The sequence below is a fragment of the Collinsella aerofaciens genome (genome assembly GCF_015560135.1).
GTDB classification, from domain to species: Bacteria; Actinomycetota; Coriobacteriia; order Coriobacteriales; family Coriobacteriaceae; genus Collinsella; species Collinsella aerofaciens_AN.
The window spans coordinates 1-57,671 of record NZ_JADMRH010000007.1 but is presented as its reverse complement, the minus strand read 5'-3'; the positions used below and the strand labels follow the sequence as shown (position 1 = coordinate 57,671).

The 57,671-nt window shown below is 61.8% G+C and carries 41 protein-coding genes and 1 tRNA gene (1 of these 42 running past the window's edge); 33 read left to right on the top strand and 9 right to left on the bottom strand.

All coding sequences use genetic code 11. The annotated features are described in order from the left end of the window. From pth to glmU, 3 genes are all read right to left on the bottom strand, one after another. Nucleotides 1–457: the 5' portion of an aminoacyl-tRNA hydrolase gene (gene pth, locus I2H19_RS04600; protein WP_195621613.1), read on the bottom strand. The gene continues 173 nt to the left of window position 1, outside the view; the window shows 457 of its 630 coding nt (coding positions 1–457); the start codon lies at nucleotides 455–457; its stop codon lies beyond the left edge, outside the window. A gap of 223 nt (nucleotides 458–680) precedes the next feature. Beyond that, the gene (locus I2H19_RS04595; RefSeq protein WP_117769752.1) at nucleotides 681–1,667 is read right to left on the bottom strand and encodes a ribose-phosphate diphosphokinase; all 987 of its coding nucleotides are present in this window, start codon (nucleotides 1,665–1,667) and stop codon (nucleotides 681–683) included. A gap of 192 nt (nucleotides 1,668–1,859) precedes the next feature. Beyond that, a complete protein-coding gene (gene glmU, locus I2H19_RS04590; RefSeq protein WP_195621611.1) occupies nucleotides 1,860–3,272 on the bottom strand; it encodes a bifunctional UDP-N-acetylglucosamine diphosphorylase/glucosamine-1-phosphate N-acetyltransferase GlmU in 1,413 nt (470 codons plus the stop codon). Between the two features lie 199 nt (nucleotides 3,273–3,471). On the opposite strand from glmU, the gene I2H19_RS04585 reads away from it, so the two are divergent. From I2H19_RS04585 to I2H19_RS04575, 3 genes are read left to right on the top strand one after another with little or no spacing between them, the layout of a single operon-like run. Continuing rightward, the gene (locus I2H19_RS04585) at nucleotides 3,472–4,359 is read left to right on the top strand and encodes an energy-coupling factor transporter transmembrane component T (protein ID WP_271746384.1); all 888 of its coding nucleotides are present in this window, start codon (nucleotides 3,472–3,474) and stop codon (nucleotides 4,357–4,359) included. Further along, nucleotides 4,359–6,002 carry an ABC transporter ATP-binding protein gene (locus I2H19_RS04580; protein ID WP_195621607.1) on the top strand — a complete coding sequence of 548 codons (1,644 nt, stop codon included), beginning with the start codon at nucleotides 4,359–4,361 and terminating at the stop codon, nucleotides 6,000–6,002. The genes I2H19_RS04585 and I2H19_RS04580 overlap by 1 nt, the downstream gene beginning before the upstream one ends. A 4-nt stretch (nucleotides 6,003–6,006) precedes the next feature. Further along, complete coding sequence (locus tag I2H19_RS04575) at nucleotides 6,007–6,720, top strand: DUF6580 family putative transport protein (RefSeq protein ID WP_195621597.1); 714 nt, start codon at nucleotides 6,007–6,009, stop codon at nucleotides 6,718–6,720. 148 nt (nucleotides 6,721–6,868) lie between these two features. On the opposite strand, the gene I2H19_RS04570 is transcribed toward I2H19_RS04575, so the two are convergent. Beyond that, nucleotides 6,869–7,687 carry an exodeoxyribonuclease III gene (locus tag I2H19_RS04570; protein ID WP_195621595.1) on the bottom strand — a complete coding sequence of 273 codons (819 nt, stop codon included), beginning with the start codon at nucleotides 7,685–7,687 and terminating at the stop codon, nucleotides 6,869–6,871. Nucleotides 7,688–7,822: 135 nt separating this feature from the next. On the opposite strand from I2H19_RS04570, the gene I2H19_RS04565 reads away from it, so the two are divergent. The 3 genes from I2H19_RS04565 (at nucleotide 7,823) to I2H19_RS04555 (ending at nucleotide 11,109) form a co-directional block, all read left to right on the top strand. After that, nucleotides 7,823–8,575 carry an NAD-dependent protein deacylase gene (locus I2H19_RS04565; protein WP_195621593.1) on the top strand — a complete coding sequence of 251 codons (753 nt, stop codon included), beginning with the start codon at nucleotides 7,823–7,825 and terminating at the stop codon, nucleotides 8,573–8,575. Between the two features lie 95 nt (nucleotides 8,576–8,670). Then, nucleotides 8,671–10,407, top strand: coding sequence for a dihydropteroate synthase (gene folP, locus I2H19_RS04560; RefSeq protein WP_195621591.1), 1,737 nt, complete (start codon nucleotides 8,671–8,673; stop codon nucleotides 10,405–10,407). Beyond that, nucleotides 10,408–11,109: a hypothetical protein gene (locus I2H19_RS04555; protein ID WP_195621588.1), complete on the top strand. Its 702-nt coding sequence runs from the start codon at nucleotides 10,408–10,410 to the stop codon at nucleotides 11,107–11,109. Nucleotides 11,110–11,389: 280 nt separating this feature from the next. Here the strand turns inward: I2H19_RS04555 and I2H19_RS04550 are convergent, their stop codons facing one another. After that, nucleotides 11,390–12,163, bottom strand: a complete 774-nt coding sequence (locus I2H19_RS04550) for a type III pantothenate kinase (protein WP_195621586.1) — start codon at nucleotides 12,161–12,163, stop codon at nucleotides 11,390–11,392. A 196-nt stretch (nucleotides 12,164–12,359) separates the two neighbouring features. Here I2H19_RS04550 and I2H19_RS04545 point away from each other — a divergent pair. The 10 genes from I2H19_RS04545 (at nucleotide 12,360) to I2H19_RS04500 (ending at nucleotide 30,511) form a co-directional block, all read left to right on the top strand. Continuing rightward, nucleotides 12,360–12,436 (top strand) — tRNA-Met (locus I2H19_RS04545). Between the two features lie 481 nt (nucleotides 12,437–12,917). Continuing rightward, nucleotides 12,918–14,360 carry an RNA-binding domain-containing protein gene (locus I2H19_RS04540; RefSeq protein ID WP_117817758.1) on the top strand — a complete coding sequence of 481 codons (1,443 nt, stop codon included), beginning with the start codon at nucleotides 12,918–12,920 and terminating at the stop codon, nucleotides 14,358–14,360. Nucleotides 14,361–14,763: 403 nt separating this feature from the next. After that, a complete protein-coding gene (gene bilR, locus I2H19_RS04535) occupies nucleotides 14,764–16,794 on the top strand; it encodes a bilirubin reductase, long form (protein WP_195621583.1) in 2,031 nt (676 codons plus the stop codon). A gap of 449 nt (nucleotides 16,795–17,243) precedes the next feature. Beyond that, a complete protein-coding gene (locus I2H19_RS04530; protein WP_089573462.1) occupies nucleotides 17,244–17,639 on the top strand; it encodes a helix-turn-helix domain-containing protein in 396 nt (131 codons plus the stop codon). A 181-nt stretch (nucleotides 17,640–17,820) separates the two neighbouring features. Then, a complete protein-coding gene (locus I2H19_RS04525) occupies nucleotides 17,821–20,703 on the top strand; it encodes a proton-conducting transporter transmembrane domain-containing protein (RefSeq protein ID WP_195621581.1) in 2,883 nt (960 codons plus the stop codon). Nucleotides 20,704–20,715: 12 nt separating this feature from the next. Then, the gene (locus I2H19_RS04520; RefSeq protein ID WP_195621579.1) at nucleotides 20,716–21,306 is read left to right on the top strand and encodes an NADH-quinone oxidoreductase subunit B family protein; all 591 of its coding nucleotides are present in this window, start codon (nucleotides 20,716–20,718) and stop codon (nucleotides 21,304–21,306) included. Beyond that, nucleotides 21,306–22,022: an NADH-quinone oxidoreductase subunit C gene (locus I2H19_RS04515; RefSeq protein ID WP_195621577.1), complete on the top strand. Its 717-nt coding sequence runs from the start codon at nucleotides 21,306–21,308 to the stop codon at nucleotides 22,020–22,022. The genes I2H19_RS04520 and I2H19_RS04515 overlap by 1 nt, the downstream gene beginning before the upstream one ends. A 5-nt stretch (nucleotides 22,023–22,027) precedes the next feature. Next, nucleotides 22,028–23,116 (top strand): hydrogenase large subunit, encoded by a 1,089-nt coding sequence (locus I2H19_RS04510; RefSeq protein ID WP_195621575.1) that lies wholly within the window; start codon nucleotides 22,028–22,030, stop codon nucleotides 23,114–23,116. 7 nt (nucleotides 23,117–23,123) lie between these two features. Next, the gene (locus I2H19_RS04505) at nucleotides 23,124–23,465 is read left to right on the top strand and encodes a 4Fe-4S dicluster domain-containing protein (protein ID WP_195621573.1); all 342 of its coding nucleotides are present in this window, start codon (nucleotides 23,124–23,126) and stop codon (nucleotides 23,463–23,465) included. Between the two features lie 707 nt (nucleotides 23,466–24,172). Then, a complete protein-coding gene (locus I2H19_RS04500) occupies nucleotides 24,173–30,511 on the top strand; it encodes a Spy0128 family protein (protein ID WP_195621571.1) in 6,339 nt (2,112 codons plus the stop codon). A 221-nt stretch (nucleotides 30,512–30,732) separates the two neighbouring features. Here I2H19_RS04500 and I2H19_RS04495 read toward each other — a convergent pair whose 3' ends face one another. Beyond that, on the bottom strand, nucleotides 30,733–31,362 hold the full coding sequence (locus tag I2H19_RS04495; protein ID WP_195621569.1) for a response regulator: 630 nt from the start codon (nucleotides 31,360–31,362) through the stop codon (nucleotides 30,733–30,735). Continuing rightward, the gene (locus tag I2H19_RS04490) at nucleotides 31,359–32,504 is read right to left on the bottom strand and encodes a sensor histidine kinase (RefSeq protein WP_195621566.1); all 1,146 of its coding nucleotides are present in this window, start codon (nucleotides 32,502–32,504) and stop codon (nucleotides 31,359–31,361) included. The genes I2H19_RS04495 and I2H19_RS04490 overlap by 4 nt, the downstream gene beginning before the upstream one ends. A 199-nt stretch (nucleotides 32,505–32,703) precedes the next feature. On the opposite strand from I2H19_RS04490, the gene I2H19_RS04485 reads away from it, so the two are divergent. The 7 genes from I2H19_RS04485 (at nucleotide 32,704) to I2H19_RS04455 (ending at nucleotide 41,826) form a co-directional block, all read left to right on the top strand. Then, nucleotides 32,704–33,642, top strand: a complete 939-nt coding sequence (locus I2H19_RS04485; RefSeq protein WP_195621564.1) for an ABC transporter ATP-binding protein — start codon at nucleotides 32,704–32,706, stop codon at nucleotides 33,640–33,642. Nucleotides 33,643–33,651: 9 nt separating this feature from the next. Next, nucleotides 33,652–34,839, top strand: a complete 1,188-nt coding sequence (locus I2H19_RS04480; RefSeq protein ID WP_195621561.1) for an ABC transporter permease — start codon at nucleotides 33,652–33,654, stop codon at nucleotides 34,837–34,839. Then, nucleotides 34,826–36,031: an ABC transporter permease gene (locus I2H19_RS04475; protein WP_195621560.1), complete on the top strand. Its 1,206-nt coding sequence runs from the start codon at nucleotides 34,826–34,828 to the stop codon at nucleotides 36,029–36,031. Before I2H19_RS04480 ends, I2H19_RS04475 begins: the two co-directional genes overlap by 14 nt. A 129-nt stretch (nucleotides 36,032–36,160) precedes the next feature. Next, nucleotides 36,161–36,874, top strand: a complete 714-nt coding sequence (locus I2H19_RS04470) for an ABC transporter ATP-binding protein (RefSeq protein ID WP_229089784.1) — start codon at nucleotides 36,161–36,163, stop codon at nucleotides 36,872–36,874. 8 nt (nucleotides 36,875–36,882) lie between these two features. Beyond that, on the top strand, nucleotides 36,883–39,549 hold the full coding sequence (locus I2H19_RS04465; protein ID WP_195621557.1) for an ABC transporter permease: 2,667 nt from the start codon (nucleotides 36,883–36,885) through the stop codon (nucleotides 39,547–39,549). Nucleotides 39,550–39,669: 120 nt separating this feature from the next. Continuing rightward, nucleotides 39,670–40,314, top strand: coding sequence for a class I SAM-dependent methyltransferase (locus I2H19_RS04460; protein ID WP_195621555.1), 645 nt, complete (start codon nucleotides 39,670–39,672; stop codon nucleotides 40,312–40,314). Between the two features lie 306 nt (nucleotides 40,315–40,620). Then, complete coding sequence (locus I2H19_RS04455; RefSeq protein ID WP_195621553.1) at nucleotides 40,621–41,826, top strand: DUF362 domain-containing protein; 1,206 nt, start codon at nucleotides 40,621–40,623, stop codon at nucleotides 41,824–41,826. Nucleotides 41,827–41,989: 163 nt separating this feature from the next. Here I2H19_RS04455 and I2H19_RS04450 read toward each other — a convergent pair whose 3' ends face one another. Further along, nucleotides 41,990–42,955 carry an alpha/beta hydrolase gene (locus tag I2H19_RS04450; protein WP_195621551.1) on the bottom strand — a complete coding sequence of 322 codons (966 nt, stop codon included), beginning with the start codon at nucleotides 42,953–42,955 and terminating at the stop codon, nucleotides 41,990–41,992. A gap of 186 nt (nucleotides 42,956–43,141) precedes the next feature. Between I2H19_RS04450 and trhA the strand changes: the two genes are divergently transcribed. From trhA to I2H19_RS04410, 8 genes are all read left to right on the top strand, one after another. After that, the gene (gene trhA / locus I2H19_RS04445) at nucleotides 43,142–43,825 is read left to right on the top strand and encodes a PAQR family membrane homeostasis protein TrhA (protein WP_187323830.1); all 684 of its coding nucleotides are present in this window, start codon (nucleotides 43,142–43,144) and stop codon (nucleotides 43,823–43,825) included. A gap of 114 nt (nucleotides 43,826–43,939) precedes the next feature. After that, a complete protein-coding gene (locus I2H19_RS04440) occupies nucleotides 43,940–45,313 on the top strand; it encodes a hemolysin family protein (RefSeq protein ID WP_195621549.1) in 1,374 nt (457 codons plus the stop codon). A 24-nt stretch (nucleotides 45,314–45,337) separates the two neighbouring features. Next, nucleotides 45,338–46,171, top strand: coding sequence for a cyanophycin synthetase family protein (locus I2H19_RS04435; protein WP_229089783.1), 834 nt, complete (start codon nucleotides 45,338–45,340; stop codon nucleotides 46,169–46,171). Between the two features lie 136 nt (nucleotides 46,172–46,307). Further along, on the top strand, nucleotides 46,308–46,697 hold the full coding sequence (locus I2H19_RS04430; protein ID WP_152074498.1) for a YtxH domain-containing protein: 390 nt from the start codon (nucleotides 46,308–46,310) through the stop codon (nucleotides 46,695–46,697). Further along, nucleotides 46,697–47,452 (top strand): PRC-barrel domain-containing protein, encoded by a 756-nt coding sequence (locus I2H19_RS04425; protein WP_195621547.1) that lies wholly within the window; start codon nucleotides 46,697–46,699, stop codon nucleotides 47,450–47,452. The genes I2H19_RS04430 and I2H19_RS04425 overlap by 1 nt, the downstream gene beginning before the upstream one ends. A gap of 72 nt (nucleotides 47,453–47,524) precedes the next feature. Then, nucleotides 47,525–48,931, top strand: coding sequence for a polysaccharide deacetylase family protein (locus I2H19_RS04420; protein ID WP_229089782.1), 1,407 nt, complete (start codon nucleotides 47,525–47,527; stop codon nucleotides 48,929–48,931). Nucleotides 48,932–49,262: 331 nt separating this feature from the next. After that, nucleotides 49,263–51,107 carry a magnesium transporter gene (locus I2H19_RS04415; protein ID WP_195621545.1) on the top strand — a complete coding sequence of 615 codons (1,845 nt, stop codon included), beginning with the start codon at nucleotides 49,263–49,265 and terminating at the stop codon, nucleotides 51,105–51,107. A 74-nt stretch (nucleotides 51,108–51,181) separates the two neighbouring features. Then, complete coding sequence (locus I2H19_RS04410; RefSeq protein WP_117640528.1) at nucleotides 51,182–52,378, top strand: Nramp family divalent metal transporter; 1,197 nt, start codon at nucleotides 51,182–51,184, stop codon at nucleotides 52,376–52,378. 434 nt (nucleotides 52,379–52,812) lie between these two features. Here I2H19_RS04410 and I2H19_RS04405 read toward each other — a convergent pair whose 3' ends face one another. Next, nucleotides 52,813–55,065, bottom strand: coding sequence for an acyltransferase family protein (locus I2H19_RS04405; protein WP_195621535.1), 2,253 nt, complete (start codon nucleotides 55,063–55,065; stop codon nucleotides 52,813–52,815). Between the two features lie 186 nt (nucleotides 55,066–55,251). On the opposite strand from I2H19_RS04405, the gene I2H19_RS04400 reads away from it, so the two are divergent. Then, complete coding sequence (locus I2H19_RS04400) at nucleotides 55,252–56,214, top strand: ribokinase (RefSeq protein ID WP_195621533.1); 963 nt, start codon at nucleotides 55,252–55,254, stop codon at nucleotides 56,212–56,214. 30 nt (nucleotides 56,215–56,244) lie between these two features. Continuing rightward, a complete protein-coding gene (locus I2H19_RS04395) occupies nucleotides 56,245–57,219 on the top strand; it encodes a nucleoside hydrolase (protein WP_195621531.1) in 975 nt (324 codons plus the stop codon). Nucleotides 57,220–57,671 lie beyond the last annotated feature (452 nt).

The following is a 57,671-nucleotide window of genomic DNA, read 5'->3' as shown; positions in this document are numbered from 1 at the left end:
CGGGAGGGTTGCCGATGCCGGTGCGGATACGGCTAAAGTCGCGGCTGCCCATCTTGTCGATGATGGAGCGCAGGCCGTTGTGACCGGCATGGCCTCCGCCCACCTTGACGCGCACGTCACCGGCGGGAATGTCGAGCTCGTCGTGAATCACGAGCAGCTCCTCGGCCTTGATCTTGTACTCGCGGCAGAGCTTGGAGATGGGGCCACCCGAGGTATTCATATACGACTGCGGCTTGACCAGCACGATCTGGCGCTTGCCGTTCTCTTCCTCGGCATCGTTGATATTAATGAGCGCGACCTCGGCGCCTGCCTGGTTTTTCCAGTACGTGACGCCGGCCTGACGGGCCAGCTCGTCGATTGCCTTAAAGCCGGCGTTGTGGCGGGTCTCGGCATATTCCTCGCCCGGGTTGCCAAGTCCGGCAACCATGCGAATCTTAAGCGGCTGTGCAGCTGCCATGTTTGTCCTCCGTTACGTAAATAGTTCAATCAACGACAAAGGCTACCACGCCCGCCGAAGGCGAGACTTCGTTTCAGCGAAATCCCACCAGACAAAAGCACGGCTGCGGCAGAGCAAGCCGTCGGAACAGAAGAAACCCCCGCGCGACCTTTGCGAAGCAAGGGGGAGCGCGGGGGTTTCTTCTGTTCCGACGGCGATGCGCCGGGTTGCAAGGACGATGCGACTACAGCGCGAAGTCGCCGCCGACGAGCGTGGAGACGGGCTCCTCGTGGTAAACGGCGGAGATGGCCTGAGCGAACTCCTCGGCGACCGAGATGGTCTTGATCTTGCCGCCGACCTCGACGGGAATGGCGTCGGTGACGACGCACTCGACGATGGGGGCATCGTTCAGGCGCTCGATGGCCGGGCCGGAGAAGATGCCGTGGGTGGCGCAGACGTAGATGTCGCCAGCGCCCATAGCCTTGAGCTCCTTGACGTTGGCGCACAGGGTGCCAGCGGTGTCGATCATGTCGTCGTTGATGATGCAGGTCTTGCCCTTGATGTCACCGATGATGCCCATGACTTCGGCGGCGTTGTGGCGCGGACGGCCCTTGTGGGCGATGGCCAGGTCGCAGCCGAGCATGTCGGACAGCTTCTTGGCGGCCTTGGCGCGACCCACGTCGGGGGAGACGACAACCAGGTTGTCGGTGTCGAAGTTCATGGCGTTGTAGTACTGGCCAAACAACGGCAGTGCGGACAGGTGGTTGACCGGGATATCAAAGAAGCCCTGGATCTGACCCTGGTGCAGGTCGAGGGTGATGATGCGGTCGACGCCGGCGCGCTCGAGCAGGTTGGCGACGAGGCGGGCGGTGATGGGCTCGCGCGGGCCGGCCTTGCGGTCCTGGCGGGCATAGCCGTAGTGGGTGATAACGGCGGTGATGGAGCGGGCGGATGCACGCTTGGCAGCGTCGGTGGCGATGAGCAGCTCCATGAGCATGTCGTTGACGTTGCCGCCGGCCACGGACTGAATCAGGAAGACGTCGGCGCCGCGGACGGTCTCGTCGTAGCGGGCGTAAATCTCACCATTGGCGAACTGCTTTAGCGTAAGGCCCGAAAGCTCGACCCCAAGGTACTCAGCAATCTTCTGAGCGAGGGGACGGTTGGAGGAACCGGAATACACGCGGATGGACTTGCGCATATTCTCCGACTTCTCGGGATCATTAATCGGCATTACCCTTCTCCTTTATACATCGAATGCCATATAGATGCCTTGTTGCATTGTAACCGCGCGGCGGGGTTTATCGGGTCCTGATAACGTCTTTACCGCCAACGGACACGAACCGACCACTCATCCGGTTGCGCAGGTCACGATAGAAAAAGGAGCCGCCCCCATGGAGCAGCTCCTTTTGTGCTTGGTAAAACGTTATGCCTCGTCGTCCTCGTGCAGACGGCGGCGATAATCGGCGGCCCAGCCCTCAATATTTACCTGACGGGCGCGGCCCAGACCGAGTGCGTCGGCCGGGACCGGCTCGGTGATGACGGAGCCGGCGGCCACGAGTGCACCGTCGCCAATCTGGGCGGGCGCGACCATCATGGTGTCGGAACCGATGAAGGCATCCTTGCCGATAACGGTCTTGTGCTTGTGGACGCCGTCGTAGTTGCAGGTGATGGAGCCCGCGCCCACGTTGACGCCGGAGCCCATGGTGGTGTCGCCGATGTAGGACAGGTGGGGCACCTTGGAGCCCTCGCCGATCGTGGACTTCTTGATCTCCACGTGCGTGCCGGCCTTGGAGCCGTCGAGCATGTGGGTGCCCGGGCGCAGGTAGGCGCGCGGGCCGCAGTCGACGCCGTTCTCGATGACGGCCTCGATGGCGATGGTCTCATCGATGGTGCAGCCGCTGCCGACGGTGGTGTCGGTGAGGCGGCTGTTGGGGCCGAGCTGGCACTCCTCGCCCACGGTGACGTGGCCGATCAGGTGCGTCTGCGGCCACACGACGGTGTCGCGGCCGATGGTGGCGTCGGGGCCGATCCAGGCCTGCGTGGGGTCGATGAAGGTAACGCCCTCGGCCATCCAGTGCTCGTTGATGCGGTCGCGCGCGATGGCGGTGAGCTGTGCGAGCTGGATGCGGCTGTTGACGCCCAAGCCGTCGCGGTAGTCGTCACAGTGGAAGATGGAGACCGCCTGGCCGTGACCCTTGAGGATTTCGAGCATGTCGGGCAGGTAGTACTCGGACTGCGCGTTGTCGTTGCCGATCTCGTTGATGTGTGCGGCGAGCTGCGCGCCGTCGAAGGCGTAGCAGCCGGCGTTGCACTCGAGCAGCGTGGCGGCCTGCTCGGGCGTGCAGTCCTTCTGCTCGATGATGCGCTCGATCTGGCCGTCGGCGCCCAGCTTGATGCGGCCGTAGCCGAAAGGATCGGGCGGGGTCATGGTCATGACGGTGCAGGCGAGCTCGCCGGTAGCGACGGTCTGCGCGAACTTGGCGACGGTGTCGGCGGTGATGAGCGGCAAGTCGCCGTTGAGCACGACGACGGGGCCTTGCGTGATGCCGCAGGCCTCGAGCGCGACCTTCACGGCGTGACCGGTGCCCAGGCGCTCGGTCTGCTCGACGCACTCGACCTTGGTGGCGCTGTTGGCGTAGGCGCCGTCGATGAGGGCGCGCATCTCGTCGGCGTGGCTGCCGATGACAACCACGACGCGGCTGCAGCCGGCCTTGATGGTAGCGTCGACGATCCACTGGACCATGGGCTTACCCAGGATCTTGTGCGAAACCTTGCAGTGGTTCGACTTCATGCGGGTGCCCTCGCCGGCAGCGAGGATAATTGCGGTTGCGTCCATGTGATCTCCTGTTACGTTATAGAGACGTGTGTTTGGAAACGATACACGGCGCAATATGATACCGCAGGCATATGACGAGCGCGTAACGATTGGTTTGCGGCGGTTGAGGCTTGCGCCGCCGGCGTGGCGTTTGCGCTGCTTGCGTGCGGCGTTGGCGGTGCTGCGGAGCTGTCGTTTGAGCGAGGGGACGGGGGTACCCGTGGACAACATACGAGAGGAGTTTGGCTGCGAGCCCGTCGCGGCATTCTCGATGTCGCATCCGGCTGTGCCGGCACTCTATATAGTGCTGACGCTGGGGCTCACTATGTTCTCGATGCAGCCGGCGCTGATTGCGCTGTCACTTGCGGGCGGGCTGGCGTATGGATTTGCGACGCGTGGGGCTGCCCGCACGCTGGGCGCACTCCGCTGGCAGCTGCCGGTGATTTTGATCGTTGCGGTGCTCAATCCGCTGTTTAGCGCCTCGGGCTCGACGGAGCTGTTCCGTATTGGCATGCGCGCGGTGTATCTGGAGAGCATGGTATACGGCCTGTGCATGGGCGGGCTGTTTGTGGCGAGCGTGCTGTGGTTTGAGGCGGCGGCGTCGATGCTCGAATACGACAAGGTGCTTGCGCTGCTGGGCAATGCCGCACCGGTGATTGCGCTCATGATCTCGATGTGCATGAGGCTTATCCCGCAGTTTTTGCGCCGTGGTCGTACGGTGTTGGCGGTGCAGGATGCGATTGATGTGCCGGGCCGCGCGCCGGCCGACCCCGTGCGTTCGCGCTTGCGGGCATCGAGTGTGTTGATGGGCTGGGGCATGGAAGATTCGCTGGAGTGCGCGGACGCGATGCGCTCGCGCGGGTGGGGTGCCGCGACGCGTCGTACGACGTATGCGCGGTATCGACTGGGGCGCAGCGACGTTGCCGCGCTGGTTGGGCTTGCGTTGTTTGGCGTGGCCACGGCGGCAGTGGCGTGGACCGCGACGACGCAGTATTCGTTTTATCCGCAGCTCTCGGTGCCGGCGCCGTGGCCGGGCTATGTCGTGTACGCTGCCTGGATGGTGCTGCCTTGTGCGTTGCATGCGATTGATGAGAAGAGGTTTGGCTGATGGCTCGGTTGGATAGCTGCTCGGTAACGGGCGGGGCGTGCGGCTCCGATGTGCCTGCGATTGAGGTACGGGGCCTGAGCTTTACCTACCCCGGGGCTGAGGCGTCGGTACTCGAGGGGCTCGACTGGTCTGTTCCCCAGGGTGCATTTGCGCTGCTTGTTGGCGGTACCGGATCGGGTAAGTCGACGCTGCTGTCGCTGCTCAAACCCGAGATCGCTCCGGCGGGCGAGCGCACTGGCGAACTGCTCGTGCTGGGCGAGCCCGTCGCCGACATGGACGTGCGGGCATCGGCGGAGCGCGTGGGTTATGTGTTCCAGGATCCCGAGAACCAGATCGTGTGCGAAACCGTGTGGCACGAGATGGCGTTTGGCCTGGAAAACTTGGGGCTAGCGCGCGACGAGATGCGCCGTCGCGTAGCTGAGACCAGCTATTTCTTTGGGCTGGAAGATTGGCTTCACCGCGATACTGACACGCTTTCGGGTGGTCGCAAACAGTTGCTGTCGTTGGCGGCCGTTCTGACGCTACGCCCGCGCGTGCTGCTGCTCGACGAGCCCACGTCTCAGCTCGATCCCGTTGCCGAGAAGAATTTTCTGCACGCGCTGTTTCGCGTGAACCGTGAGCTGGGCTGCACGGTTGTTGTGGCGACGCATCAGCCGCGGCCGATGCTCGAGTATGCGACGTGTGCGTACCGGATTGAGGGCGGCCGCGTGCGCGAGGTGGCGGATATGGCTTCTTTGGGACGCCGAGAATCGCTGTTTTCCGATGACATGTTGGGGTGGGGTGCCATCCGATGTGCAAAAACAGGAGTATTCAGCAGGCGTGAGGACAGTTTGGGCTCTCTGGAGTCGCCCGTGGACGCATCGAGCGCGAAAAAAAGTTCGGAATTGGACAAATCGTCCGAATTTGTGGCGCAAACGTCGCTCAAGAACGGCTCGGAAGCCTTCCCGCGCACGGATGGAAGCAGAATACTCCAAAAAATGCACGCTGGGTCGGCTACCACCCTGGCAGGGAGCTGGTTTCGCTACGATCGCGCGGGCGGTTGGGTGCTGCGCGGGCTCGATGCGTCGTTTTCGGCTGGCGCGGTGCATGCGGTTGTTGGCGGTAACGGCTGCGGCAAGTCGACAATGCTTTCGGTGCTGGCGAAGACCGCCAAGCTGCAGCGCGGCCGCATGATGCGCGGAGCGGCCTCGGCGGCGCTGCTGCCTCAGAATCCCAAAGCATTGCTGGTTGCCGAGACGGTGCGCGACGAGCTGATGGAATGGGCTTCGACCTGCGGGTACGGCGAGGATATGGCGCGGGAGCGCGCGGTGAGTCTGGGGCTCGCGGGCTTAGGGGAACGCCACCCCTATGACCTTTCGGGCGGACAGCGCCAACTGCTTGCGTTGGCAAAGCTACTGCTAATCGGCCCCGAACTGCTATTGCTCGATGAGCCCACCAAGGGTCTGGACCTGGCCAGCCGCCGCATCATCGCCCGCGCCCTGCGCGACCATGCGCGGGCTGGCGGCACCGTCATCATGGCTACGCACGATTTGGACTTTGCCGAGCAGGTAGCCGACGACATCGCCATGATGTTTGACGGCGAGATTGCCTGCGTGGAGCCCCCGGCCGACTTCTTTGCCGACAACGTGTTCTATAGGGCGTGATGGGATGACGGACTGTCGTTTCTCGCGCTTGCTTGCAAAACTGGAGATCCCGCTGTTGTTGGCGGTGCCGGCGGTGATGGCTGCGGCGTTGCTGGCGGGTGTTGAGCAGGCAGCGTTGGCCATGCTGATTGTGGTGGCGCTGGTGCTCGCGCTGTTCTTTGCGGGTTACGAGGCATCTCGTCCGGGTTTGCGCCAGATTATGCCCACACTGGTGCTGGCGGCGCTGGCCGCGGCGGGGCGCATCCTGTTCGGACCCATTCCCGATTTTAAGCCGGTGAGCGCCATCGCCATTATCGCGGGGGCGACGCTTGGTCGCCGCAATGGTTTTATGGTTGGCGCGCTGGCGGCGCTGACCAGCAATTTCTTTTTTGGACAGGGCATGTGGACGCCATGGCAGATGTATGCCTGGGGCCTGGTTGGTTATGTTGGCGGCGCGCTGGCGCATGCGGGTGCGTTCGACCGTGCGGATGGAACCGTGCGTATGCCGGCGCTGCTGACCTACGGCTTTGCTTCGGGTTTGCTGTACGGCGTTGTGGTCAACGCCTACGACATTATCGGTTTTGTTCAACCGCTCACGTGGGCGGGTGCCATGGCGCGTCTTGCCACGGCAGTGCCGTTCGATATTACGCACGGTCTCGCGACCTGCGTGTTTTTGGCCGCCTTGTACAAGCCCTGGCGCCGTCGCATTAACCGTGTCGTCGTGAAATACGGACTGTAGGGCATTTCGCGTTCCCTCACGAACTTGCGGTGGAATAGTTCTCGTTTTTGGCTATTTGCTGCTCAAACAGGAACTATTCCACCGCAACTTATAGGGGGAGAGGGGTCACACGATCTGTTTTCCTCCGTCCCCCAGGAATTACTTGAGGCTAGAGCTCTAGGGTGAGGGTGACGGGGCAGTGGTCGCTGCCAAAGATATCGCCGCGGATGCCCGTGTCGCGCACATTGCCGGCGATTGCGTCGCTCACCAGGAAATAATCGATGCGCCAGCCGGCGTTGTTCTTGCGAGCATTAAAGCGGTAGCTCCACCAGCTGTAGACGCCCTCAACGTCGGGGTTTGCCGCACGCCAGGTATCGGTAAACCCGGCGTCGAGCAGCTCGGTAAACTTACCGCGCTCCTCGTCCGAAAAGCCTGCGTTGCCGCGGTTGGACTTGGGGTTCTTAAGGTCGATTTCCTCGTGCGCCACGTTAAAGTCGCCACAGGTCACTACGGGCTTGCCGGTCTCGCGCTCGAGTCCCGTCAAAAAGCCGCGATAGGCATCATCCCAGGCCATGCGCACATCGATGCGCGCGAGCTCATTTTGGGCGTTGGGCGTGTAGACATCCACGAACCAAAACTTGTCGAACTCGAGCGCGCAGACGCGGCCCTCGGTTGCGGCTTGGGCGACGAGCTCGGCCGCCTCGCCCTCGCCGGCGTAGGGTAGCAGCGCGTCGGCGTGCAGCACGCGCAGCGGTTCCTGGCGGCTAAAGACCGCAGTGCCCGAATAGCCTTTACGCTCGGCGTAGCTCCAGGTTTGGTGATAGCCGGGCAGGTCAATATCGACCTGACCCTCTTGCAGCTTGGTCTCCTGCAGCGCCAAGATGTCGACGTCGAGTTCTTGCGCGATCTGAATAAAGCTCGGGTCCTTTTTGAGCACGGCGCGCAGGCCGTTAACGTTCCACGAGGCAAAGGTGTAAGTCTGAGGCATGGTGTCCTTTCGACGGGGTTGGCAGGCTTAAGATTAACGCAACAGGGGCGGGGTGGGCTCCGCGCATGCTGACTCAAAGGCCGCATGCTGGGACGTCGCCCAACGCTGCCCGACTAACAAGGACGGAGGACTCATATGACGCAGGCAATATCGGACCCCAGGCAGGCCTCCGCCGCGCTGGCGGATCTGTTTGACACCCACAAGCGCGTGGTCTTCTTTGGCGGCGCTGGTGTTTCCACGGCAAGTGGCATCCCCGATTTCCGCAGCGTGGACGGCCTGTATCACCAGCAGTTTGCCTATCCGCCCGAGACCATGCTGTCGCATAGCTTTTACGAGGCGCATCCTGCCGAGTTCTTCGACTTTTACCGCACCAAGATGATCGCGCTTAACGCTAAGCCCAACCGCTGCCACACCAAGCTGGCCGAGCTGGAGCGCGCCGGCAAGCTCGACGCCGTAGTGACGCAAAATATCGACGGCCTGCATCAGATGGCCGGCTCACAGCGCGTGTTCGAGCTGCACGGATCGGTCCATCGCAACATTTGCCAGTCGTGCGGCGCGGTCTATAGCGCCGAGTGGATTTGCTCGCGCGAGCACGAGGATGCCGCGGGCGTGCCTGCGTGCCCCGCGTGCGGCGGCCGCATCAAGCCCGATGTAGTGCTCTACGAAGAGCCGTTCGACGAGCATGTGTTGACCGGTGCCGTTGCCGCCATCGCCGCGGCCGATGCCCTCATTGTAGGCGGGACCTCGCTCGTGGTGTATCCGGCGGCAGGCCTTACGCGATACTTTACCGGCGATACGCTGGCCATATGCAACCTTGCTCCCACCGATCAGGATGCAAATGCCGACCTGCTGATTTCTTGCGACATCGCGGCCGCGTTTGCGTTCTAGCCCGCGCGCGCGGATACAATAGAAAGACTGAGTGCAAAGCGACCCCGCCGCCAGCTCCCCAAGCTCGGCGGCGTGGGCATTTTAGGAGGATGTTCATGGCGAACGACAGCAAGACATGGCGGTGCGGAAAGTACGAGCTCAGCTTTGACCGTCCGCGCATCATGGGCGTCCTCAACGTGACGCCCGATTCGTTTAGCGATGGCGGGGAGCACTTCGACCCCGATGCCGCCATCGAGTACGGCCTGGCGATGCTCGACGCCGGCGCCGACATCATCGACGTGGGCGGCGAGTCCACGCGCCCCGGCTTTACCCCGGTCAACCCCGACGAGGAGGCTCGCCGCGTGCTGCCCGTGGTGCGCGCGCTGGCCAAGGAGGGCGCCATCGTCTCGATCGACACGCGTCATGTGGCGGTTGCCAAGGCGGCCGTGCGCTGCGGCGCCTCGATCGTCAACGACGTGACGGGCTTCACTGATCCCAAGATGGTCGAGTTCGTTAAGACGAGCACCTGCGGCGTCATCGTGATGCATGCCGGCGAGGTCGCCGCGCCCGCACGCACGCACGCAACGGTGCAGCTCGATACCTCGGCAGCGGCGTTTGTTGCCGAGAAGGCGCGCGAGGCGGCTGCCGAGGCCGCGCGTGAGGCCGAGAAGCCGGCTCGCCGCCGTCGCGGCAAGTTGCTGGGCGAGCCTAAGCCGGAGGCCAAGCTTCCGGGCGGCGTGGTGCAGCCCTCGTTGCCGTTTGGCGAACCGGAGCCCACGTCCGAGCCCGCAGCCGAACAGGAGACGCCGGCCGCCGAGCAGACTGCTGCCGCTGCGACCGCCGCGCCCGAGGCCGCACCTGCACCCGCCGAGCCCACGCCGGAACCCAGCGACCACCTGGCCGCCATGATGCGCCGCAGCGCCCGCCGCGAGGAGGCGTATGTGCCCACCTCACAGCTCCGCCGCTTCACCCTGCCCGATTCGGCGCCCATCATGCGCCGCGTCATGGGCTTTCTGTCCGACCAAGCCCGCACGCTCATCCATGCCGGCGTGTCGCGCGACCGCATCTGCATCGATCCCGGCCCAGGCTTTGGCAAGTCGGCTAACGAGGACATCGTCATTCAGCGCGAGACCGCCAAGATGGCGTCGCTGGGCTATCCGCTCATGTGCGCCGTGTCGCGCAAGCGCTTTGTGGGCGCCGTTTCGGGCGTGACCGAGGCCGCTGAGCGCGATGCCGCCACGTTTGGCGTGTGCCTGGGCGCCATCCAGGCCGGTGCCAACATCGTGCGCGTGCACGATGTTGCCGGCTTTGCGCAGTTCTTGAACGGTTATTGGGCCGTCGCCAAGCCGCAGTCGCGCCGCGCGTTTGTGGCCGTGGGCTCCAATCTGGGTCACCGCTGCGACAACATCCGCGCCGCGCGCGACATGATTGCCGAGATCCCGCTCACCTGTGTGTCCAACTGCTCGCGCATCTACGAGAGCGAGCCGGCCTACGAGACGCGCCAGGACGCGTTTGCCAACGCCGTCATCGAGATCAAGACCGAGTTGGCGCCGCTGGTGCTGCTCGACGAGCTCATGAAGATCGAGGCCGAGCTGGGCCGAGACCGTTCCAAAAAGGCCAAGGCCAACGGTCCGCGAACCATCGACCTGGACCTGCTGTGGATGGACGGCGAGACCCACGGCGGCAAGAAGCTGCGCCTGCCGCATCCGCTCATTGGCGAGCGCGACTTTGTGCTGGTGCCGCTCGAGGACCTGATGCACGACCCGGCGCGATTCTTCCGTTACAACGGCGTCGAGGTCAAGGAGCCCGAGGATCGCGTGGGCCATATCGTGGGCGAATTGGGGCGTATGTAGATGATTGAGATGAGTGCTGTTGCCGCCGGCACCGAGTTGGACGTCGCACGTAATGCGGGTCGCGAGGGCGTGTCCGCGGGCTGGTGCGCGTGGAGCGCGGGCGATGCTTCGCTGACGTTTTCGCTGGTCGTGCGCCCCGATGTGAACATGCATGCGTTCCACGGCCTGCCGTTTGTGGCCGCGATGGGCATGATGGATGCGCTCGCGGGCACGGCCGCAACGCCGGGCCTGGGGCTTGCCGGCAAGGTGGGTATCCAGTGGCCGAGCGACATCGTGTGCGGCGCGCCCGCATTTGAGACGTCGCTCGCGCGTGTCGCCGTCAACGGCGGTGCAGGTGCCGCGGGCATGTTTGCCGCGGTGACGGTGGATATTGAGCGCGCGGCGTTGAGTGGGCTTGGCGTTGATATGGCAGACGAGGCACTGGTCGAGGCGCTGGCCGCCGCGGTGCTCGCCCGCGTGGACGCCTGGGCGGTTGTCGCCAACACGCCACAGGGAGCTGCCGGCCCGCTGGCTCCGGTGCTGGGTGACTACTTCGACATGGTGCCGCTGCTGGGTCGTCAGGTCGCGGCGGTGTCGCCCAACGGCTTGCCGCTCGCGGTGGGCGTGTTCGCAGGCCTGGATATTTGGGGTCGCGCGACCATAAAGACCGACGCCGGCGAGCAGGAGTTTCCGCCCGAGGCCGTACGGATTCGCGGACTGTAACGCGAGGCGCCCGCGCTCAAAGATAGCGATGACAACAAGACCCTCCTCGGCTGTGCCGGGGAGGGTCTTGTTGTCTGGGGAATGGGTTGTCAGCACCCTATTCCTCAAAACTGAAAAATTTTCGTTTTTGAGGAATAGGAAACATGCACGATATCGCTGCGCTGGGCGTATTCGAGGAGTCTCTATTCCTCAAAATTGAAAAATTTTCAGTTTTGAGGAATAGGCTTGGCGAACGTTTGCGGGGCTGTGACATCGGGCGTGCTCGACTTAAGCCCCTGCTCTATCCCTGCTCCTGCATGCGGCGGTAGATTTCGCAGATACCTTTGATGGTGAGCTGGCCGTCTACCACGTCGAAGGCGTCGGTCGAATCGGCGACGATGCCGGCAAGGCCGCCCGTGGCGATGACGGTGGCGTCCTCGCGACCCAGTTCGCGCTTCATGCGCGCGACCAGGCCCTCGGCCATGGCAGCGGCGCCCATCACGGCGCCCACCTTGATGCACTCCTCGGTATCGCGGCCGATGGCGCGCTCGGGTGCCTCGAGAGGAACGCTGGCGAGCTTTGCGGCGCGGGCGGCGAGTGCGTCCATGGAGATGCGGATGCCCGGCGCGATCGCTCCGCCAATGTAGTAGCCGTCCTCGTCGATGACGTCGATGTTGGTCGCGGTGCCAAAGTCCACCACGATCGCCGGCGCGCCGTAGAAGGTCTCGGCGGCGACGGCGTTGGCAACGCGGTCGGCGCCCACGGCCTGGGGGCGTGCCGCGCGGAGCTTGGTCACGGCTGCCGTCTGCGGGCCGATGACGATGGCGTCCGCTGCGATGCGGTCGGCTACGGCGTGCCACTCGCGCGAGAGCTGCGGCACTACGCCGGCAAAGGCGATTGCATCGACTGCGTCGAGCGAGAGGTCGTACATCTTAAAGAAGCCCATCAGGCGCACGTGAATCTCGTCGGCGGTATAGGAACGGTCGGTGGGCATGCGCCACGACTGCACCAGCTCGTCTCCGTCAAACAGACCCATGGCCGTCTGCGTGTTTCCCATATCGATAGCGAGCAGCATGTCTACTCCAGGTGTCGGCGTAAAAGGACGCGCACCATTGTATACGTGCCGTCGACGGCGCTCGGCTGCGATTCGTTTACGGTGATAGGGGCTGAGGGGTTTAAATATGAAGGAATTATGCTCTACGAGATTTTCCTTGCCGTTTACCGAACTCCCACGTAATATTCTTTCTTGCGCACATGAGGCGCCCAGACATTGCGGGGTGGAGCAGTCTGGTAGCTCGCCGGGCTCATAACCCGGAGGTCGTAGGTTCAAATCCTGCCCCCGCGACCAAGAACTTGCAGCTCGTCGGCCTACCCGGCGAGCTTTTTTGTTATTCCGGGACCGTGTTTTCGGTCCAATTCTCGGCCTCTCAAACAAAATCTCGATCTGTAACATCTAGACCCGATTTGGGCGGCTAGGTGTTACAGATCGAGATTTTCCGGCAGCCGGCCCCCGTTTGTCTAAATCTGTAACACGAGGGACGGATTTTGCCGAGTAGCTGTTACAGATTGAGATTTTGTTGTTGCTCGCCTTTATGAGTGAATCTTGACTCTTTTTATTATGTGAGGCGGACGGGCTATCGATAATCACGGGCCGGATGGATTGACTTGTCGATTGATAGACTCCAATTGGAAGGATCTGCGACGACCCTTAACGATCCTTAACTAGGAACAGTGACGTCTTAAAAACAATAAAGGGGCCGCTATGTAGGGGCCGTCTATACGATGCCTTTGACTTACACTTCTTTATGGAGCCATGTAAGGAGGCGGCAATGCAGCAACCCATCGCGACAAACGATGTGATTCTATTTTCCACTCTCAGGGAGAATCAGTACTTCGATCGAAAGAGCGCCCGCAAGGATGACAAGGAGATTGCGAAGCATATTAGTGCATTCGCCAACTCGGCGGGAGGCAAGCTCGTTATCGGTATCGAGGATAATGGTGAGGTAACGGGCTTCAAGCGTAACGGCGCGCGCGACATTGAGAAATTCGAGCGCGCTGCGCTCACGACTTGCACGCCAACCCCTATTGTCCGCAAAGACCGAATCCCCGTGGTCAATTCTTCGGGCGAGGAGGACTTCGTTCTCGTTTTGGACATCGATGCCTCGACCAACCACTCTGTTGCTCGCGTGAGCGACGGCGAGGTTTTCTTGCGGCAGGACGACAAGAGCGTGAGGCTCAGCCGCGAACAGGTATTTGCCCTCGAGTACGATAAGGGGCAGAGAATCTTCGAGGACGAGCTTGTTGAGGATTCCTCCCTAGATGACGTGGACCATGAAGTGCTTGATCGCTACAAAGGGATTCTTGGAACCGAAGTTTCCGACGAGCAGGTCCTTAGAAGTCGTCGTTTTATGCGTGACGGAAAGCTGACCGTTGCTGGAGCCCTGCTATTCGCGCTGGATCCGTCCGCGATGATGCCACAGGCGCGAGTCCGTGTCCTGCGCTACGACGGCGTCAAAATGGAGACGGGCGAGCGTCTCAACATCACGAAAGAACGAAGCTTCTGTGGGCCGCTGCCTAAGGTGATCCAAGACGCCTACGAACTCATCTCGAGCATGCTCCGCGAATTTCAGTTCCTGGGGCCCGACGGGAAATTCCAGACCGTGCCTGAGTATCCTGAGTTCGCCTGGTTCGAGGGCTTGGTCAACGCGGTGACACATCGCGACTACTCGTTCCGCGGCGACTACATCCGGGTCTCGATGTTCGACGACCGTTTGGAAATCATCAGTCCAGGCGCGCTTCCCAATATCGTGACGCTCGACAACATGAGGACCACTCGTTACTCGCGCAACCCACGCATCGCGCGCACGCTGGTTGAATTCGGTTGGGTTCGGGAGCTAAACGAGGGCGTCAAGCGCATTTATACCGAGATGCAAAACTCTCTGCTCAATGATCCGGTCTACACGGAACCTGATGGGGCAAGGGTTCAGCTAACGCTTGAGAACAATATCGTTGCCAGAACCGTAAGGAGAAGCGAGGCTCTCGAGGACAAGGTATCACCGGAGGTGATCGCCTCATTGGGGGAGTATGAGCTCGCCGCCGTCAGGTTGGCCTTTGCGAACGGAAGGGTGACAGCAAGGGAGCTTGCAGCGCACATCGGGAGAAATCGCCGTACAGCAAGCCGGGTGCTTGGTAAGTTAATTGAGGAAGACGGGCTGCTCGAATGGCACGGCTCATCCCATAACGACCCAAAACAGTTCTACACGATAAGGTAAGGTGGTCGATCTATTTCGCACCTCTGTCGCAGTAATGTCGCACCTCTGTCGCAGTAATGTCGCACCTCTGTCGCAGTGGCTTCGATGACGCGTGGATATAGTCCCTCGGCAAATCTCAAACAAAATCTCAATCTGTAACGGGTAGGGGTCAAAAGCGGGCCTAGATGTTACGGATTGAGATTGTTGAGGATGGGCCGAGGGGAATGTCTTGATCTGTAACAGGTGGAGGCCAAAAGTGGGCCTAACTGTTACAGATCGAGACAAACCGACGGACCGCCTTGCCCCATCCGCCTGCCGCCACCTGATATTCGCCGATTTCCGTTGTGCCGCTGTGCCTCCATGCCATATCCTCTAGACAACTACGCGGCATCATCGCCGCCGCGCCTACAAGAGAGGAATATCCATGACCGCACCTGCATCCAAGCTGCTCCAGCCCATTACGGTTGACCCCCTTGAGCTCAAGAACCGCATTATGTTTCCGCCGCTGACCACCGGCTACGAGGAGCGTGACGGTTCCATCGGCGAGCGCAGCCTGGCTTTTTACGAGCGCTTGGCCCGCGGCGGCGTGAGCTACATCGTCATCGGCGACGTCGCTCCCGTCATGACCGCAAGCCCCACGCCCAAGCTGGCGACCGACGCCCAGATCCCCACGTTTAAAGCGCTGGCCGACGCCGTCCACAAGCACGGCGCCAAGGTCGCGCTGCAGCTGTTCCACCCCGAGTACGACGTGCCCGGCGTCGGCCGCATGGTCATGGGTTCCATGACAGCCGCCAAGGCCGCGCAGGAGGCCAAGGCCGCCGGCGACGAGGAGACCTTTGCCGCCAAGATGGCCGAGTCCAACGAGATCCGCAAGCAGGCTTATGCCAAGCTGCACCACGACATGCAGCACTTTGTGAACGAGGCCAGTGTTGAACAGCTTACCCAGATCAAGGAAGCCATCGCCGCCTCGGCCGCCCGCGCGCAGCAGGCCGGCATCGACGCCATCGAGGTTCACGGCGACCGCCTGGTGGGTTCGCTGTGCTCCGCGATCCTCAACAAGCGCACCGACGAGTACGGCGGCTCGTTTGAAAACCGCGTCCGCTATGCGTTGGAGGTCGTCGCCGCCATTAAGGAGGCCGCGCCGCAGCTGATGGTGGAGTACAAGCTCCCCGTGATCATGGAGAATCCCGACGGCACGCCGCGCGGCAAGGGCGGTCTGCAGCCCGACGAGGCCTGCGAGTTCGCCAAGCTGCTCGAAGGCGCCGGCATCGACATGATCCAGGTTGCGCAGGCAAACCACACCGGCAACATGGGCGACACCATTCCGCCCATGGGCGCCATGCCCTACAACTGGACGCTGCCCGTGGCCGAGCGCGTCAAGGCACTGGTCTCCGTGCCGGTGGCAACCGTCGGTCGCGTGGTCTCGGTCGAGGCCGGCGAGAAGATTCTGGAAGACGGCTCGGCAGACATTGTCGCCTATGGCCGTTCGCTCATGTGCGACCCCGACATTGCGCTGAAGGCCGCGACCGGCGAGCCCATCCGCGAGTGCCTCAACTGCAACAAGGGCTGTGTCGACGCGATTCAAAACCGCAAGTACATCTCGTGCGTGCTCAATGCCGAGAACGGCGACGAGGCGACCATCGCCATTAAGCCGGGCGAGGGCGACAAGAAGATCGCCGTGGTGGGCGGCGGCATCGCCGGCTTGGAGGCCGCGCGCGTGGCGGCCAAGCGCGGCTACGACGTAACCGTCTACGAGGCGAGCGATCATCTGGGCGGCCAGATTGTGCTGGCGGCCGCGCCTCCGCGCAAGGACGAGATCATGCGCTCGGTCGAGTACTACGAGAAGATTCTGCCTGGTCTGGGCGTGAAGGTTGAGCTCAACCATGTCGCTACCGCTGAGGACCTCAACGCCGCCGACGCCGCGATTGTGGCCGTGGGCGCGCACGACGTGGTCATCCCCGTTCCGGGTGCCGATTCGGAGAAGGTCGTCTCGAGCTGGGACGTGCTGGCTGGCAAGGTGGAGCTCAGCGGGCGCGTCGCCGTCATCGGCGGCGGCCTGGTGGGCACCGAGACTGCCGAGTATCTGCTGCAGCACGGCTGCGAGGTGACGATCGTGGAGATGCTCGACAAGATTGCCGCGGGCGAGTCCGAGACCATTCTGCCGCTGATCATGAGCGACTTTGCCGAGCATAACGTGGAGCAGCACGTGAAGACCCGCCTGACCGCCATTACCGACGAGGGCGTGGAGGCTGTTCGCACCACCGAGGACGGCGCCGAGGAGCCGGTGAAGATCGTCTGCGATTACGTGGTGATGGCCGTGGGCTCCAAGGCCAACGCGTTTGACCTGGATGGCGTGACGGTGCCCGTGACCTGCGTGGGCGACTGCTCGGGCGAGCGCACCGCCGACATCGCGAGCGCCATTCGCACGGCGTATCACGCGGCCAACGAGCTGTAGTTGAACATCGCGGCCAGGCGGGGCGGTAGCACGGATCCGTCTCGCCCGGCTGTGTCCCGTCGGGTGTCAACCGGTGCGGGGCCTGCAATCGCAGCAGGTCCCGCCCTTTTTGTTTTGCTCCGGTGGATGGCAATGCGCGGTAATCATGAGGAGTGAGGACGTCTACTGCCTTGCAGATCACTCAAAAATATTGGGGGAGGGGTTAATAACTATATCCTCTATACCAAAGGACATAAAGAGATGCCAATTTTGTTGACAAGCGAATGACGATTAGCTGCGAGTCAGCTACCAGCGTAAATAATCGATAAAGAAATGTCGTAATTTGGTGCCAAATGCCCAGATAACGCCGCGTCTATTTTAATTAACTGCTTTGAGCAAACAGTAAAATGCTACTATCTAACTTGCACGTAAGAAAGCAGATTAACGGCTAAGGCTAAGAAGTGGCAGGTATGTCGGAAGCAACTAGGACTCGCACGCATGCGCCCGAGGTTAGGCAGCGCGCCGTCGAGATCCTCCAAGAGGGGGTCGGTCATCGCGCTCTCGCCGCGGAGCTTGGCATTCCCCAAGCCACGGCTCGTCAGTGGGCCCGCGCGTATGCCGTGGGCGGTGCCGACGCCGTTCTCAATGCCGGTTCGCATCATCACACCTATTCGTACGAAGTTAAGCTCGCCGTGGTCAAGGACCGCTTGGAAAACGGCTTAACGGTTCGCGAGGCCATGATTAAGCACAAGATTCCCAGCGAGTCTTCGGTCAAGGCTTGGTGTCGCCAGTATCGCGAGAGCGGTGAGTCCGCACTGGTCGATAAGCCGCGGGGTCGCAAGCCGCGCGTTAAAAAGGCGGAATAGCGAACGGGATGGTGCGCCCACAGGGGCGCATTTTTCTTGCCGCCCCTCTACTCCAATGCGGACAGACTCCTTGCCCCGTACGCCTAAAACTCCCCAGTTGACCGAAAACCCGCTGCCGCTACTCATCAATTGAGCTATAACGTTAAACAATTGCAGCGTTTTTGCATGGGGGAGTGATGGTATGACGCTACTGTATTTCCTTACCCTGTTTCCGCTGGTACCGGCGCTGGGCATGCTGCTCGCGCGCGGTGACCGCGCTCGCGATGCGGTGGGGCTCATAGGCTCCGGCATTATTATGGCGGTGACAGTTGTAGTCGCCGTCATGTTTTTTGGCACGGGTCCGCAGAGCTTTGAGGTTGCCCCCGGCACCTCGCATGTGCTCTCGATCGTCAGCTCCGTTATCGACGTCATCCTGTGCGCCGTCATCCTGTACAACGCGTACAAATATAGGAACGCGCTCACCACGGTGCTCGGCATAGTCCAGCTGGTGGGCTCGCTCGCCTTTGCAGCCATGACGTTGCCCGCGGCCGAAGCCGTCACGGCGACGCCGCTCTACCTGGACTACATGAGTGTGATCATGGTCCTCGCCGTCGGTATCGTCGGCAGCCTAATCTGCGTGTATGCCCTGGGCTACATGAAGGACTTCCAGGCTCATGACGAGCACGAGGCCGCGCTGCGCGGGCAGACCGCGCCCGACCGTCGCCCGCAGTTCCTGGCACTTATGTTCCTGTTCCTCTCGGCCATGTTCGTCATCGTGACGAGCGATAACCTTGAGTGGCTGTTCTGCGGCTGGGAAATCACCACCGTGTGCTCGTTCCTTATGATTGGCTACACGCGCACGCCCGAGGCCATCAAGAACGCCTTTACCCAGATCATCCTCAACATGCTGGGCGGCATCGCGTTTTTGGCGGGCCTTATGTTTCTGCACGTTAACGGCATGCCGCTGACCATCTCGGGCATGATCGAGCTTTCCGGCGCCGGCACCGCGCAATCCGCACTGCTGGTGATGCCGGTCATCCTGTTGTCGCTCGCCGCACTCACCAAGGCCGCACAGATGCCGTTCCACACTTGGCTGTTGGGTGCCATGGTTGCCCCCACTCCCACGAGCGCCCTGCTGCACTCGTCAACCATGGTCAAAGCCGGCGTGTTCCTAATGGTCAAGCTGAGCCCGCTCTATGCTATCTATCCCGTAACCGGCTTTATGGTCACGAGTGTGGGCGCCATCACGTTTTTGCTTGCTGCCCTCATGGCCATCTCGCAGAGCAACGCCAAACGCGTGCTCGCGTACTCCACCATTTCCAACTTGGGCCTCATCAGTGCCTGCCTGGGTGTCGGCGCGCCCGAGGCCGTATGGGCGGCCATCTTTCTGATCCTGTTCCACACGGTGGCAAAGTCGCTGCTGTTCCTGTGCGTGGGCACGGCCGAGCATCATATCGGCAGCCGCAATATCGAGGACATGGACGGTATGTTCAGCCGCATGCCGCACCTGACGCGTCTGATGATGCTGGGCATCATGGGCATGTTCGTGGCACCGTTTGGCATGCTCGTGTCCAAGTGGGGCGCCCTGGTGGCGTTCGCGCAGACCGGCAACGTGCTCATGATCATGGTGCTTGCCTTTGGCTCGGCCGCGACGTTCTTCTTCTGGGGCAAGTGGCTTGCCAAGCTTTCGGGCGTCGACCCCACGGCTCAAAACGTTGAGGTCAATGTCCATAAGACCGAATGGATGGCCCTCAACACCATCGCCGCGCTGCTGATTCTTTGCTGCGTGGCGTTCCCGCTCATCTCGAGCGGCCTGGTGTCGCCTTACTTGGCCATGGTGTTTGGCCGCGTGCCGTACGTTATTGGCAAGGACTCCATGTATCTGATGGTGGTTATCGTGGCGTTTATCGCCGTGGTGCTGCTGACTTCATTCCGCGTGAGCAACAAACCGCACGTAAACGTATATCTTTCGGGTGTGGGAACCGACAATTACCGCCATTTCCGCGGCTCGATGGGACGCGAGGTGAAGGCCGAAAAGCGCAATTGGTACTCGGTGGACGCCCTTGGCGAGAAGCGTATCAGCCCCGCGGGTAGCGTCGTGTGCTGCAGCATTATCCTGTTCGCGCTGCTGTGTTGCGCGTGGATTGGGCCCGAGAGACTTGCCATGAGCACGCCCTCGGTGCTGCGCGGCAAGTATTTCGAAGGCTCGGGCGTCGTGGGCATTTTTATTGGCACCGTGGCGTTTGCCTTGGTGGCGCCGCTTGTGGGCGGCTTGATCGACGGTCTTGACCGTAAGCTTTCGGCCCGCATGCAGGGCCGCGTGGGCCCGCGCCTGCTGCAGCCCTTCTACGACGTTGCCAAGCTGCTGCGCAAGGCCCCCGCCAGCGTAAACACCATGGACGACACCTATATGGCGTGCGCGCTCATCTTTACCGTCGTGGGCGGCGGCATCTTTGTGTCGGGCTCCAACACGCTGCTGTGCGCTTTTATGGTGACGCTCGCCGCGATCTTTGTGGTGTTGGCGTCCGCCTCGACGCAAAGCCCGTTTGCCCAGGTTGGCGCCGATCGCGAGCTGCTGCAGGTTATGAGTTACGAGCCCGCCGTTCTGTTGATGAGCGTGGGCCTGTACCTTGCCACCGACAGCTTCGATTCCATCGCCGTGACGGGGCAGTCGGCCCCCATCATCGTGTACAGCGCGCCCATTTTCCTCGCGTTGCTCGCGGTGCTTACCATCAAGCTGCGCAAGTCGCCGTTTGACCTTTCGTACTCGCATCACGCGCATCAGGAGATTGTCCAGGGCGTCGCCACCGAGATGAGCGGCGGCACGCTGGTCAAGATGACCCTTATGCACTGGTGCGAGACCGTGCTGTTTTTGATGTGGGTGGGCATGTTCTTTGTTTGGGACAACCCGGTGAGCTGGGTGGTCGCCCTGGTCGTGATGGCTGCGACGTACTTTGTCGAGGTGCTGATCGACAACACCTTCGCCCGTAGCACCTGGCGCAGCTGCTTTAGGCTCGGATGGGGCGTGGCGCTGGTGTTTGGCCTGCTCAACCTTATGCCCATTCTCGTCGACGTGTTTATTTAGGAGGCGGCATCCATGGATCATAAAATGTCGCGCTCGCCGTGGGTCATTCATTACGACGGCTCGAGCTGCAACGGATGCGATATCGAGGTGCTGGCCTCGCTCACGCCGCTGTTCGATGCGGAGCGCTTTGGCGTGGTCAACACCGGCAACCCCAAGCATGCGGATATCTTTTTGGTGACGGGGTCGGTCAATGCCCAGAACCTGCCCGTCGTGCGCCAGATCTACAGCCAGATGCTCGAGCCCAAGTGCGTGGTGGCGTGCGGCATTTGCGCGTGTTCGGGCGGCGTATTCCGCGATGCCTATAACGTGATCGGCGGCGTGGACCGCGCGATTCCCGTGGACGTGTATGCGCCCGGGTGCGCCATTCGTCCCGAGACCGTGATCGATGCCATCGTGGAGGCGTGCGGCATCCTTGATCAGAAGGAGGCCGTGATGCGCGCCGGCGGTGACCCGCTTACCGTGGGCGGCGCTGCTACCTGGGATGGCGGCGTCGAGTTGGGCGAGGACGGGTTCGTGGCTGCAGCTGGGGCCGGGGCTGACGGTGCCGGTGACGCGCCTGCCGAGAAACCCGCAGCGCCCGTCGCTGCAAAGGAGGCCGAGTAATGCAAAAGGCTATCTATGCCACCGTTGGGATCGACGAGCTTCTGTCGCATGTCCAGGCGCTCAAGGGCGTCGGCGCGCGCTTTGTGCAGATGCATGCCGAGCGCTGTGTGGACGACGGATCGTATCGCCTGGTCTATACGTTTATCAACGTCCGCGCTGCTCAGGAGAATATTGCGCAGGACGGCAGCTATGCGATCGGGAACCTGGTGGTTGAGGGAATTGATCAGTATCAGGAGATTCCGTCCATCAGCTCGTACTATCCGGCGGTATTTCCGTTTGAGAACGAAGCGCACGACCTGTTTGGGCTTGCCATCACCGACATGCAGATCGACTTTAAGGGCTTTTTCTACCAGGTCTCGACTGCCGAACCCATGAGCGTTATCACGCCCGAGGTGAAGGCCGCACGCGAGAAGGCCATGAAGGTCCGTGCCGCCGCCGAGGCCAAGGCGCGCAAAGCCGCGGCCGAAAAGGCCGCCGCGGCTGCGGCTACTGCAGGGGAGGGTGCTGCGAGCGCCGGCGACGCCGCGGGCGCCGCTGCTCAGCCCGCTGCGGCTGCCGGCTCCGATGCTCAGCACGATGAGGCCGCTGCGAAGGCCGCGCTCAAGGCTGCCGAGATGGAGGCAAAGCTCGCTGCCATGGATCCCGAGAAAGCGGCCAAGGTCCGCGCGGCGCTTGCCGCTAAGGCCGCCCGCGACAAGCAGAAAAAGGAGGCGTAAGGTCCATGGCACATCGCTCCGTTATTCCGTTTGGCCCGCAGCACCCGGTGCTGCCCGAGCCGCTTCATCTGGACCTGGTGATCGAGGACGACCGCGTCATCGAGGCAATTCCGCAGATCGGCTTTGTTCACCGCGGACTCGAGAAGCTCACCGAAAAGCGCGATATGCACCAGTTTGGCTACATCGCTGAGCGCATCTGTGGCATTTGCGCCGTGGGTCACAGCTATGGCTATGCCAGCGCCTGCGAGCGCATGCTCGACATCGAGGTGCCCGGCCGCGTGCAGTATATCCGCACCATTCTGCACGAGCTTTCGCGCATCCACTCGCATCTGCTGTGGCTGGGCCTGCTCGCCGATGCCTTTGGCTTCGAGGCACTGTTCTATCGTTCGTGGACTCTGCGCGAGCAGATTCTCAAGATCTTTGAGAGCACTTGCGGCGGCCGCGTGATTCTGTCGATTAATGAGATCGGCGGCCTTAAGCACGATATCGAGGACTCCGAGCTGGCGGGCATTGTCGAGACGCTTGACGCCATGCGCCCCGACTACGAGGCTCTGGTGCATACGTTTTTGGACGATGCCAGCTGCGGCGAGCGCCTGCATGGCGTGGGCGTGATTAGCGAGAAGGATGCGCTGAATCTGTCGATGGTTGGCCCGTTCGGTCGCGCCTCGGGCGTGGATTACGACGTGCGCATGTTCGGCGACGGCGCCTATGCGGATCTGGCTGCGTTTGAGCCCATCGTTGCTACCGATGGCGATTGCTATGCCCGCTGCCAGGTGCGCTGTGCCGAGGTCACGCAGGCCATGGACATCATCGAGGAGCTTGTGGGCAAGATCCCGCACGACGGCATCGGCGGGCGCACCAAGCTCACGCCGGCCGACGGCGCGCGTGGCGAGGTTGTGATTGAGCAGCCGCGTGGCGAGGCGTATTACTATGTGCGCGGCAACGGCACCAAGAACCTGGATCGCTTCCGCGTGCGCACGCCGACGTCGCAGAACCTGGCGGGTCTGACACATGCGCTGCAGGGCGTGCTCCTTGCCAACGTGCCCATGATTATCCTGACCATCGACCCCTGTATTAGCTGCACGGAAAGGTAGGCGCGGCATGAGTTTACTGACATTTGCCAAGACGGCCTTGGGTTCTATGGTCAAGCAGCCGGTAACGGTGTGCTATCCGCAGGAGAAGCTCGCGGCACCCGAGCGTCTGCGCGGACATATCGTCAACGACATGGACGTGTGCATCTGCTGCGGCATGTGCGCGCGCCGTTGCCCGGCGGGCGCACTCTCGGTCGATCGCAAGGGCGGTACCTGGTCGATCGATCCGTACGCCTGCGTGGTGTGCGGCGAGTGCATCGAGAGCTGCCCCAAACACTGCCTGACTATGGACACCGCCCGCACCCCAGTCGCGGCGGACAAGACTCCCACGGTAGAAACCAAGCCGGAGTAGCGCGAAGACGGGGCCGGTGGGGCAAAAATGCCCCACCTGCCCCGCGCTTAAACGCGCGGTTGTGCCGTCGCGAACAAAACTATGCCGGTTTACTACGATGAATCGCCAATCTCCCACCACACCGCATTTAGTAAAAATAAAACCGCAGGTAGACGGCTTGCGATTTTACGAAAAAAGCGAGTGTGGTCGGGGACTTCGTGTTTATCGTAGTAAACCGGCATAGTTTTGAAATGGCACCGTATTGGTAACAGCTTCTGGTCCCCCGGGGACGGAGGAAAACGGATCATTTCGCCCTTGCGCGAACCGTCGCGTGACCTGTCCGCCACGAAATGGGCCCATCTACTACGTTTGGGCGGCTACCCTCAACCACAGCGAAAAACGCAAAAACAAAACCGCAGGTAGAACGCCTGCGGTTTTTCGTAAAACGTGGGTATGGTCAGGGGTATCGGGTCAAACGTAGTAGATGGGCCAGTTTCGTGGCGAGCACCATCAATTGATCCCCCGGGGACGGAGGAAAACGGATCATTTTGGCCCGTCGGCTTTGAGTCGCACCCGTTTTCCTGCGAAAACGCTGTGTCTCAGCTTTGGTGAGACATTTGTCTCACGCCTAAAAACCGAATCTGGAACGTGTGTCACCTGCCCTAACTGTGTCTCATTCCGTAACTTTAGGCTGATGCAAGGTCTAATCCTGCGAGAAGGGAGACGCGATGGGTAAGTACACGAGGGGTCTCTTGGCGGTGATACTGGCCGTAGTGCTGGTGTTGCCGGCTGCAGCATTTGCCATGCTGCCCGAGGCCAACGCCAGGTCCAGTGCGGGAATGGACGGGCCGACAGTGAGCGGGCCGACGGTCGTCGACCCCGACACCACCGGACGCTGGGAAATCTGGGCGGCCGGCCACAGCGGCAATAAGGTGACGACTCAAAACGTCGGTCGAATCTGGACCGACAAAACGGTTGAGGCAACCGGAGAAAACGAAGTGTCAGATTTTGTGACCACGCTTTCGGCTATGTCTTCGACATCCAATTCAACCGTGACGGTTACCACGCCGCTTGACATCGTGATGGTGCTGGACGCCTCTGGCTCGATGGATGATCATATGGGCGGCGGAGATTCACCTAAGCGTATCGAAGCGCTGAAGAACGCAGCGAATAGCTTTATCGATACTATCGCAAAACAAAATGAGAGCATCGAGGGCGTCAATAGGCAGCATAAGGTTGCCGTTGTTAAGTTTGCGGGCAAGAAGTCCAGCAATATCGGCAACAGTAAGTATAATGATGGAGGGTACTCCTACAATTACACACAGGTTATGAAAGACCTGACCGACTGCTCCGGCGGCAACGTGAAGGCTCTTAAGGATACAATCAAAAAAATTGATCCTGCCGGTGCCACACGCGCCGATAATGGTCTGGAGCTGGCTAAGGGCATCACTTCTGGCCGCGAAGACGCCAAGAAGATTATTGTGTTCTTTACTGACGGTACGCCAACAAAGCAAAGTAACTTCGATTCGGAAGTCGCCAACGCTGCCGTGACGTTTGCCAAGGATATGAAGGACAGCAAGGCCACCGTTTATACCATCGGTATCTTTAGTGGAGCGGATCCCGCTGCCGATCCCTTGAAAAAGGGAACGAGCGACGTAAACAAGTTCATGCACGCCGTGTCGAGTAACTATCCCGGCGCCACGTCGTATACGAGCGATAAGCTCGGTACGCGCGCGGAAAACTCCGATTATTACAAGTCGGCGACCAATGCCGATGAGCTCAAGAAGGTCTTCGACGACATCTCAAAGGCCATTACGTCGGAGCCGCCTTATCCGACCGAAATTGATAAGGGCTACGACGCGACCAAGTCCGGTTACATCACGTTTACCGATGAGCTGGGCGACTTTATGCAGGTCGACAGCTTCACCGAGGTCGTCATCAACGGCGCGCCGTTTACCAAGGTGAGCAAGACGTTCAACAAAGAAACCAATACCGATACGTATGAGTTCGATGGCAGGGCAAAAGATCTGCTCATCACCGTGCAGCGTGCCGGTGATGACAATCCCCAGAAGGGCGATATCGTAACGGTCAGCATTCCCGCGTCGTTGATTCCGCTGAGTCACTTTAAGACCGTAGACGGCAAGCTTTCGGTCGACAGCGTTAAGCCCATCCAGGTGAAGTATGCCTCGAGCGTGAAGAAGGTTGCGCTCGACAACCTGTTTACGCCCGAGAAGGTCACGGGGCTCAAGGACTACATCGAGCATAATACGACCGTCGTTGACGGCGCCAAGACCGTGAATTTCTACGCGAACAAGTGGGCTGCCGGCGCGCTGGGCGATACGGTTGCGACCTTTGAACCTGCCGACACCAACCGCTATTACTATTTCCAGAAGCAGACGCCCATTTACACGGATAAGGCTTGCACGCAGCCTGCAAAGGGGCCCGCGCTGGCTGGCGAGGTTACCTATTACTACAAGGACGAGTTTGAGGAGCAGGGCGAGAACGACGAGGCCAAGCCCGCCACCGACGTCATCGAATTTATCGGCGGCGACGCCGCGAAGTTCGACGGCGCGATTGTTCCCGATGAGAACGGTAACTGGGTGTTTACTGTGGGAACCGCACGCCTGGCCTTTATCGAGGAGCTCCACACCATCAAGGAGAACAACAAGACTCGCACCGCGACCGACGTGCTCAACCCCAAGTGGAACAACACGTCTGCCAAGGCGACCGCGACGCATGTCAACTCCTACCTGGGCAACAACGGCAAGATTAGCTATAAGTACGACATGACGCCGGTAACGGTGGATACCAAGGATACCGAGGCCGGCTTTGGCCTGACCAAGGTGCTCGAGGGCCGCAACTGGAAGGCTGAGGACACGTTTGAGTTTGGGCTGACGCCCATGGACGGCGCCCCGATGCCCGAGTCCGCGACGGCGCCCGTGACTGCGTCTGTGACCAAGGACGATCTGGACGACAAGGGCAAGGCGGTCATTGACTTCGGCACGATCGAATACAAAGAGCCCGGCACGTATGTCTACAAGGTCAGCGAAAAGAACGCCGGGACCACGGTTGACGGCATTGCCTACAGCAAGAACGTCGCGGAGATCACCGTGACGGTGACGCCCAACAAGAAGGGCGAGCTGAGCGCTGACGTGCAGGTGGCCTGGAGCGAAGCAGGCGAGACCGAGTTCAAGAACATTTACACTGCGAAGCCTGTTGAGTCCAGCGTTACCGACGAGATCGCCGTGGCCAAGTCCCTGACCGGGCGCGACCTTGCGGCCGGCGAGTTTAGCTTTGAGCTGGCCGAGATCGTGGATAAGGAAGTTAAGCCTGTCGAGACCGTCAAGAACGCTGCTGACGGCAAGGTGACGTTCAGCCCCATCAAGTACACCGAGATCGGCCAGCACACCTACAGGCTGCGCGAGGTCCCGGGCGACGCCGGCAACGGCATCACTTGCGATGACACGACCTACACCATCGTGACGACCATTGCCGACAACGGCAAGGGCCAGCTTGTTGCTACGCACGAGCTGAAGGATGCCAAGGACGCCAAGGACGTCAAGAGCATCGAGTTCAAGAACGTCTACACCACGAATGCTGCCGAGGCATCGCTTGCGGGCAAGAAGAGTCTGCAGGTTCCCGATGGTCTGACCCACGCCGACATCACCGGCAAGTTTACCTTTACCGTGACCGGCGAAGAGGGCGCGCCTATGCCTGCGAGCACGAGCGTGCACAACGACGCCGACGGCAAGGTCGACTTTGGCAAGATCACCTTTACGCTCGACGACCTTAACAAGGCCCTGGGTGAGAAGTCCAAGAAGCGCGAGCACACCTTTACCTACACCGTGACCGAGTCCGGCGAGGTCGCTGGCGTGACCAACGACGCCAAGCTGTCGCGCAAGGTTTCCTTCACCGTGACCGATAACGGCAAGGGTAAGCTGAGCGTATCCCGTAACCCGGACGGCGATGCGGCATTTACGTTCACCAACACCTATAACGTGACGCCTGTCGAGTCTCGCGTCACTGACCAGATCATCGCGAACAAGGTCCTGACCGGTCGCGACCTCAAGGCTGGCGAGTTCTCCTTCGAGCTCGTTGAGGGCGACAAGGTCGTTGCCAAGGGCACCAACGCCGCCGACGGCAAGATCACGATGAGCGCTGTGAAGTACGACAAGCCTGGAACGCACACCTACACGCTGCGCGAGGTCAACGGCGGAACCACCAGCAAGGGCATCACGTACAGCGACGCCAAGTACACCATCGAGACCACCATTACCGACAACGGTGACGGTACCCTCAGCGCTACGCACGAGCTGAAGAGCGCCACGCCTGCGACCTTCGAGAACACTTACAGCGTGACCCCGACCGATGCAGACCTCGACTTTGACCTGAGCAAGGTCATCAGCGGCCGCGACTGGACGGATGGGGACGAGTTCAGCTTTACCATCACCGCCCCCGAAGACGCCCCACTGCCCGATCCCGCAACCGTAACCGTGAGCAAGAAGGACGCGAAGGACGGCATTGCCGCCATCAAGTTCGGCAAGATTCACTACGCTGCCGCCGGAACCTATAAGTACGAGATTCGCGAGAACGCGGGCAGCACGGTCGGCATGACGTATGACGCGCATGTCGCAACCGCCGAAGTGACCGTGACCGAGAACGGCGATGGCAGCCTGACCGCCAACGTCACCAAGAAGGAAAACGGACGCTTTACCAACACGTACCGCACTGAGCTTAACTACACCGCTGCCGGCGGTCTGTGGCTCAGCAAGTATCTGGATGGCCGCCCCATGACCGAGGGTCAGTTCACCTTTACCGTGACACCTGCTGACGACGCTTCGGCTCGCGCGCTCGGTCTGCTGCCCGGGGCTAATAGCTTCAAGTCCCCCGCAGCGGCAGAGGCAACGGTCGGACTGATCGACATTCTGGCTGGTCATGAGGTTATATTTACGCAGGCTGACGCCGGCAAGACCTTTACGTACACCGTGGCCGAGAAGAACGACGGCCAGCCCGGTTACACCTACGACGACGCCGTGCGTACGGTGACGATCGCCATCGCCGACGACACCGCCGGCACGCTCACTGCTACGACGACCGTTTCCGGCGGTCCCGAGGGCACGCATGAGACGATCCACAAGAGTGGCGAGAACAAGGTCGAGAAGGCCCTGGTGCCGTTCCACAACAGTTACAGCGCTACGACCAACACGCCTGGCGGCACCGCCGCTCAGGTCGTTGCCACCAAGACTCTGACCGGCCGCCCGATGGCCGACGGCGAGTTCTGGTTCGGCATCGCCTATCAGGGTGAGCTTGTGGCATACGAAAACCTCAAGCCCAATATCGGCGGGCACGTGAGCTTTGATACGCTGCACTACGACACTAAGATGCTTGCTAATCTTGAGGCTGCTGGGCTTGCTTCTCGTACCGATAAGGACGGTAAGCTTGCCTGGACCATTAACTACACGGCCTACGAAGATTTATTCGGGCTGCCGAATGGCGTTTCCGCTACAACGTGGAGCTTTGGCTTTAAGGTTATCGTCGTCGACAACGGTGACGGTACCCTGACGGCAACGGTCGACTACGGCGGCGTCGAGCCCTTGTTCGAGAACGTCTACGGCGCCGAAGCCGTCGATGCCGCGCTCACCGGCACTAAGAAGCTCCAAGCTGCCGCCCGCCTGACCCCGGCTGACATCACGGGCAAGTTCACCTTTACCGTGACCGCCGACGAGGCTGGTGCCCCGATGCCCGAGCGCACGACCACAGCCAACGACGCGGCTGGCAACGTGGACTTTGGCAAGATCCACTTTACGCTCGAGGACCTCAACCGCGCTCTGGGCGTGACGGACGATGCGACCGATAAGGCCGAGGCAGACGAAGCTGACGAAGCCGAGGCCGACGAGGCAGAGGCCGACGAGGCAGAGGCTGAAGAGGCCGACACCGATGCCAACGCCGACGAGCCCAGCGACGAGCCCGAGCCCGCAGCCCCCACCGCTCCGCGCTCGCACACCTTTACTTACGCGGTGACCGAGTCCGGTAGTGCCCCTGGCGTGACCAATGACACCAACGCCACGCGCAAGGTTTCCTACACCGTGTCTGACGACGGTGCCGGGCATCTGAGCGTCAAGCGCGAAGGCGACGACGGTGCTGCCTTCACGTTTACCAACACCTACGGCGTGGCACCTACCGATTCGTCCGTGACCGATCAGGTCAAGACAGTCAAGCGCCTGACTGGACGCGACCTTGCAGCAGGTGAGTTCACGTTTGAGCTGCTCGAGGACGACGTGGTTGTCGCTAACGGCACCAACGACGCTAACGGCACCGTGACGCTGAGCCCGATTCGCTACGAGGCACCCGGCACGCACACGTACACGCTGCGCGAGGCTTGCCCCAACGCGCTCGGCCTGTACAAGGGCGTCACCTATGACGGCACGACCTACACCGTCGTGACCACCGTCTCCGACAACGGCGACGGCACGCTGACCGCGACGCACAAGCTCGAGGGAACCACCGAGTCGGCTGGCTTTACCAACAAGTATCACGCCATGCCTACGCAGGTTTCCATCGGCGCTATCAAGGTGCTCGAGGGACGCGAACTCAAGAAGGACGAGTTTAGCTTTAAGCTCGTTGGCGAGGACATCGAGTCTACGGTTACCAACGATGCCGACGGCAAGATCAACTTTGACAAGTTTGAGTACGACGAGCCCGGTACGCACGCCTACACCATCAGCGAGGTCAAGGGCGACGAGGTCGGTATGACCTACGACAAGTCCGTCTTTACCGTGACCGTCAACGTGGTCGATGACGGCGAGGGCAACCTCAAGGCGAACGTCGCCTTTACCAAGGGCGACAAGAGCGTCGAGGGTATCGTGTTCAACAACACGTACAAGAAGCCCGAGACGCCCGTGCCGACGCCCGATCCCGGCACGCCTAAGACCGTGACGAACATCGTCAAGACGGTCAAGGGTTTCCTGCCCACCACAGGCGACCAGCAGGCTGCCGCTCTACTTATGGCATTTGTCATCGCCATGGCCGGCGTCGGAGCCCTGGTCTGGGGTATCCGTAAGCGCTAGGCACGCTGGCGGCGCCCGGGGCCAAAAGGCCCCGGGCGGCTAGCGGGGAGCCAAAACACAGCCCCCACCCCACCCCTGGCCGCCACGGAGGTATCTCCCTCCTCCGTGGCGGTACTTTTGTGCGACTGCTCTATAAGTTGCGGTGAAATACGGACTGTTTGGCGGCCCTAGGGGGCACAGCAGTCCGTATTTCACCGCAACTGAGTGGCCGATTCTTTGAGTTATCCGCGCAGGTAGGCGATGGCGATTTGGGTGCGGTTGCGTAGCCCCATTTTGGCTAGGATTGAGCTGATGTGGTTGCGCACGGTGCCTTCGCCCATGTAGGCGGTGGCGGCGATCTCCTTGTTGTCGAGACCGCGGGCGATGAGCTCTGCAACTTCGAACTCGCGGTCGGTCAGGCTGGCAAAGGCCGCGGGCCGGCGGGTCGTGCCGGCCTCGACGCCCGCCCCATCAAAGTTGACATCCTCGATTGCCTTACCCTCAAGCACGCGCTTGCCGTCCATGACCTGCACCAGTGCTGGCGGAATGGCGGCGACATCGGTCTTGATCAGATAGCCGCGGGCGCCCAGTTTAAGCGCCGACACAATGTACTCGTCATCCGAAAACGTGGTCAGGAACACCACGCGTGCTGCGGGGTCGCGCTCGAGGATTTCGCGCGCCGCCGAAAGGCCGTCACGCCCCGGCATCTGGATGTCGAGCAGCGCGATATCGGGTGCGTGTTCGGTGTAGAGCGCGACCGCGTCGTCGCCATCGGCGCCGGTGCCCACGACTTCGATCTGCGGCTGGGCGCCCAGGATAATCTTGAGCGAATCGACCACCAAGCGGTCGTCGTCGACAATAATGAGCCTCATCGGGCGTCATCTCCTTGCTGTTTTGGGATGGTGGCAAACACGCGCCAGCCGGGGGCACCGGCGCGTGGGCCGGCGGTGGAGGTTCCGCCAAGCGCCTCGACGCGCTCGCGCATGGAGCCGAGTCCCATGCCTTCTGCGGCGTTGCGGCTGTTCACCGGGGTCGCGCCGGCGCCGTCGTCGGTAACGATGAGCTGGTAAAACGACGGATGCTCCATGCATCGCACGGTAACGTTCTGAGCACGGGCGTGGCGCATGGTGTTGGAGAGCGCTTCGCGTAGGATCGCCGCAAAGCAGTTGGCGACATTTGCGGGCGCATGTTCAGCCATAACTTCAAGCTCAATCTGCGGGCCGCCGTCCGAGCGCGCGCCTTCAACAATGCGTTCGAGCTGCACGGAAAGGTCGACGGCGTTGTCGTTGAGCGCATGGACGCTGGTGCGCACGAGCTGAAGCGCTTCGTCCACGGCGCGCTTGACGTCAGCGAAGTCGGCGGCGACGCCGGGCTCGTTGGCGTGGACCACGCGTAGGGCCTCGGTTTGCAGCGAGGCGCGCGTGAGCTGGTGGCCCACGTTATCGTGGATCTCGCGCGCGATGCGGGCGCGCTCGGCGAGCGTCGCGAGCTCGACCTCGTAGTCCTGGCGGTCGGCAAGGTCGCGGTTGCGCGCCTCGAGCGCGAGGGCTCGTTCCTGCAGCTCGTCACGGGTGCGACGCATGCGCTCCTGCTTGCGCTCCAGCTGGGCGGTGCGTAGCGATAGCAAGGTGGCGGCAACCGAAAGGATGGCGGTCAGCAGAAGCGTTCGGGCGGTGAGCGCGTCGGTGCGAAGGTCCGCGACGAGCGCAAGGGCAAAAGCGGAGCCAATGCCCAGCGCGACCCAGGCGTGCTCACGGCGCACGCGCCGCGCAATGTCATAGAAGGCGAGAGGCGCAAACGGTATAAACGGCGGCACGAAGACAGCCGCGATGATGTAAGCGCAGCTCGTGGCCTCGCTTGCGCGCCGGGCGCGTTCCCCCTGCGCGAGCTCGGCCAGCGAGGTGGCAATAACGCCAAGACAAAACGCCGCGACCAGGCGAGCGTCCACAGCAAGACCCATGGCGGCCGCAATACAGCACGCCAGCACGATCGATTTGTCGAAAAGCCTGTTCATACGGGTATTGTACGCGAAGCTGCGCGTGGTGGAGGGGGCCGCCTGCGCAACCGTGACATTCCTCCCGCGCGGCAAAGCGGGGGCGTCGGCGGGCCGCACGACCAAGGCCCCGCACTCGTGACAAAGCTCACTGGTGCGCGCCGGCGGCTCCTGCGATGATGCAATCGTACCGGGCCGCAATCAACGGAAGGGCCGCCTCATGACAGACATCGTCCACGTCGAAAACCTCGTCAAGCGCTACGACGACCTTATCGCGCTCGACCACTTTAACCTGAGCATCGCCCCCGGCGAGATCTTTGGCCTGCTCGGTCCCAACGGCTCGGGCAAGACCACGTCCATCAACTGTATTCTGCAGCTGCTTGCCTACGACAAAGGCACCATCGAGCTGTTCGGCGAGCCCATGACGCCCGCCCGCTACGACCTCAAGCGCCGCATCGGCGTGGTGCCGCAGCAGGTGGCGGTGTTTGACGAGCTTACGGTGCGCGAGAACATCGACTATTTCTGCAGCCTCTACGTTAACGACCGCAAGCGCCGTCGCGCGCTGGTCGAAGAGGCCATCGACTTTGTCGGGCTGGGCGACTTTACCAAGTTTCGCCCCGGCAAGCTCTCGGGCGGCCTGGCGCGTCGCCTCAACATTGCCTGCGGCATCGCGCACAAGCCCGAGCTCATCTTCTTTGACGAGCCTACGGTGGCGGTCGACCCGCAGAGCCGCAACGCCATCCTGGAGGGCATCTGCCGCCTGCGCGACGAGGGCGCCACGGTGGTGTATACCAGCCATTACATGGAGGAAGTCGAGCAGATTTGCAGCCGCATCATGATCATGGACGGCGGACGTGTGCTGGCGCAGGGCACCAATGACGAGCTCAAACGCATGATTCAGATGGGCGAGAAGATCGTGATCGAGGTCGGTGAGGTGCCGAGCGCGGCGCTCGGTGCCGTCGCGAGCCTGCCACATGTCCTGGACCTGTCGGCGACGGCGGGCCAGCTCACGTTTTCGTGCGAGGCGAGCCCGCATAACCTGACGGACATCCTCGATGCGCTGCGCTCGCATGACGTGGCGCTTGGCCGCATTTATTCCGAGCCGCCGACCCTCAACGACGTGTTCCTCGAGATCACCGGCCGCGAGCTGCGCGACTAGGGGGTAGTCATGTTCAACACCATCATCACTACGGTCAAGACGCTGCTGCGCCGGCCGAGCACGTGGGTCTGGGGCGCGATTTTTCCCATTGCGCTTTCAACGATGTTCATGTTTATGTTTGCGAACCTCAGCTCCGACGGTAAGATCGACCCGGTGCCGGTAGCCGTTGTCGCTGACGAAGCCTGGGACGCTTCGTCCTTTAAGGACGTGGCGACCTCGCTTGCCAAGGAGGGCGACGATCAACTGCTCGAGATTCACGAGTGCGAGGATGTGGACGCCGCGAGCCGTGCGCTCAAGTCCGGCGAGGTCGCGGGCATTTACACGGTCGATGTCGCGGGCACGCCCAAGCTCACACTGCTTTCGAGTTATGACAGCTCGCGCGCCTCGTCGGTGCTCACCGACCGCAGCATCCTTGAGACGGTGGCAAGCTCGTATACACAAAATGCCGAGCTCATGTCCCAGATTGCCCAGGACAACCCGGCGGCGCTCGCCGACCCGGAGGCGGTTGCGCGCGCCCTGTCGCTCGAGGGCAGTACCCGCCGCGTAAGCCTGACACGCACCACACCCGATGGCACGGTCATCTACTATTACGCGCTTTTTGGCCTGGTCGCGATGATGTCTGCCGAGTTTGCCGCCTTGAGCGTCGTCGATTTGCAGCCCAATCTGTCGGGCCTTGGCGCGCGTCGCTGCGTGGGCGGTCTTTCCAAGACGACATCGCTGGCCGGTATCTTTGTGGGCTCGTGGCTGGTCTCCTTCGCCTCGATGGCGATCGCAATCGGCTACGTGTGCCTGGTCGTGGGCGTCGACTTTGGCGGGCGCGAGGGGCTGTGTCTGGTGGGCGCCGCCGCTTCCGCGCTTGCCGCCACGGGCCTGGGGCTCTTTGTGGGCACGCTTCCCGTTAAGGGCGGCAAGGCGTCCAAGTCGGGCATCCTTACGGGCTTTGCCACCACGTGCGCCCTGTTCGCCGGCCTCTACGGCGAGCCGGCGATGGCGCTTGCCGACGACGTCGCCCGCGCCTGCCCGGCCGAGTGCTGGTTCAACCCCGTCAAGCTCATCTGCGACATGTTCAATCGCCTGTATTTCTTTGAAGACCCGGGGCCCTTCGCTGTTCGCGCCGGCGCGCTCGTCCTGATGGCGCTGCTGTTCGTTGCCGCCGCCACGCTGATCTTTGGAAGGAGCCGCTATGAGCACCTTTAAGACCGCGCTTCGCATGGCGCTGGCGCACCCGTTCTACCTGCTCATCTATACGGTGTTCATCTCGCTCATGGGCGTATTCATCGCGGCCTCGGTGAGCTGGAACTCGTCGCAGCTTACCGAGTACAAGCCCTACGACACCAACGTGATCGTGGTCGACCGCGACAATAGCGACCTTTCGCGTGCGCTTACCAAGCACCTGGGTTCGCGTTTTGAGCTGGTCACGGGCATCGGCGACGATACATACGATCTTGCGGACGCGCTCTCCAAGAGCAACAGCGCCAAGGGCAGCGCCGACTGCGTGTTCTTTATCCCGGAGGGGTTTGAGGGCGACCTCGTTGCAGCCGCCCGTGCGGGGGAGTCCCTACCCAAGCTCGATGTGACCTACGGTGCCGGCACCATGGCGGCGGCGCTTTCGTCTGCCGAGGCCTCGCGCTGGATCTCGCTCGCGGGCGCTGCGGCCGCACTTGAGCCTGCTGCCTCCAACGGTGACGTCGCCAAGGCTGCCGAACACGCGGCCGCCGAGCGTGCCGAGGTCGAGATCGAGCAGGTCAAGGTCGACTCGACTGCCGCCGCCACGCTCGAGTCGTACTTCAACTTTGGCGCGTACGCGATCATCTCGTCGGTCATCGTGTCGGTGGGACTGGTGTTCTCGGGCATGAACGAGCCCGAGCGCGAGCGCCGCATGGAGGCCGGCCCGGTCTCCGAGCGCCAGCGCTCGCTTGCCGTGTTCGCGGCTGCCGCAGTGCTCACCGTCTGCATCTGGTTTGTGTCGAGCATGATGGGCGTCGTGGGCTTTGCCGGCGCGGTTGCCGAGGTCGGCGTGGGTCGTGTGTGCCTGGCGCTGGCGGCGACGTTTGCCTTGGCGTGCACGCCTCTGGCCGTTGGCTTTGCCCTTTCGAGCCTGGCTGCGCGTGAGGAGCTGCTCAACGGTGTGGGCAACCTGCTCGGCATGCTCATGACGTTTTTGGGCGGCGCTTGGATGCCGCTGTCGCTCATGGGCTCGGCCGTGCAGACGGTGGCGCACTTTGTGCCGACGTATTGGGCGAACGACGCGATCGGCAAGGCGCTCGCTTCGGACCTGACGTCTGCCGTGTTGGGCGACATCGCCTGCGACCTGGGCGTCACCGTGCTCTTCGCCGCCGCCATTGCCGCCGTAGGCCTGGCCCTCTCACGCGCCAAATCCCGCGCCTAACCACCTGGTCATTCAAGAACGTCCCCAACGACTAGTCTTGAAACAAATCCCCACTCTCGCCCAAAAATAGTTCGCCAAGGTTTACTATTACGTTCATAAAGTAGTATGAGGCTAACAATGGGGGGTAGTATGGCGACGAAGAAAGCCTACGTCCAGGTCAAGGATCTCAAAAAGCACTACGGCGACGGTGATGCGCGCCTGACGGTACTCGATGGCATCGACGCGTCCATCAACCGCGGCGAGATCTGCGTCATGCTGGGTCCCTCGGGCTCGGGCAAGTCGACCTTTCTCAACCTGATCGGCGGCCTGGAGGATGCCGACGCCGGCTCTATTCTGGTGGACGGCTGCGACCTCACCACGCTCAACGCCGCCGACCTGGGTGAGTATCGCCGCCGTGAGCTGGGCTTTGTCTTCCAGTTCTACAACCTGGTGCCCGATCTCACCATCAAGGAGAACATCGAGGTCACAGCGCACCTGTCCAAAAAGCCGCTCAACATCGACGACCTGCTGCGTTCGCTGGGTCTCTATGAGCACCGCAACAAGTTCCCGCGCCAGGTCTCGGGCGGCCAGCAGCAGCGCTGCGCCATCGGCCGTGCGCTCGTCAAAAACCCAGGCCTGCTGCTGTGCGACGAGCCCACGGGCGCGCTTGACTACAAGACGTCCAAGGAAATCTTGCAGCTCATGGAGGATGTCAACCGCACCTACGGCTGCACCATCATCATTGTCACCCACAATGCCGCCATCGCGCGCATGGCCAATCGCGTGCTGCGCCTGCGCGACGGGCGCATCGTCGAGGATGAGCTCAACGAGTCGCCCGTCGCGGCCGCCGAGCTCGATTGGTAGGCGGCGCCATGACACCTCTCGCAAAGCGACTCCCGCGCGAGCTGCGCCGCAATATCGGCAAGTACCTAGGCATCTTTTTACTCATGTGCGGAAGCATCGCCCTTACCTCGGGCTTTTTGCTCGCGGCGCATTCCATCGGTTGCCTTATCGACGATATGCGCGACGACTACACGATTGAGGACGGCCGCGTGACCACCTCCTTCGAGGCTACCGACGAGCAGCTCAAGGCCGCCGAGGGCGCGGCCGACGACGTCGGCGGCGTCACGCTCTACAAGAATTTCTCCATCGACGCCATCATCAAAAAGGCGTCTGGCGACGACGGCACCAAGCGCACGCTGCGCACCTATGCGCACCGCACCAAGGTCGATATCGCGTCCTACTGTGAGGGCAAGGAGCCCAAGACGGACGATGAGGTGGCTATCGACCGCGTCTTTGCCACCAACAACGACCTTGCCGTGGGCGATAAAGTCGAGCTCGAGGGCCGCACCTACACCATCTGCGGCATCATGACCCAGCCCGATAGCCAGGCGCTGTTCCTCAACAATTCGGACTTTACGGTGAACACCATCACGTACGGCGTGGCCGAGGTCACCGATGGCGGCTTTGCCGCGCTCGAGGATGCCGGCGGCGCACCCGCCTACACCTACTCCTTCACCTTTACCGATCGCGACCTCTCCACTGCAGACCGTACCGATGCCGAACAGGATATGGTCGAGGCGCTGACCGACGCCGATGCGCGCGTGGACGATCTGATCGATGCCGATTCCAACCAGGGCATTGGCTATGCGCGCGACGACGTGGACGGCGACTCCATGATGTGGATGACGTTGCTCGACATCATCATCGTGATCATGGCGTTTGTCTTTGTGGTTCTTACCGACGCCACCATCGAGGAGGAGAGCGCCATCATCGGCACGCTGCTCGCCAGTGGCTATCGTCGACGCGAGATCGTGCTGCACTACCTTGCGCTTCCCGCCATCGTGGGCGTGGTCGCGGCGCTTTTGGGCACTGCGCTCGGCATTGCGTTCTTTACCGAGCCCATGCGCAGCCTCTATTACGGTTCGTACAGCCTGCCGCCCTTCCAGGTGTACTGGAGTTGGGAGATCTTTGTGAAGTGCGCCGTGGTTCCCGCCGCCGCGCTCATCCTCATCACGCTGGTGGGTCTGCTCCGCAAAATGGGCAAGACGCCGTTGCAGTTCCTTCGTCACGAAGCGAGCGGCAAATCGGGCACCAAGCGCGGTCTGCAGCTGCCGGAGCGCATGGGCTTTGTCTCGCGCTTCCGCCTGCGCATCTTCCTGCGCAACCTGGGCAACTTCGCCACACTCTTCGTGGGCATCGCGTTTGCGTCGCTGCTACTGCTCTTTGGCCTGGCGATTCTGCCCACGATGACGCACTACGCGGACAACCTGGAGACGAGTTTGGTCGCCGAGCATCAGTACACGCTCAAGGCTCCGCTGGAGCTTGAAGGCATCGCCGAGGAGCGCGAGCAGTGGTCGGCACTCGAGCGCCTGCAGTCGGTGGACGGTGCGCTCCTCACCGCCGCCCAAGATGCCGATGACGAGCTTGACGACGTGGCCGATGCGGCGCAGACGGCAGCTGATGCCGCGACCAGCTCTCCGTCTGCCGAGAGCCTGGTCGCGGCGCAGGACGCGCTCGCCAAGGTCCAGGACAAGAAGGATGCGCTCTACGCGCGCCTTGACGATCTTGCCGATGCCCTCGGCTGCAACCGCGATGAGGCCATCGACCTGATCGACAAGGCCTCTAAGATCGACACCGACAACGACGATATCCACCCGGTCAATACGACCGACAACGGCGCGGGCGCAATTGCACAGGCCGAGAAATACGCCATCTACCAGCTGCAATACGATCGCGGCGATGGAAATGGCGAGGAGACGATTTCCGTTTACGGCATTTCATCCAATTCGCGCTATTGGAAAGACCTCAACGTCGGCGACGGTCGTGTCGTCTTTGGCGGCGGCCTACTCGACAAGTTTGGCTGGAACGAGGGGCAGGAGGTTAAGCTTCGCGACAAGTACGAGGGCAAGAATTATTCCCTTGAGTACGCGGGCAAGGATTGTGCCTGGGGCTCCAAGTCGGACATGAATATCTATATGAGTATCGACGACTTTAACGAGCTGTTCGGCAACGACGCTGCCTACTTTAACGGCTATGTGAGCGACGAGAAGCTCGACCTCGATGCTCGTTACTTTGCCGGCGACACCACGCCCGACGACATGCGCGCCGTGGGTGACCAGTTCATCGGCATGATGAGCAAAATGATCGGAATGATGATCGGGCTCGCGGTGTTTATCTTCCTGCTGTTTATGTACCTGCTGACCAAAGCGGTGATCGACCACAGCGCCCGTTCGATCAGCTACATGAAAGTCTTTGGCTATCGCGATAGCGAGATCTCGCATCTGTACATCCGCTCGATCACGCTGTGCGTGGCGGCGTCGCTCGTGCTGAGCCTGCCGGTCATTATTGGCTCGCTCACGGCCATCTTCCGCTCGATGTTGCTCGCCTACAACGGCAATATCGAGATCTACGTGCCCGCCTGGTCCATGGCGGCATGTGTCGGCATTGGCTTTGCAACCTACCTGGTCGTGGCGCTGCTGCACACGCGCTCCATCAAGCGCGTGAGCCTCTCCGAGGCGCTGAAGGTCCAGGAATAGAGAACCGCCCGCACGCGGGGGGCACGAACCGAAGGAAGGGTGCCCCCGCGTTATTTGCCCGCCAGGCCCGACGTGGGCAAACGCGCGCAACGTCAGACTTCCCCGAACAGAAGGAGACCCATGGCAAGATCGGCAGAGGAGCTCAAGCAGCTCTCCATCAAGGAGTTCACCGAGGCGGCAAAGGTCTACGAATCCGGCCATGCCGGCATTTACGAGATGTGCAAGGACGACTATCCGCAAATGCTCGAGGAGCTTGAGCTCGAACCGTTCGAGGACGCGCTCGACGTGGGCTGTGGAACCGGAGCCGTCCTAGAACTGCTCCACGCCCGGTACCCCAGCAAGCACTTGACTGGACTCGACCTCACACCCGGGATGATCGACGTCGCCCGGGCAAAGCAGCTCGATAACGTCAGCTTTGTCGTCGGAGACGCGGAGACACTGCCCTTCGAGCCCCGGAGCTTCGACGCCGTGCTCTGCTCCAACAGCTTCCACCACTACCCGCATCCGGAGAGGTTTTTCGCCGAGGTGGCACGCGTCCTTCGGCCCGGCGGGCGACTGGTCCTTCGCGACTACACCTCGAACGATGTCGCGGTCTGGCTCATGAACAACATCGAGCTACCGCTGGCACGCCTCTTGGGCCATGGCGACGTGCGCATCCTCAAGCTGTCCGAGCTACGCGCGCTCGTCGAGGAGTCCGGGCTCACCCCGCTCAAGCTCGAGGCACAGAAGGGATTCCGCGCGCATCTGGTCGCGCGAAAGGGCTAGCGGTCCGCGCCAGGTCGCTCCGTCACGCCAAGGCACGCCGTCAACGCCGCCACACCAGGGCACGCCATCAAACCAGATTGTGGCCACGCCAGAACGCGCCGCCAAACCAAGGCGCGCCGCCACAAACGTGACGGCGCGTCCCTAGCTGCCAGGTGGCGAGGCACTCATTTAAGTCCGTTCCCAATGAGTGGTTTCAGTCATTTAAGTCTGTCCCCAATGACTAGGTACCGTACTTGACTTTAACTCTGCTTTAACTGGTACCATCCTCTATGTCTGTAACGCCATATAGACCGAGGGGATATATCTATGACCGTAACTGCACCCGCAGCACCCGCTAAGGTGTACTTCACCAACCTGCGCACGCATGCTCGCGAGAGCCAGCTCGACAAGCTCAAGCGCCTCATTCGTCACGCCGGTATTGAGCAGATCGACTTCGAGAACAAGTTCGTCGCCATCAAGATTCACTTTGGCGAGCTGGGCAACCTGAGCTTTTTGCGCCCCAACTACGCCCGCGCCGTCGCGGACGTGGTGAAGGAGCTGGGCGGCAAGCCCTTCCTCACCGACTGCAATACGCTCTACGTCGGTAGCCGCAAAAACGCGCTCGAGCACATTGACACCGCCTACCAGAACGGCTTTACCCCGTATGCCACGGGCTGCCAGGTCATCATCGCCGATGGCCTCAAGGGCACCGACGAGGCGCTCGTCCCGGTCGAGGGCGGCGAGTACGTGCACGAGGCCAAGATCGGTCAGGCGCTCATGGATGCCGATATCGTGATCAGCCTCACCCACTTTAAGGGTCATGAGCAGGCCGGTTTTGGCGGCGCCATGAAGAACCTGGGCATGGGAGGCGGCAGCCGTGCCGGCAAGATGGAGCAGCATGCCGCCGGCAAGCCGAACGTCGCGGCCGAGCACTGCGTTGGCTGCCGCGCCTGCGAAAAGATCTGTGCGCACAACGCTGTCTCGTTCGACGACACCCGCGAGCGCGAGCTTGCCAACGGCAACACCCGCACGGTTCACGTCGCTGCCATCGACCACGATCGCTGCGTGGGCTGCGGACGCTGCATTGCGGCATGCAACCAGGACTGCATCAAGCCCGGCTATGACGCCGCGGCCGACGTGCTCAACTGCAAGATCGCCGAGTATACAAAGGCCGTTGTCGACGGCCGCCCGAGCTTCCACATCTCGCTTGCCATGGACATCAGCCCCAATTGCGATTGCCATCCCGAAAACGACACGCCTATCGTCAACGATATCGGCATGTTCGCGAGCTTCGACCCGGTCGCCATCGACCAGGCCTGCGCCGATGCCGTCATGGCATCCGAGCCGCTGCCCAACACCGAGCTCACCGATAGCGCGGCCAAGATGGAGCACAACCACGAGCATCTGGAGGGCGAGCAGGCGCGTGACCCCTTCTGCATCACGCATCCCGACACCGACTGGCGCGCGTGCATCGCGCACGCCGAGAAGATCGGTCTGGGCACGAGCAAGTACGAGCTTATCGAGGTCAAGTAACACCTGTCTATTGGACACATCAAGCGCTTTTGTAGCGTTAGTTGAGCAAAAGCCGCCCGTGAGCACAGCGCTCACGGGCGGCTTTTCGGAAGTGCGAGGAAAATCGAATAGCGCCGACCACAAACCGTTTTTTGACAACAAAACCTCAGACGTTGCTTTTTGCCTAAAAATTCTTATCGAGGAAGTTGTCGACCGTGTCCCAGTAGAGTTCGGGGTCGACCTGCGCACTCTTGGCGTGGGTGGCGCCATGGATAGTGAGCTTTTGCTTGACCTTGCTGGCGCACGCGTCGTAGTTTTGGTCGAGCATGCCGTACGGCACAAAGGTGTCCTGGTCGCCGTGGATAAACAGCATGGGAACCGTCGCGTGTTTGAGTTGCTCCACACTGCTTGCCTTATGAAAGTCGTAGCCTGCGCGCACGTTGCACACCAAGTTCGCTACATCGAGCAAGGGAAAGCTGGGCAGGCCGAACACGTCCTTGAGCTGCAGAGAAAACTCGTCCCAAACACTCGTATAACCGCAGTCCTCGATAATGCATTTCACGTTTGCGGGCAGAGGTTCCCCCGCGACGTTCATGGCGGTTGCCGCACCCATCGACTCGCCAAAGACCAGGATGCGCGCCTCGGGGTCAGCCTGAACGATTCGCTCGATCCATGCGATGACATCGAGGCGCTCGGGCCAGCCCATGCCGATATAGTCGCCGCCGGAACGCTCGTGGGCGCGGGCGGCGGGTGCGAGTACGTTCATGCCGCGGTCATGGAATCGTTTGACGTATCGGGCCATACCGATGGGCTCGTTGGTATATCCATGCAGGCAGACGGCGTAGTCGTGCGTGCTCTCCGACGCAGCAAAATACCAGGCGGCAAGCTCGGTCCCGTCGTCCGCGGTGAGGTTGCTGCTCTCGCGGTTTTCCTTAAACCACGCCCGCGCCTCGGTCTCCTCGACGTCCATCTGCTCGCCCTTTTTGGCGTCTTTGCCGTCCTGCATCATCTTCATGGTGTACGGAGCACGCGGGTTCAGGGCAAAGTCAAACAAAAAGTTGCCGGCAAACCCGAGCACCGCGGCAATGAGCACCGTGGCAACGGCCAGACCGATCTTGAGCCCTCGGTGGGGGCGTGTATTTTGAGCCATTAGTCGCTCTCCTATAAGATGTTAATACATCAACATTTAAAACAAGCGCATTATGGACGTTTGCCGTTGATGCGTCAACAAGCAAAGAATGGGTAAACAAAGGGTCACGTAAGGTGCAAATTTCGCACGTATCCAGACGCTTTGATATAGTGTTGAGAACCATTTACGTTGGAGGATGTAACCGGCATGTCCGATTCGAGCGACAGTTCCAAGCCGCGACCTAAGGCCGCGGCCGTTCCGCAGTACACGGTGGGCGAGGAGATTATGAACTCCGTTACCCATGGTGTCGGATGCCTGCTGGGTATTGCAGGCCTCGTGCTTCTGATCGTATTCGCCGCCCTGCGCGGCGGAGGACCGGCACACATGGCCGCGGCGATCGTCTACGGCGTCAGTATCATCCTCGAATACTTGGCCTCCACGCTTTACCACGCGATTCAGCCCGCGGGTGCCAAGCGCGTGTTTCGCATCATCGACCACAGCTGCATCTACCTGCTCATAGCCGGCAGCTATACGCCGTTTTGCCTTATCACGCTGGCGAACGACGGCGGGGCCATACTGTTCTTTGCCGTGTGGGCCATCGCCATCATCGGCATCGCACTCGAGTGCTTTTTGCGCGAGCGTCAGCCACACTGGGTAAGTGGCTTGGTCTACCTGCTGATGGGTTGGCTTGTCGTCTTTAAGCTGCCCGCGCTTGTGGCGCTGCTGAACCCCGTCGCGCTTGCCCTGCTCGCCGTCGGCGGCGTGTGCTATACCGTGGGCGTGCCGTTCTATATCGCCAAAAACGTGCGCTATCTGCACAGTGTTTTCCACTTGTGGGTGCTTGCCGGCAGCATCTTCCAGTTCATGGCAGTGATCCTCTTCGTAATCTAGCGATCGCATCTGTGCCCGCGGACCCATCCAAGTGGCTGCCGGGCGCAACTGCCCTATCCGTCACCTACGCCTGCTACCTAACGTCCCGAATCTTGGAGGTTCGAGAAACTCCCGATGGACATAACCATCTCCCTTATTACCACGCTCGTCCTGACGCTTATCAACGGCTACTTCTCCATGTCCGAGATGGCTCTCACCACGGCCAAGCGCGCCGTGTTGGAGCACGATGCCGAGGAGGGCGATAAGCGCGCCGAGCGCGCCATCCAGCTCGCCGCCGACTCCGATCAGCTGTTGGCCACCATCCAGGTCGCCATCACGCTCGTGGGCTTTGCCTCATCCGCTGTCGCGTCGACGAGCCTATCCGACCCACTTGCCGCGTGGCTCATGAGCTTTGGCATCGCGCCGCTTTCCGCCATCGCGCGCGGCCTGGCGCCGGTCATCATCACCGTCGCCGTCGCCTTTGTGTCCATCGTGATCGGCGAGCTCGTGCCCAAGCGCATCGGTCTCGCCAACGCCGAGGGCGTATCCAAGCAGGTCGTGGGACCGCTCTCCGTGTTCCAAAAGATCGCCCATCCGCTCGTGTGGCTGACCGGCGCTTGCTCCGATGGCCTGGCCCGCATCCTGCGCATCAAGAGCGCCGATGACCGCCAGAACGTCTCGGAGGAAGAGATCAAGTACATGGTCTCGGAGCAGGACGACCTGCTCGACGAGGAAAAGCGCATGATCCACGAGATCTTCGACCTGGGCGACACCGTTGCCCGCGAGGTCATGGTGCCGCGCGTGGACACCACCATGTGCGAGGACGACGAGACGGTCGCCGACGTGCTGTCCACCATGCGCCAGACCGGCTTCAGCCGCATCCCGGTGTATCACGAGGATCCCGACAACGTCGCGGGCATCGCGCACATCAAAGACCTGATCCAGCCCGCGCTCGACGGCAAGGGTGACCAGCCCATCGCCGATTATCTGCGCGACGCCACCTTTGTGCCCGACACCAAGGATATCCTGCCGTTGCTGTCCGAGATGCAGACCTCGCACGACCAGATCGTGGTGGTCGTGGACGAGTACGGTGGCACGGCCGGCATCATCACCATCGAGGACATCGTCGAGGAGATCGTCGGCGAGATCGAGGACGAGTTCGACCCCGACAACAAGTATCTCACGCGCCTCTCGCGCCGTGAGTGGCTCGTCGATGGGCGTTTTTCGTGCGATGACGCGATTGAGCTTGGTTGGCCGCTCGAGGAAAGCGATGATTATGAGACCATCGCCGGCTGGATTTTGGAGCTTTGCGACTCGGTGCCCGACATCGGAGAGGTGTTTGAGGTCGCAGGGTACAAGTTCAAGGTACAGTCGATGCGTGGCCAGCGCATCTCGCTCATTCGCGTGATCGCTCCGGCCGAAACCGATAAGAAGGATTCCGAGTCCTCGGCAGAGAAGCCGGCGGCGTCGGGTGCGGGCCTTGCGGACCCGCACGACGGCGACGAGTAGGGCAAGGACGAGTAGGGGAGAGTTATGGCAGGCCTGTTCAACATCCTTAAGGTCACCGTCAGCGAGGACAAGATTTGCGCGCACGTGCTGGTGAACCCCGGCATGCCGCTCATGACTTCGGAGGATATCGAGGCCACGGCGCGCGTGTACTACCTGGTACCCGCGATTGCCAAGCATCTGTGCCTGGGCGATTCGGGTCGCGAGTTCCAGGACTGCATGGGCCAGACCGAGCTTTGCCACCTGCTGGAGCACGTGACGGTCGAGCTCATGAACGAGACCGGTCTTGCCGGCAGCATTTCGTGCGGTCGCACGCGCGTGAGCGAGCATGACGAGCGTGTCTTTGAAGTCGAGCTTTCGTGTCCCGATGACGCGCTGGCCATTGGCGCGCTGTCGTCGGCGACTTTTATGATGGACTGGGCGTACCTGCACGCCGACCAGCCGGCCCCCGACGTGGAAGGCACGGTCGCGGGTCTGCGCAACCTGGTGTTGGGCATGCGCGCCGAGGCAGAGGGCAAGGACCCGCACGAGGCCGTCGCCGCTGTGAACGGCGAGGACGTGGCAGAGGATGCGCCCGAGGGCGACGTTCCTGCCGACGCCGACGCTGAGCCCGTTGCCGAGGCGCCTGCTGAGCCCGAGTCTGCGGAGCCCCAAGGCGTCCCGAGCTTTGACGACGAGCCGCAGATGCCAATCGATACCGAGGGTGCGGTCACCGAGAACCACGAGGCCCCCGCGGCCGTCTTTGGCGGTGCGGCAACGGCTCCGTCCGGCTCGGCGCACGAGGGCAGCCTGCCGCTCGTTGATGGCGCCGGCGAGGATCCGGCCGCCACGGTGGCCATGCCGGCTATGCCGCAGGAGTAGGTTCGCTCACTTATCACCATCATGTTCCTGCGCTTTTACCGTACGCAGATGAGCGCGACGGCAAGTGTTGCGCTGCGGGTATAATGGACAGCATTCAAATGGTGGGCATCGAGGTGCCCGCAGGAGAGGAATGATCATGGGAAAGACTTTCAGCTTTGTCTCCGGTGCGCTCTTTGGTGCTGCCGCCGGCGCTATCATCGGCGTTGCTCTGGCCCCGCGCTCGGGTGCCGAGACCCGCGCCATGGCCGCCGATATCGCCAACGATGCCTGGGACAACATGCGTGACACCTACGAGCACGGTGCCGAGGAGGCCCGCGCCGCGGTCAACGACTTTGGTCCGATGGTCGACGCCAAGACCGATGACCTGCGCGCCAAGGTCGACCTGGCCCGCGAGCGCATGGACCAGCTTCGCGAGCAGCTCAACAACGCCATCTCGGGCGGCAACGTGACGCCCGCTGCCGACGTCGTGGTCGAGAACGTCACTGAGGCCGACACCGAGGCCACGGAGCCCTCGACCGAGGCATAATGCGCGCAGGGGATTTTGTCGGCGTCAAGGTTTATCGTAAGCCTGCCGAAGACAAGCGCACCAAAAAGGACGGCACGCCGCGCAGCCCTAAAAAGCTCGGCAAGATTCACTTTCCCGTCTTTACCCCGGGCGGCACGCGCGTGGTGGGCTTTATGGTCCGCCAGTCCGATATCGCGGGCATGATCGAGCGCCCCGACCGATTCGTAGCGCTCGACGCCATTGGTGTCTACGAGGGCGCCATTGCGGTCGATGACGTCAAGGACACGTACGATGCCGCCGCTGCCAAGCGCCTCGACATCAACCTGGACGATTGCATCATCTGGGTCGGTATGGACGTGCGCACGGAATCAGGCGACGTCGTGGGCTATTGCTCGGACGTTGAGTTCAAGCCACGCTCGGGCATCGTGCAGGCATTCTATGTGACCGCCGGTGCTGCTTCGAGTGTTTTGGTTGGTGACACGCAGGTGCCGCCGACGATGCTGCGCGGCTATGCGGACGGCGCGATGATTGTTTCGGACGAGGTCAAGTCGCTCGGGTATTCGGGCGGCGCCGCCGCAAAGGCTGCCGAGGCAAGCGTCGTGGTGGGCGATAAGGTCAAGAAGGGCGCCAAGGTGCTCGATGACAAGGGATCGGTTGCCGTGGACAAAGGCAGTCGCGCACTGGGCAAGCAGCTCGGCAAGACGCGCGGCATGTTCAAGGCCTTTAAGGACGAATACCAAAAGGCGAGCGGAGGCTCGTCAAAAGCTACAAAATAGCGACGTACCAAATGATGGGAGGCAAGCCGGAGACCTGTTGCTCCGGCTTGCTGTGTTTATGGGGGAGGGCACATGCGCCAAAACGGATCCAACTTAAACGGGCGTTCGGGTGCGCGTCCGACGGCGCGCCGCGATCTGGGGCAGCTGCCCATCGGTCAGCGCAAGCGTCACCGTAAGCCCGGCGCGATGTATCTCAACCATAGCCGCGGCTTTAGCGACCGCAGCGCTCGCATCGGCAACAGCCGCACACCCCGTCGTTCGTCTCGCCTGCCCTATGCGCTCATCGCCGTGGGCTGTGCGCTCGTGCTGTTTATCGCTGCCGTCGTGGGCTACGTCAACCGCAGTGTGGACGTGGAGCTCAACGGCCAGAAGACCGCGGTGCGTGTGGGCTCTACGCTGCAGAATCTCATCGATGACCAGGAGTTGACTGACACCTACGACGCAGGCGACCTGCTGGCCGTCGATGACAGCGTGCTCAAGCGCCATGGGGGCGAAAAGCTGTCGGTGAAGGTCGACGGCAAGCGCGTGAAGCAGGGTAAATGGGATAGCCGCGAACTTGAGGGCGGCGAGAAGGTGACGGTCAAGGATGGCCGTAACACCTACGAGAAGCACGAGGTTCAGGCTACGGTTATCGAGCCCAAGCTCAAGGTCGAGGGTACGGGCGCTATCGAGTATGTGCAGACATGGGGTGTCCAGGGCCGCTCCGAGGTGTGGATTGGTGAGCAGTCGGGCAAGACGCAAGACCGCGGCGAGGTTGTGCCCGCCACCGATTGCGTTGTTGCGTGCGCCAGCGTGGCGCCCAAGGGCAACAAAAAGTACGTGGCGCTGACGTTTGACGAGGGTCCGAGCGGCGCTACCAAGCAGATCTTGCAGGTGCTCAAGGAAAAGGGCGTCACCGCGACGTTCTTCCTTTCGGGCGATGCGGCCGAGGCCTCGCCTGCCACGGCCAAGGCGATTGTCGATGCCGGGTGCGAGATCGGATCCAACAGCTACAGCGACGATTCGCTCAAGGGTCAGGACCGTGAGGCAGTACGTGAACAGATCACGAAAGGCACCGATGCGATTAAGTCGGCGACCGGCGTGAAGACGATGCTGCTGCGTGCTCCCTACGCTGCCTTTGACGAGCAAAACTGGATTGATGCGATGGACCTGGTCTCCGCCGTGGTCTCGTGGAATATCGACTCGGGCGACTGGCTGCTCAACGGTGCCGACGAACAGGTCTCGACGGTGCTCGATTCGGTGACGCCGGGCAATATCGTGCTGCTCACCGATAGAGACGAATGCGCCGAGCAGACACTCGAGGCGCTGCCGCAGATTATCGACGGCCTCATTGCCGACGGCTACAAGATCGTGACGCTCAGCGACCTGGTCAAGACGGACACGTCGCTGAGCAAAAAGCTCACCTCGCTGACGAAGGTCACCATGCCCAAGGACGCCGTGTTCCCCCAACTTGCCGAGGACGACGACACCACAGAGTAGTCATTGGGTAGTCATTTAAGAACGTCCCCAATGACTATGTCACGGATGCGTCAGCGTTTGGTATGCCTGCAATGTGCAGAGCATAAATTCGATGCCGCAGGGCGATGCTGATGCTATAGTTACTGCGGTTAATGAGGGTCAAGAGAAAGGTTACAGGTGAAATCCAAACCTCGACCATACAGTCGATGACCCCATGCAGGTGCTTTTTGCGCATGCACGGGGTGTAAGCGTCGAGCGGCGTGCCGCCCGCGCATGCGTATACATATCCAATTGTCCACGGATAGTGTGCCCGTTCGGCCGCGGTCCGCAGGAATAATGATGGGGAGCACCATTGAATTATCTGAGTGAGATGCTCAAATTGCCGGTCTTGGACGTCGACGGCGAAAAGCTCGGCGTGGTCAACGATTTTGGCATTGCTACCGGCGAAGTTTTTCCGCACGTGACGTCGCTCGCGTTCCGCGGCCCCGGCAAGACGCCGTTTATGATCAGCTGGCGCAAATGGGTCGATCGCATTGACGAGACGGGCGTGTATCTCAATACGTCTGCCACTAATATCCGCTTTTCCTACCTGCAGCCGACGGAGCTGCTCCTGGCGCGCGACGTGCTCAACAAGCAGATCGTCGACACGCAGGGCATGAAGGTCGTGCGCGTAAACGACATTAAGTTCTCCATGTCGGGCGAAAACCAGCTGCGTCTGCTGGGTGCCGAGGTCGGCGCCCGCGGTCTGCTGCGCGCCATCAGCCCCGCGCTCGAGCATGTCGTCGAGGGCTTTATGAAGCACCTGGGCAAGCCGCTCAGCGAGGACATCATCGCCTGGTCCTACATGGACCTGCTCGACCGCTCGACCAAGAACATCCAGCTTTCGGTGTCGCACAAGACGCTTGGCGAGCTGCACCCTGCCGACATCGCCGACATTATCGAGCAGCTCGACCCGCGCCTGCGTGCGCAGGTGTTCGCGCAGCTCGACACCGCCCAGGCCGCCGAGGCCATCTCTGAGTTCGATGATGACGAGCTCATGACCGAGATGCTCGAGGGCCTGTCCGACACCGACGCATCGTCGATGCTGGCCATGATGGACCCGGACGACGCTGCCGACCTGATCGACGAGCTCAGCTACGAGAAGGCCGAGAAGCTCCTGCGCCTGATGGGCGTCAAGGAGGAGAAGGCGATTCGTAACCTGCTGGGCTACGAGGACAACACCGCCGGCCGCATCATGACCTCGGAGTTTGTCGCCCTGCCTGCTACGGCGACGGTCGGTGACGCCATCGAGGCGATCCGCGAGCTCGACGAGGACTTCGAGAGCGTCTACTACGTCTATACCGAGGACCCGAGCGGCATGCTCACCGGCGTGCTCTCGCTGCGCACGCTGATCGTAGCCGACCGCGACGCCACGCTGGGTCAGCTGGCCTATCGCGACCTGGTCTATGTGTCGCCCGACGAGGACCAGGAAGACGTAACGGACGAGATGACCAAGTACGACCTGGTTGCCATCCCTGTCTGCGATGAGAACCGTCATATCCTGGGTATCGTAACCTTCGACGACGCCATGGACGTTATCGCCGAGGAGCATCAGGAGGACCTGCAGATCGCCGGTGTCGGATCGGGCGATAGCGCGTCGGACGACTCGACGAACGTGCTCAGCTGGTTCGTGCATCGCCAGTACTGGGTTGTTGTATGGGGCATCGCGTCGTGCATCATAGCGACCGTGCTGGGGACGGCGCTCGGCTCCGCGCATCTGGTGGTGTTCCCCATGTGCGCCATGCCGCTCGTGCTGCTGGCGGCCTCGCGCATGGTGTCGTTCGTCAAGAACTACTTCCTGGAGTATGACGGTCACGACGACGAGCCCAAGCCGTATCTGGGGTTCTTCTTCCAGAGCACGGGCATGGGCCTGATTCTGTCACTCGTGACCTATCTGTGCGCCCAGCTGGTGCGCACCGCTGCGTTCCCCGATGCGCCCATGTTTGAGGAGCAACTCTTTACCGGGTGCTTTAATATCGCTGCCATCATTTGCCTGGTTGGCAACATGAGCGCCGTGATTTACCTGATGGTGCTGTTCTGGCGTGACGAGCATGACCTCAACACGTCGGGCACCGCCATGAACGTTATTGCCGTCATGATCTCGTGCGTAGCGTACTGCGCCGCTGCGGTGCTGCTCACCATGTCGGTCATGGGTTAGGTGGTCGCGTGCAAAATACCAAGCAAAAGTCGGGCACCAAGCAAAAGTTGACCATCGCGGCCATCTTTGGCGCTATGGGTCCCGGTCTGCTGGCGGCGCTTTCGGGCAATGACGCCGGCGGTATTGCAACGTATTCCAGCGCGGGCGCCAGCTATGGCTACAAGATGCTCTGGATGCTTCCCGTCATGACTGTGCTGCTCATCGTGACGCAGGAGACCGCGGCGCGCTGCGGCTGCGTCACGGGCAAGGGCTTGGCATCGCTCATTCGCGAGCGCTTTGGCGTGCGCAAGAGTGTACTTGCTATGGCGGCGCTGTTGATCGCCAACACGGCTGTGACCATTTCGGAGTTTGCGGGTATCGCCAGCGGCCTTGCTCTCTTTGGCGTGCCGGCGAGCATCTCGGTGCCGTTGGTGGCGCTGCTGGTGTGGATGCTTACCATGTCGGGTAGTTTCCAGCGCATCGAGAAGATTCTGCTGCTGGTAAGCTGCGTCTTCGTGACCTATATTGTCGCCGCGTTTATGGCTGGCCCCAACTGGGGTGAGGTCGCGGTCGACCTGGTCGTGCCTAACATTCAAAATGACCCCAGCTACGTGTCGCTCGTGGTCGCAACGATCGGTACCACCATCGCGCCGTGGATGATTTTCTTGGCGCAGAACAACGTGGTCGATAAGAACGCGGGCGAGGACGACATCGTGCTGCAGCGTATCGATACCGTGAGCGGCTCGATCGCTGCTGATATCATTGCGGGCTTCATTATCATCACGACCGGTACGGTGCTGTTCCCGGCGGGCATTCAGATTAGCGATGCTGCCGATGCCGCCCGCGCACTGGAGCCTATTGCGGGTCAGTGGTCCACGGTACTGTTTGCCTCGGGCCTGGTCGCGGCGAGCTTCTTGGCCGCCTGCGTGCTGCCGGGCGTTACGTCGAGCGCTATCTGCGAGGCATTTGGCTGGGAGCGCGGTGCCGACCGCAGCTGGGACGAGGCCCCGGTCTATCGCGGCATCATTACGGCCATCATCGGTATCTCTGCCGTGCTGGTGCTTATGCCCGGCGTCGATCTGTTCCAGATTATGATGACCTCACAGGTCATCAATGGCGTGCTACTGCCTGTAGTCTTGGTATTCCAGGTGGTTATCGCGGCGGATCGCCACATTATGGGTGCCAACCGCAACGGCCGCGTGTGGAACGTGCTCACTTGGGCGACTATCGCCGTGATTACGGTGCTCACGGTCGTCATGTTTGTGCTGCAGGCGATGGGTTACAGCGCTTAGCGCCTCTTTTGGACTCCAAACAGGCCGCTGCCATGGGTTGCGGCCTGCTTTTTGCTTGCTATAGGGGCTAGTTATATAACAGTGGGCAAAAAATGCCAAATATGAGTACTGTTGCTAGAGCGATAGCATTTATGTGCAAGAAGATAATGTACACAATCTAGAGTGTGTACATTAAAATTCACCTCAGCAGGCTCTAATCCAGCTAGGTTGGCCGCTTTGGTGGTTTGCAGGGGTCGCTCGGACGCCATTTTGGGCGGATTTGCCTGCTACTAAAATAGCAACAGTACTCATATTTGCCCTTTTTTGCCCACGGCCCCTTGGCATGTTGTTACGAAGCCGCTCCTGGACTGGAATTGACAGCCCAGGGGCGGCTTTCGCTTGTCGCGGGAGTGTCCCAAGGTGCCGGCATAAAAGGAACGTCCCAAGCTGCCGGATTACTTGTTGGCGCCCAGCTTGTGCGGCTTGAAGGCGAGGGCGTTGACGAGTGCGTCGGTGGCAGACTTGACGGCCGCCGGCTGAGGATCGTTGACGTGATCCTCGGGGTGCACGGGCAGGTCCTTCTTGACCGCGTCGTGGATCAGGTTGAGATATTCGGTCACGCCGGCGGTCGACAGGTGCGTGCCGTCGCCATCGAACAGGTCATTTCGGTTGGCGCTGTATCCGTACCAGTCGATAACGCGCACGTTCTTGTAGCGCGTGGCGGCGTTGGCGATGGCCTGGTTGGTCGAGCCAACCCACGGCTGCGGGCTGCGCGTGTTCACAAACACGACAATGCGCTTGTCTCCCGCATCGGCCATGATGGCATCGATTTGATCGTCGGTCACCAAGCCGTTGGTGCCCAGGGCAAAGACAACGATTTTGCCGGCAAGGTTCTGCTGGATATAGCCCTCAAATGTCGCACGGCCCGCATCGAATTGGCGGCCCTTTTCGGCATCGATATGGCTGTGCGGGAACACGCCATCAAAGGCGTCCACGGCACGTAGCGACACGGAGTCACCGATCATCAGCAGGTCGTAGGATCCATCGGGGAAGCCATCGTTGTCCTTGTCGGTGTCGTCGGCTGCCTGTTGGTCCGTGGGCGCAGCGTTTTTAGCTTCCTTGTTGAGGACTTCGGCGCCCTCGCCGCTCAGCGCGGAGGTTTCCGGTACAAAGATCAAGCCGCCCAGCGCGATGACGAGCACGATGCCGCAAGTGGCGCACACGGGAATATGCGCGCGTACCCAGTTGGCAGGCGTGGTGGTGCCATCGCGGAATTCGGCGACGGTGCGCCCAAAGGCGCCCTTCCTAAACGGAGTCTCGATAAAGCGATATGAGCATTCGGCCACGGCGACCACCAACAGCACCTGCAAAATGTACTGCCACCACGGTGTATCGTTGATGTTGGCGACCGGGTTCATGAGCAACAGCAGCGGATAGTGCCACAGGTAGATGCTGTACGAGCGCTTGCCAACCCACACGAGCGGCTCGGCGGACAGCGCGCGGGCAACCATTCCCTGGGGTTGCACGCAGGCCGCGATGACCATGAGCGTGAGGATGGAGCATAACAGCGTGCCGCCGCGATACTGGAACGCGGTGTAGCCGTTGGTGAGCGCGACCATGGCGGCAAGGCCAACCAGGCCCACGACGCCCAACACGTCGATGGATGCGGGCGAGGACCAAAAGCGCACGAGGGCGCTCGGCTGTGCCGGGGCGGCCTCGGCTGCGGAATCGGTCTTCTCGTCATGCCCGCCCTTGGCGTTCTTGTCGAGCTTACCTCGCTTGGCAGCACGAACTAGGCGGTCGAGTCCTAGGCGATGGGCGAGACGCACCGGCGCCAGGTCGCGATCGGGGATAAAGGCCATCCAAGCGCCCAGCAGCAGCGAGAACGCGCGGGTGTCGGTGCCGTAGTACACGCGGCTGGGGTCGGCGGCGGGGTTGTAAAGCACCATCATGGCGAGGGCAGTTACCGCGGAAAGGCCCAGAACCACGCGGCGCGTGTTGGGCTTACTCACATGCATGGATACCATGGCAAACAGCAGTGGCGGCCAAATCAGGTAGAACTGTTCCTCGATGGCGAGCGACCAAAAGTGTGTGAGCGGCGAGGGGTCGCCCAGAGCATTGAAGTACGAAACGTTTTGGGCAATCTGCCACCAGTTGTTGAAGAACAGCAGCGACGGTAGGATGTCGGGGCGCATCTTGGTGAGCATCACGTGGTTAAAGATGGTGCACAGCGCGCAGGTCACGAACACTACCGTTACCACGGCGGGGAATAGGCGGCGAATGCGGCGAATCCAGAAGCTCTTAAGGTCGATGCGGCCGGTCTTAGCGACTTCGTTGAGCAGCAAGCGCGTGATCAGATAGCCCGAAAGCACAAAGAAGATCGTGACGCCGAGCAGGCCGCCCTGAGCCCACGTGAGGTTGAGGTGATAGAGCACCACAGCGACGACGGCGAGCGTACGCAGGCCGTCGAGCGCAGGAATGTAGCGGGACTTGGGACGAGCGGGCGCCTGCTGGTAGGTAGCGGACGAGCGTGTGGCGCTGGTGTTGGTCTTGGCTGTATGGGCGTCCTTGTTGGTGGGCGTTCGATGTGGGCTCGGGCCGCGTCGCGACTCGCCGGTGCGGCGGTCGGCGCGCGGGCGTTCGTGCGCCGACCGGTTATCGGGCGCGCGGCGCGGGCCGCGTGGGCTCGATTGTGGGAGTTGCTCCATAAAACATCATCCAATGACGAGAATAATCAGCACATATTCATTGTAGCTGCCTGCTCCTGTGAATGCTTGCTGCTGGCGTAACCTCAAGCGCGCGTTCACATCAAAGTGAACTAAAGTTATAGAGGTGCGAGAGCGCACGATCGACGGCCGACGGTGGGCGTAAGGCCCGCAGACGAGGAGGTTTCCATGGCAGATCGCGGCATCGTTGCGGTGTTCGGCAGCATGAACATGGACCTTTCGGTGGCGTGCGAGCGCATGCCGCGCGCGGGCGAGACCGTCGGCGGCAGCGGTTCTATCACCAACGCCGGTGGCAAGGGCGCTAACCAGGCCGTCGCCGCCGCGCGCATGGGTGCGCGCACGTGCATGATTGGCGCGGTCGGTCGCGATGCGTTTGGCGATGCGCTCGTGGCAGGGCTCCAAGATGCTGGCGTGGACTGTGACTTTGTGGCACGTCGCGATGACGTGGAGACGGGAACAGCGACCATCATTCGCTGCGAGGGCGACAACCGCATCGTGCTGTCACCGGGCGCCAACCATGCGCTTGCGGGCGAGGACGTTGCCTGCGCGCTGAGACGTCTGGTGGCCGATGAGCTCGATGGCGATGTTTGTGAGTTTGCCCCGGCTGCCGGAAGCGTCTTTATCGCCCAGGGCGAATGTGACCTGATGGCAACGGCCACGGCGCTCTCTTGCGCTCACGAGCTGGGGTTCTATACGGTCTTTAATCCAGCTCCTGCCTGCGAGTTGCCTGCGGAGGTCTGGCCTGCGGTCGACCTGGTCTGTCCCAACGAGACTGAGTGCCAGGTGCTGACGGGTATCCTGCCCAAGGACGATGAGAGCTGCGTCGCGGCGCTCAACGCCCTGCTCTCTAAGGGCGCCGGCGCCGCGGTCATTACGCTGGGCGGTGCCGGTTCGGTTACGCTCGGTGATGACGGCGAGCCGCTGCGCATGCCGGCGCTTTCGAGCGCGGTCGTCGATACGACGGCCGCGGGCGATACGTTTATCGGCGCGTTGGCGGCGGCTCGCCTAAAGGGCTTGCCGCTCTTTGAGTGCATGGCCGCGGGTGCTCGCGCCTCGGCAGTGACGGTGTCGCGCCTGGGCGCTCAGCAATCGATTCCCACGCGCGCCGAAGTTGAACATTGGTTTTGTTAAACGATAAAGACGGAGAAGCGGAGTAGAACAATGGCAACCAAGAAGCTGATCCTTGATCTGGATATGGGTGTGGACGATGCGATGGCGCTGGCCTATGCCATCGCGAGCCCCGAGGTGGAGCTCGTGGGCATCACCACGTGCTTTGGCAACGTGCGCGTCGAGCAATCGGCGCACAACTGCCTGGCGGTGCTCGATCTGCTGGGTCGCCCCGAGGTTCCGGTGTACCTGGGCGCCGATCGTCCCATTAAGGCGACTGAGCCCTATACACCGCCGGCGTCTACCACGCTCATCCACGGCAAGAACGGCATTGGCGGGGCGAGCGTGCCCGCGTCGCCGTACGAGCCGGTGGGGGCGACGTCGGCCGACGGTAACGCGGCGGTCGATTACCTGATTGATGCCGCGCGCACCTATGGCTCCGATCTGATCTACGTGGCGACCGGTCCGCTCTCCAACCTGGCGCTTGCCTTGGAGCGTGATGCGGCGGCGATGATGTCTATCGGTCGCATGGTCGTGATGGGCGGTGCGCTTACCGTGCCCGGAAACGTGAGTGCGGGCGCCGAGGCCAACATGGCAAGTGATCCCGAGGCGGCCGATGCCGTGTTGCGTTCGGGCCGCAAGCTCACTATGGTGGGGCTGGATGTGACGCATCGCGTGGTGCTCACGCGTCGCGACATTGCCGGCTGGACGGGCTCGGGCACCATGGCCGGTTGCGCGTTTGCGAGCATGGTGGAGCACTACATTGGCTCGTATGAGATGAACGCCCCCTACCTGGGTGGCTGCGCGCTGCACGATCCGCTTGCCGTCGCCGTGGCGATTGACCCCACGCTCGTGGGTGCGCTCAGCTGTAACCTGCGTGTTGACTTGCTGGGCGAGTATCGCGGCCGCACCATCTGCGACGAGCACCGTCTGTCCGATCCGGACAAGAGCGCGCTCGTGGCGCTGACTGTGGATGCTCCACGCTTCCTGTCCGAGTTCAAGGCGCGTATGGCCCGCGTCCTGGGCTAGGCTCGGGATCGAAGCACGCCCATCTGCTCGATGTGGCCGCTGGCGGGCCGACGGTTGATTTTCAATCTCAACGCAACAGCCTGAACGGACCCCGCGTTTCCGCAGCTAGCGCAACGCGGAAATAGCTCCCGGCACCTGGCCATCACTTCGTTTCCGCAGGTGGAGGGGCTGTGGAGTCCGGTGCCCCCATGCCGCCGCCGCACGCTCCGCCAGCCCGCCGCGCAGCCGTTCCGGACTCAGCGCAACGGGCCCTCCGGCCCATGTCCCGGCCCGCCGCCTATCCCGCCAGCGGCCCCTCGCCCCTCGCGGCCCTGGCCCTTTCGATGCAGCCGGGCGTGAGGTCGAGCTCGCCGGGCGCCAGCTCCTCTATCCCGAACGCGTCCATGAGGGCGGAGGCGTCCTCCCCGAGGGCCATCCGCAGCACGCGCGCCGGCGTCAGGAACCCGAGCGCC

Bases quoted from the DNA above. Each gene is read 5' to 3' on its own strand.
- bilR (WP_195621583.1), top strand. From the start codon at position 14,764: ATGACCGCACCTGCATCCAAGCTGCTCCAGCCCATTACGGTTGACCCC.
- I2H19_RS04425 (WP_195621547.1), top strand. From the start codon at position 46,697: ATGCGCGCAGGGGATTTTGTCGGCGTCAAGGTTTATCGTAAGCCTGCC.
- I2H19_RS04460 (WP_195621555.1), top strand. From the start codon at position 39,670: ATGGCAAGATCGGCAGAGGAGCTCAAGCAGCTCTCCATCAAGGAGTTC.
- I2H19_RS04505 (WP_195621573.1), top strand. From the start codon at position 23,124: ATGAGTTTACTGACATTTGCCAAGACGGCCTTGGGTTCTATGGTCAAG.
- I2H19_RS04570 (WP_195621595.1), bottom strand. From the start codon at position 7,687: ATGCCTCAGACTTACACCTTTGCCTCGTGGAACGTTAACGGCCTGCGC.
- I2H19_RS04490 (WP_195621566.1), bottom strand. From the start codon at position 32,504: ATGAACAGGCTTTTCGACAAATCGATCGTGCTGGCGTGCTGTATTGCG.
- I2H19_RS04430 (WP_152074498.1), top strand. From the start codon at position 46,308: ATGGGAAAGACTTTCAGCTTTGTCTCCGGTGCGCTCTTTGGTGCTGCC.
- glmU (WP_195621611.1), bottom strand. From the start codon at position 3,272: ATGGACGCAACCGCAATTATCCTCGCTGCCGGCGAGGGCACCCGCATG.
- I2H19_RS04435 (WP_229089783.1), top strand. From the start codon at position 45,338: ATGGCAGGCCTGTTCAACATCCTTAAGGTCACCGTCAGCGAGGACAAG.
- I2H19_RS04595 (WP_117769752.1), bottom strand. From the start codon at position 1,667: ATGCCGATTAATGATCCCGAGAAGTCGGAGAATATGCGCAAGTCCATC.
- I2H19_RS04480 (WP_195621561.1), top strand. From the start codon at position 33,652: ATGTTCAACACCATCATCACTACGGTCAAGACGCTGCTGCGCCGGCCG.
- I2H19_RS04520 (WP_195621579.1), top strand. From the start codon at position 20,716: ATGGATCATAAAATGTCGCGCTCGCCGTGGGTCATTCATTACGACGGC.
- I2H19_RS04540 (WP_117817758.1), top strand. From the start codon at position 12,918: ATGCAGCAACCCATCGCGACAAACGATGTGATTCTATTTTCCACTCTC.
- I2H19_RS04555 (WP_195621588.1), top strand. From the start codon at position 10,408: ATGATTGAGATGAGTGCTGTTGCCGCCGGCACCGAGTTGGACGTCGCA.
- I2H19_RS04395 (WP_195621531.1), top strand. From the start codon at position 56,245: ATGGCAACCAAGAAGCTGATCCTTGATCTGGATATGGGTGTGGACGAT.
- I2H19_RS04470 (WP_229089784.1), top strand. From the start codon at position 36,161: ATGGCGACGAAGAAAGCCTACGTCCAGGTCAAGGATCTCAAAAAGCAC.
- folP (WP_195621591.1), top strand. From the start codon at position 8,671: ATGGCGAACGACAGCAAGACATGGCGGTGCGGAAAGTACGAGCTCAGC.
- I2H19_RS04400 (WP_195621533.1), top strand. From the start codon at position 55,252: ATGGCAGATCGCGGCATCGTTGCGGTGTTCGGCAGCATGAACATGGAC.
- I2H19_RS04510 (WP_195621575.1), top strand. From the start codon at position 22,028: ATGGCACATCGCTCCGTTATTCCGTTTGGCCCGCAGCACCCGGTGCTG.
- I2H19_RS04465 (WP_195621557.1), top strand. From the start codon at position 36,883: ATGACACCTCTCGCAAAGCGACTCCCGCGCGAGCTGCGCCGCAATATC.
- I2H19_RS04450 (WP_195621551.1), bottom strand. From the start codon at position 42,955: ATGGCTCAAAATACACGCCCCCACCGAGGGCTCAAGATCGGTCTGGCC.
- I2H19_RS04580 (WP_195621607.1), top strand. From the start codon at position 4,359: ATGGCTCGGTTGGATAGCTGCTCGGTAACGGGCGGGGCGTGCGGCTCC.
- I2H19_RS04485 (WP_195621564.1), top strand. From the start codon at position 32,704: ATGACAGACATCGTCCACGTCGAAAACCTCGTCAAGCGCTACGACGAC.
- I2H19_RS04525 (WP_195621581.1), top strand. From the start codon at position 17,821: ATGACGCTACTGTATTTCCTTACCCTGTTTCCGCTGGTACCGGCGCTG.
- I2H19_RS04420 (WP_229089782.1), top strand. From the start codon at position 47,525: ATGCGCCAAAACGGATCCAACTTAAACGGGCGTTCGGGTGCGCGTCCG.
- I2H19_RS04550 (WP_195621586.1), bottom strand. From the start codon at position 12,163: ATGCTGCTCGCTATCGATATGGGAAACACGCAGACGGCCATGGGTCTG.
- I2H19_RS04565 (WP_195621593.1), top strand. From the start codon at position 7,823: ATGACGCAGGCAATATCGGACCCCAGGCAGGCCTCCGCCGCGCTGGCG.
- I2H19_RS04475 (WP_195621560.1), top strand. From the start codon at position 34,826: ATGAGCACCTTTAAGACCGCGCTTCGCATGGCGCTGGCGCACCCGTTC.
- I2H19_RS04500 (WP_195621571.1), top strand. From the start codon at position 24,173: ATGGGTAAGTACACGAGGGGTCTCTTGGCGGTGATACTGGCCGTAGTG.
- I2H19_RS04455 (WP_195621553.1), top strand. From the start codon at position 40,621: ATGACCGTAACTGCACCCGCAGCACCCGCTAAGGTGTACTTCACCAAC.
- I2H19_RS04515 (WP_195621577.1), top strand. From the start codon at position 21,306: ATGCAAAAGGCTATCTATGCCACCGTTGGGATCGACGAGCTTCTGTCG.
- I2H19_RS04440 (WP_195621549.1), top strand. From the start codon at position 43,940: ATGGACATAACCATCTCCCTTATTACCACGCTCGTCCTGACGCTTATC.
- I2H19_RS04575 (WP_195621597.1), top strand. From the start codon at position 6,007: ATGACGGACTGTCGTTTCTCGCGCTTGCTTGCAAAACTGGAGATCCCG.
- I2H19_RS04495 (WP_195621569.1), bottom strand. From the start codon at position 31,362: ATGAGGCTCATTATTGTCGACGACGACCGCTTGGTGGTCGATTCGCTC.
- I2H19_RS04530 (WP_089573462.1), top strand. From the start codon at position 17,244: ATGTCGGAAGCAACTAGGACTCGCACGCATGCGCCCGAGGTTAGGCAG.
- trhA (WP_187323830.1), top strand. From the start codon at position 43,142: ATGTCCGATTCGAGCGACAGTTCCAAGCCGCGACCTAAGGCCGCGGCC.
- I2H19_RS04405 (WP_195621535.1), bottom strand. From the start codon at position 55,065: ATGGAGCAACTCCCACAATCGAGCCCACGCGGCCCGCGCCGCGCGCCC.
- I2H19_RS04410 (WP_117640528.1), top strand. From the start codon at position 51,182: ATGGGTCCCGGTCTGCTGGCGGCGCTTTCGGGCAATGACGCCGGCGGT.